Annotated in this window: 47 protein-coding genes and 2 riboswitches; of the genes, 17 read left to right on the top strand and 30 right to left on the bottom strand. The window is 53.2% G+C overall.

All coding sequences use genetic code 11. From position 1 onward, the window contains the following. Positions 1-171: 171 nt before the first annotated feature. From secF to queA, 5 genes are read right to left on the bottom strand one after another with little or no spacing between them, the layout of a single operon-like run. On the bottom strand, positions 172-1,143 hold the full coding sequence (gene secF / locus ACTU3N_RS19615) for a protein translocase subunit SecF (protein ID WP_443087810.1): 972 nt from the start codon (positions 1,141-1,143) through the stop codon (positions 172-174). A 10-nt stretch (positions 1,144-1,153) separates the two neighbouring features. Then, the gene (gene secD / locus ACTU3N_RS19610; RefSeq protein WP_443087809.1) at positions 1,154-3,001 is read right to left on the bottom strand and encodes a protein translocase subunit SecD; all 1,848 of its coding nucleotides are present in this window, start codon (positions 2,999-3,001) and stop codon (positions 1,154-1,156) included. A 27-nt stretch (positions 3,002-3,028) separates the two neighbouring features. Next, positions 3,029-3,361 (bottom strand): preprotein translocase subunit YajC, encoded by a 333-nt coding sequence (gene yajC, locus ACTU3N_RS19605; protein WP_443087808.1) that lies wholly within the window; start codon positions 3,359-3,361, stop codon positions 3,029-3,031. A 21-nt stretch (positions 3,362-3,382) separates the two neighbouring features. Further along, entirely contained in the window at positions 3,383-4,510 is a 1,128-nt protein-coding gene (tgt, locus tag ACTU3N_RS19600) for a tRNA guanosine(34) transglycosylase Tgt (RefSeq protein WP_443087807.1), read from the bottom strand. Between the two features lie 51 nt (positions 4,511-4,561). Beyond that, positions 4,562-5,632 carry a tRNA preQ1(34) S-adenosylmethionine ribosyltransferase-isomerase QueA gene (gene queA, locus ACTU3N_RS19595; protein WP_443087806.1) on the bottom strand — a complete coding sequence of 357 codons (1,071 nt, stop codon included), beginning with the start codon at positions 5,630-5,632 and terminating at the stop codon, positions 4,562-4,564. A 167-nt stretch (positions 5,633-5,799) separates the two neighbouring features. On the opposite strand from queA, the gene acpH reads away from it, so the two are divergent. The 3 genes from acpH (at position 5,800) to proP (ending at position 9,114) form a co-directional block, all read left to right on the top strand. After that, a complete protein-coding gene (gene acpH / locus ACTU3N_RS19590) occupies positions 5,800-6,381 on the top strand; it encodes an ACP phosphodiesterase (RefSeq protein WP_443087805.1) in 582 nt (193 codons plus the stop codon). A 142-nt stretch (positions 6,382-6,523) separates the two neighbouring features. Continuing rightward, positions 6,524-7,126, top strand: a complete 603-nt coding sequence (locus ACTU3N_RS19585) for a peroxiredoxin C (RefSeq protein ID WP_443087804.1) — start codon at positions 6,524-6,526, stop codon at positions 7,124-7,126. 506 nt (positions 7,127-7,632) lie between these two features. Continuing rightward, positions 7,633-9,114 (top strand): glycine betaine/L-proline transporter ProP, encoded by a 1,482-nt coding sequence (gene proP, locus ACTU3N_RS19580; protein ID WP_443087803.1) that lies wholly within the window; start codon positions 7,633-7,635, stop codon positions 9,112-9,114. A gap of 34 nt (positions 9,115-9,148) precedes the next feature. Here proP and malZ read toward each other — a convergent pair whose 3' ends face one another. From malZ to phoB, 5 genes are all read right to left on the bottom strand, one after another. Then, positions 9,149-10,963, bottom strand: a complete 1,815-nt coding sequence (malZ, locus tag ACTU3N_RS19575) for a maltodextrin glucosidase (protein ID WP_443087802.1) — start codon at positions 10,961-10,963, stop codon at positions 9,149-9,151. 157 nt (positions 10,964-11,120) lie between these two features. Further along, positions 11,121-12,473 carry a proline-specific permease ProY gene (gene proY / locus ACTU3N_RS19570; protein WP_443087801.1) on the bottom strand — a complete coding sequence of 451 codons (1,353 nt, stop codon included), beginning with the start codon at positions 12,471-12,473 and terminating at the stop codon, positions 11,121-11,123. Positions 12,474-12,554: 81 nt separating this feature from the next. Further along, positions 12,555-13,874 (bottom strand): branched-chain amino acid transporter carrier protein BrnQ, encoded by a 1,320-nt coding sequence (gene brnQ, locus ACTU3N_RS19565; RefSeq protein WP_443087800.1) that lies wholly within the window; start codon positions 13,872-13,874, stop codon positions 12,555-12,557. 397 nt (positions 13,875-14,271) lie between these two features. Then, on the bottom strand, positions 14,272-15,570 hold the full coding sequence (gene phoR / locus ACTU3N_RS19560) for a phosphate regulon sensor histidine kinase PhoR (RefSeq protein ID WP_443087799.1): 1,299 nt from the start codon (positions 15,568-15,570) through the stop codon (positions 14,272-14,274). Between the two features lie 21 nt (positions 15,571-15,591). After that, entirely contained in the window at positions 15,592-16,281 is a 690-nt protein-coding gene (phoB, locus tag ACTU3N_RS19555) for a phosphate response regulator transcription factor PhoB (protein WP_443087798.1), read from the bottom strand. A gap of 187 nt (positions 16,282-16,468) precedes the next feature. Between phoB and sbcD the strand changes: the two genes are divergently transcribed. Further along, on the top strand, positions 16,469-17,671 hold the full coding sequence (gene sbcD, locus ACTU3N_RS19550) for an exonuclease subunit SbcD (protein WP_443087797.1): 1,203 nt from the start codon (positions 16,469-16,471) through the stop codon (positions 17,669-17,671). Then, positions 17,668-20,811 carry an exonuclease subunit SbcC gene (gene sbcC, locus ACTU3N_RS19545; protein ID WP_443087796.1) on the top strand — a complete coding sequence of 1,048 codons (3,144 nt, stop codon included), beginning with the start codon at positions 17,668-17,670 and terminating at the stop codon, positions 20,809-20,811. Before sbcD ends, sbcC begins: the two co-directional genes overlap by 4 nt. Positions 20,812-21,367: 556 nt before the next feature. On the opposite strand, the gene mak is transcribed toward sbcC, so the two are convergent. Next, the gene (gene mak / locus ACTU3N_RS19540) at positions 21,368-22,276 is read right to left on the bottom strand and encodes a fructokinase (RefSeq protein ID WP_443087795.1); all 909 of its coding nucleotides are present in this window, start codon (positions 22,274-22,276) and stop codon (positions 21,368-21,370) included. A gap of 99 nt (positions 22,277-22,375) precedes the next feature. Between mak and rdgC the strand changes: the two genes are divergently transcribed. Continuing rightward, the gene (gene rdgC / locus ACTU3N_RS19535) at positions 22,376-23,287 is read left to right on the top strand and encodes a recombination-associated protein RdgC (RefSeq protein WP_443087794.1); all 912 of its coding nucleotides are present in this window, start codon (positions 22,376-22,378) and stop codon (positions 23,285-23,287) included. Between the two features lie 35 nt (positions 23,288-23,322). Here rdgC and ppnP read toward each other — a convergent pair whose 3' ends face one another. From ppnP to ACTU3N_RS19510, 5 genes are all read right to left on the bottom strand, one after another. After that, positions 23,323-23,607 (bottom strand): pyrimidine/purine nucleoside phosphorylase, encoded by a 285-nt coding sequence (ppnP, locus tag ACTU3N_RS19530; RefSeq protein WP_443087793.1) that lies wholly within the window; start codon positions 23,605-23,607, stop codon positions 23,323-23,325. A gap of 84 nt (positions 23,608-23,691) precedes the next feature. Next, positions 23,692-24,369 carry an AroM family protein gene (locus ACTU3N_RS19525; protein WP_443087792.1) on the bottom strand — a complete coding sequence of 226 codons (678 nt, stop codon included), beginning with the start codon at positions 24,367-24,369 and terminating at the stop codon, positions 23,692-23,694. 238 nt (positions 24,370-24,607) lie between these two features. Then, entirely contained in the window at positions 24,608-24,799 is a 192-nt protein-coding gene (gene yaiA / locus ACTU3N_RS19520) for a protein YaiA (RefSeq protein ID WP_443087791.1), read from the bottom strand. Positions 24,800-24,850: 51 nt separating this feature from the next. Then, positions 24,851-25,375, bottom strand: a complete 525-nt coding sequence (aroL, locus tag ACTU3N_RS19515) for a shikimate kinase AroL (RefSeq protein ID WP_443087790.1) — start codon at positions 25,373-25,375, stop codon at positions 24,851-24,853. A 252-nt stretch (positions 25,376-25,627) separates the two neighbouring features. Continuing rightward, the gene (locus ACTU3N_RS19510; RefSeq protein WP_443087789.1) at positions 25,628-26,089 is read right to left on the bottom strand and encodes a YaiI/YqxD family protein; all 462 of its coding nucleotides are present in this window, start codon (positions 26,087-26,089) and stop codon (positions 25,628-25,630) included. Between the two features lie 131 nt (positions 26,090-26,220). On the opposite strand from ACTU3N_RS19510, the gene proC reads away from it, so the two are divergent. After that, on the top strand, positions 26,221-27,027 hold the full coding sequence (proC, locus tag ACTU3N_RS19505) for a pyrroline-5-carboxylate reductase (protein ID WP_443087788.1): 807 nt from the start codon (positions 26,221-26,223) through the stop codon (positions 27,025-27,027). Between the two features lie 69 nt (positions 27,028-27,096). On the opposite strand, the gene ACTU3N_RS19500 is transcribed toward proC, so the two are convergent. The 7 genes from ACTU3N_RS19500 to ACTU3N_RS19470 all read right to left on the bottom strand — a co-directional run bounded on the left by ACTU3N_RS19500 (position 27,097) and on the right by ACTU3N_RS19470 (position 34,525). Beyond that, on the bottom strand, positions 27,097-28,620 hold the full coding sequence (locus ACTU3N_RS19500) for an FAD-dependent oxidoreductase (protein ID WP_443087786.1): 1,524 nt from the start codon (positions 28,618-28,620) through the stop codon (positions 27,097-27,099). Between the two features lie 134 nt (positions 28,621-28,754). Beyond that, complete coding sequence (gene adrA / locus ACTU3N_RS19495) at positions 28,755-29,855, bottom strand: diguanylate cyclase AdrA (RefSeq protein WP_443087813.1); 1,101 nt, start codon at positions 29,853-29,855, stop codon at positions 28,755-28,757. 101 nt (positions 29,856-29,956) lie between these two features. After that, a complete protein-coding gene (psiF, locus tag ACTU3N_RS19490; RefSeq protein WP_443087785.1) occupies positions 29,957-30,283 on the bottom strand; it encodes a phosphate starvation-inducible protein PsiF in 327 nt (108 codons plus the stop codon). Positions 30,284-30,374: 91 nt separating this feature from the next. Beyond that, on the bottom strand, positions 30,375-31,805 hold the full coding sequence (gene phoA, locus ACTU3N_RS19485; RefSeq protein WP_443087784.1) for an alkaline phosphatase: 1,431 nt from the start codon (positions 31,803-31,805) through the stop codon (positions 30,375-30,377). Positions 31,806-31,983: 178 nt separating this feature from the next. Continuing rightward, on the bottom strand, positions 31,984-32,244 hold the full coding sequence (gene iraP / locus ACTU3N_RS19480) for an anti-adapter protein IraP (RefSeq protein WP_443087783.1): 261 nt from the start codon (positions 32,242-32,244) through the stop codon (positions 31,984-31,986). A 260-nt stretch (positions 32,245-32,504) separates the two neighbouring features. Next, a complete protein-coding gene (locus ACTU3N_RS19475; RefSeq protein WP_443087782.1) occupies positions 32,505-33,695 on the bottom strand; it encodes a multidrug efflux MFS transporter in 1,191 nt (396 codons plus the stop codon). 167 nt (positions 33,696-33,862) lie between these two features. Then, entirely contained in the window at positions 33,863-34,525 is a 663-nt protein-coding gene (locus ACTU3N_RS19470) for an extensin-like domain-containing protein (RefSeq protein ID WP_443087781.1), read from the bottom strand. Positions 34,526-34,651: 126 nt separating this feature from the next. On the opposite strand from ACTU3N_RS19470, the gene ddlA reads away from it, so the two are divergent. Continuing rightward, positions 34,652-35,752 carry a D-alanine--D-alanine ligase gene (gene ddlA / locus ACTU3N_RS19465; protein WP_443087780.1) on the top strand — a complete coding sequence of 367 codons (1,101 nt, stop codon included), beginning with the start codon at positions 34,652-34,654 and terminating at the stop codon, positions 35,750-35,752. On the opposite strand, the gene ACTU3N_RS19460 is transcribed toward ddlA, so the two are convergent. After that, positions 35,749-35,961: a DUF2754 domain-containing protein gene (locus tag ACTU3N_RS19460; RefSeq protein ID WP_443087779.1), complete on the bottom strand. Its 213-nt coding sequence runs from the start codon at positions 35,959-35,961 to the stop codon at positions 35,749-35,751. The genes ddlA and ACTU3N_RS19460 overlap by 4 nt on opposite strands. Positions 35,962-36,224: 263 nt before the next feature. Between ACTU3N_RS19460 and ACTU3N_RS19455 the strand changes: the two genes are divergently transcribed. Then, the gene (locus tag ACTU3N_RS19455; RefSeq protein ID WP_443087778.1) at positions 36,225-36,533 is read left to right on the top strand and encodes a DUF2755 family protein; all 309 of its coding nucleotides are present in this window, start codon (positions 36,225-36,227) and stop codon (positions 36,531-36,533) included. Here ACTU3N_RS19455 and ACTU3N_RS19450 read toward each other — a convergent pair. After that, positions 36,530-37,636, bottom strand: a complete 1,107-nt coding sequence (locus tag ACTU3N_RS19450) for a DUF1615 domain-containing protein (protein ID WP_443087777.1) — start codon at positions 37,634-37,636, stop codon at positions 36,530-36,532. The two genes, ACTU3N_RS19455 and ACTU3N_RS19450, sit on opposite strands and share 4 nt — an antisense overlap. Positions 37,637-37,649: 13 nt before the next feature. Further along, positions 37,650-38,870: a peptide antibiotic transporter SbmA gene (gene sbmA / locus ACTU3N_RS19445; RefSeq protein ID WP_443087776.1), complete on the bottom strand. Its 1,221-nt coding sequence runs from the start codon at positions 38,868-38,870 to the stop codon at positions 37,650-37,652. Positions 38,871-39,235: 365 nt separating this feature from the next. Between sbmA and ampH the strand changes: the two genes are divergently transcribed. From ampH to ACTU3N_RS19405, 8 genes are all read left to right on the top strand, one after another. Continuing rightward, positions 39,236-40,393: a D-alanyl-D-alanine-carboxypeptidase/endopeptidase AmpH gene (ampH, locus tag ACTU3N_RS19440; RefSeq protein WP_443087775.1), complete on the top strand. Its 1,158-nt coding sequence runs from the start codon at positions 39,236-39,238 to the stop codon at positions 40,391-40,393. 116 nt (positions 40,394-40,509) lie between these two features. After that, the gene (gene hemB, locus ACTU3N_RS19435) at positions 40,510-41,481 is read left to right on the top strand and encodes a porphobilinogen synthase (protein WP_443087774.1); all 972 of its coding nucleotides are present in this window, start codon (positions 40,510-40,512) and stop codon (positions 41,479-41,481) included. 136 nt (positions 41,482-41,617) lie between these two features. Next, the gene (locus ACTU3N_RS19430) at positions 41,618-43,336 is read left to right on the top strand and encodes a lysophospholipid acyltransferase family protein (RefSeq protein WP_443087773.1); all 1,719 of its coding nucleotides are present in this window, start codon (positions 41,618-41,620) and stop codon (positions 43,334-43,336) included. 299 nt (positions 43,337-43,635) lie between these two features. Continuing rightward, positions 43,636-43,711: riboswitch (Fluoride riboswitch) on the top strand. Positions 43,712-43,845: 134 nt separating this feature from the next. After that, on the top strand, positions 43,846-44,154 hold the full coding sequence (locus ACTU3N_RS19425; RefSeq protein ID WP_443087772.1) for a hypothetical protein: 309 nt from the start codon (positions 43,846-43,848) through the stop codon (positions 44,152-44,154). Further along, the gene (locus ACTU3N_RS19420; RefSeq protein ID WP_443087771.1) at positions 44,151-44,573 is read left to right on the top strand and encodes a helix-turn-helix domain-containing protein; all 423 of its coding nucleotides are present in this window, start codon (positions 44,151-44,153) and stop codon (positions 44,571-44,573) included. The genes ACTU3N_RS19425 and ACTU3N_RS19420 overlap by 4 nt, the downstream gene beginning before the upstream one ends. Before the next feature lie 375 nt (positions 44,574-44,948). Further along, complete coding sequence (locus tag ACTU3N_RS19415; RefSeq protein WP_443087770.1) at positions 44,949-45,719, top strand: histidine phosphatase family protein; 771 nt, start codon at positions 44,949-44,951, stop codon at positions 45,717-45,719. A 451-nt stretch (positions 45,720-46,170) separates the two neighbouring features. Then, positions 46,171-46,773 (top strand): LuxR C-terminal-related transcriptional regulator, encoded by a 603-nt coding sequence (locus ACTU3N_RS19410; protein ID WP_443087769.1) that lies wholly within the window; start codon positions 46,171-46,173, stop codon positions 46,771-46,773. Positions 46,774-46,881: 108 nt separating this feature from the next. Continuing rightward, a complete protein-coding gene (locus tag ACTU3N_RS19405) occupies positions 46,882-47,337 on the top strand; it encodes a hypothetical protein (RefSeq protein WP_443087768.1) in 456 nt (151 codons plus the stop codon). Positions 47,338-47,452: 115 nt separating this feature from the next. On the opposite strand, the gene ACTU3N_RS19400 is transcribed toward ACTU3N_RS19405, so the two are convergent. From ACTU3N_RS19400 to ACTU3N_RS19385, 4 genes are read right to left on the bottom strand one after another with little or no spacing between them, the layout of a single operon-like run. Continuing rightward, the gene (locus ACTU3N_RS19400; protein ID WP_443087767.1) at positions 47,453-47,644 is read right to left on the bottom strand and encodes a hypothetical protein; all 192 of its coding nucleotides are present in this window, start codon (positions 47,642-47,644) and stop codon (positions 47,453-47,455) included. 47 nt (positions 47,645-47,691) lie between these two features. Next, positions 47,692-48,978 carry a phosphopyruvate hydratase gene (eno, locus tag ACTU3N_RS19395; protein WP_443087766.1) on the bottom strand — a complete coding sequence of 429 codons (1,287 nt, stop codon included), beginning with the start codon at positions 48,976-48,978 and terminating at the stop codon, positions 47,692-47,694. A gap of 14 nt (positions 48,979-48,992) precedes the next feature. Beyond that, positions 48,993-49,415: a universal stress protein gene (locus ACTU3N_RS19390; RefSeq protein WP_443087765.1), complete on the bottom strand. Its 423-nt coding sequence runs from the start codon at positions 49,413-49,415 to the stop codon at positions 48,993-48,995. Positions 49,416-49,424: 9 nt separating this feature from the next. Then, complete coding sequence (locus tag ACTU3N_RS19385) at positions 49,425-50,327, bottom strand: DHH family phosphoesterase (RefSeq protein ID WP_443087764.1); 903 nt, start codon at positions 50,325-50,327, stop codon at positions 49,425-49,427. A 111-nt stretch (positions 50,328-50,438) separates the two neighbouring features. Continuing rightward, a riboswitch (Fluoride riboswitch) is annotated at positions 50,439-50,510 on the bottom strand. Positions 50,511-50,728 lie beyond the last annotated feature (218 nt).

Below are 50,728 nucleotides of genomic sequence, written 5' to 3'. Positions count from 1 at the left end.
GTTGAACTTTTGCAGTTGCCAGACCGCAAGGTGTTTTAACAAATCAAAAGGGGTTTTAATAACTGGCTTAAAGCTGAAAGCTTTCCGGAACCCCCAGCCTAGCTGGGGGTTTTCTATAGACAAAAAACCGCAGCCTGTATGGGCCGCGGTTTTGATATCTCAAAGCAGAGTTTACGGCAGAATGGACGGCTGATCCGCCCCTTCTTTCTCCACTTTCTGTTGCAGAAGGTGTTCGCGCTTCATACCCAGTTTCAGCGCCAGCGCCGAAGCAACATAGATAGAAGACGCCGTACCGATAGAAACACCAATCAGCATGGTCAGGGAGAAGCCTTTGAGCATCGCGCCGCCGAATAGATAGAGCATCAAAATCACGACCAGCGTCGTGCCGGACGTAATTAAGGTACGATGCAGAGTCTGCGTCAGGGAGATGTTGAAAATCTCATAAGGCGTACCGCGACGAATCTTACGGAAGTTCTCACGAATACGGTCAGATACCACGATACTGTCGTTAAGTGAGTAACCAATGACCGACATCAGCGAGGCCACGATGGTCAGATCGATCTCAATCTGAAACAGTGACAGCACGCCCATGGTGATAACCACGTCATGCGCCAGCGCAATAACCACGCCCGCAGCCAGACGCCACTCGAAGCGAAAACCCACGTAAACCAGGATACTGATAAGCGCCACCAGCAGCGCCATGCCGCCGGTCTGCGCCAGATCCGCACCCACGCTTGGGCCAACGAATTCGATACGTTTCACCGCCGCGTGCTGGTCGGTCGCCTCGTTAATCACGCTCACGACCTTGCTACCCAGCACCTGCCCGCCAGATGTCCCTTCCGCAGGTGGCATACGCACCATAATATCGCGGCTACTGCCAAAATTTTGCAGCAGCGGGTCCTGGAAACCAGCCTTCTCCAGCGCGTCACGCATGACGTCCATATCGGCAGGTTTTTCCAGCGATATTTCAATAACCGTACCGCCGGTGAAATCCAGACCCCAGTTAAAACCACGCACGCCCATCACAATGATGGAGAGGATCAGCAGCCCACCGGAGATGATAAAGGCCCAGTTGTCCCAGCGCATAAAGTCCCAGACTTTACGACCGTGGTTTAATTGTTCAACAGTATAATCCTGTGCCACAACGCACTCCTCAGATAGACAGCTTGTTAATGCGTTTGCCGCCGTACAACAGGTTGACGATGGCACGGGTACCGACAATAGCGGTAAACATTGAGGTCGCCACGCCAATACCGGTGGTGATCGCAAAACCTTTAATGGAGCCAGTACCAACCGCGTAAAGAATAAGCACTTTAATCAGGGTGGTAACGTTCGCATCAAAAATGGAGGAAAACGCGCCCTGATAACCTTCATGGATCGCCTGCTGCACGGAACGCCCGTTTTTCAGCTCTTCCTTGATACGTTCGTTTATCAGTACGTTAGCATCCACGGCTACCGCAAGGGTCAGTACAATACCCGCAATCCCCGGCATGGTCAGCGTAGCGCCAGGCAACAGCGACATAATCCCGACAATCAATACCAGGTTTGCCACCAGCGCGGACGTCGCAATCAGACCAAACTTCTTATAGAAGAAGATCATAAAGATGATTGAGACCACAAGACCCGCCAGACATGCTTCCAGACCCTGCGAGATATTCTGCGAGCCAAGCGTTGGGCCGATAGTACGCTCTTCAACAATCTGAATAGGCGCTATCAACGCACCGGCACGTAACAGCAAGGAGAGCTGTCGCGCTTCGGTCGGGTTATTAATACCGGTAATACGAAAGCTATTACCCAGTCGGGACTGGATATTGGCGATGTTAATCACCTCTTCCTGCTTCACCAGCACCGAACGCCCGTTAGCGTCTTTCTTACCACTGTCTTTATACTCCACAAACAAGGTCGCCATCGGTTTACCGATATTATCCTTGGTGAAGTTGGACATGATGTTACCCCCGGCGCTATCCAGTGAAATATTCACCTGCGGCTGGTTGTACTCATCCTGGCTTGATGTGGAGTCGGTAATGTGGTCGCCGGTCAGAATCACGCGTTTGTACAGCACAACCGGCTGCCCTTCGCGCGTTTGCTTCACTTCAGAATCACCCGGTACACGACCAGCGGCGGCAGCGGCGGCATCAGCACTGGTGTTAACCAGGCGGAACTCCAGCGTCGCGGTAGCGCCGAGGATCTCTTTTGCTCGCGCCGTATCCTGAATACCCGGCAGCTCCACCACAATACGGTCAGCGCCCTGGCGCTGCACCAGCGGTTCGGCTACGCCAAGCTGGTTTACACGGTTACGCAGAATGTTGATGTTCTGCTGCACCGCATATTCGCGGGCTTCGCTAAGACGGGCATCGCTCATTACCGCGCGCAGTACATTATTGCCCTGGTTAGTGATAACCAGATCGCGGTGACGGTTGGTGAGGTAAGCGTTCGCCTCATCGCGCGCCTTGCTGTCGCGGAACTGAATGCTCAGGCCATAGTTATCTTCCTTACGCACGGTGGTGTAAGGAATGCCTTTCTCGCGCAGATCGCTGCGCAGGCTATCAATGTTCTGTTCCTGGAGTTTGCCAAGCGCGGTTTGCATGTCGACTTCCATCAGGAAGTGCACGCCGCCACGCAAGTCGAGACCGAGTTTCATCGGTTCGGCTTTAATCGCGCGCAGCCAGAGCGGCGTTGCCGGGGCAAGATTAAGCGCCACAACGTACTGGTCACCCAACGCACTCAGCAACACCTCACGGGCGCGCAGCTGTGTGTCGGTAGAGTCGAAACGCGCAAGAATAGCGCCTTCTTCCAGAGCCACAGACTTCGCGTTGATTTTTTCTTCTTGTAAACTTTTCTGGACCTGGATCAGCGTTTGCTCACTGGCGGCGACGCCGCGCGCGCCAGTGACCTGAACAGCCGGATCCTCACCATACAGGTTGGGAAGTGCGTAAAGCAGGCCGACGATAATCACGACGGCCAGCATGATGTACTTCCACAAAGGATAACGGTTTAACACGGCAGTTCCCTTTGGGAAAACGGATGATTACAGCGCCTTCATCGTGCCTTTCGGCAGAACGGCAGCTACGAAGTCACGTTTGATGACTACTTCAGTGGTGTCGTTCAGCGCGATAGCAATGTAGCCGCTTTCAGCTACTTTGGTTACGCGGCCAACCAGACCACCGTTGGTCAGCACTTCATCACCTTTGGCGATGGAGTCCATCAGCTTTTTATGCTCTTTGGTGCGTTTTTGCTGCGGACGCAGGATCATAAAGTAGAAGATCAGACCGAACACGACCAGCATCAGGATCAGAGACATCGGGCTGCCCTGTGCCGGCGCGCCTGCTGCCGCTACCGCATCAGAAATAAAAAAGCTCATTGAAATTCCCTCATTATTAAATTAATCAACGTTCAAAGGTGGAACAGCTCGACCCTGACGTTGGTAAAAATCCGCTACGAAGCTCTCTAATTTACCCTCTTCGATAGCCTTGCGTAAACCAGCCATTAGGCGCTGATAATAGCGCAGGTTATGGATAGTATTGAGACGTGCGCCCAATATTTCGTTGCAGCGATCGAGATGATGCAAGTAAGAAAGCGAATAATTGCGACATGTATAGCAATCACACTCCGGGTCCAGCGGGCCGGTGTCGCTTTTATATTTCGCGTTTCGGATTTTCACCACGCCATTGGTCACAAACAGATGACCGTTACGGGCATTGCGCGTCGGCATTACGCAGTCGAACATATCGATACCGCGGCGCACGCCCTCGACCAGATCTTCTGGCTTACCAACGCCCATCAGATAGCGAGGTTTGTCTGCCGGAATCTGCGGGCAGACATGCTCCAGAATGCGGTGCATGTCTTCTTTCGGCTCACCGACAGCCAGACCGCCGACAGCGTAGCCATCAAAGCCAATCTCTACCAGACCTTTGACAGAGATATCGCGTAAATCTTCGTAAACGCTGCCCTGAATGATGCCAAAAAGCGCATTTTTGTTGCCAAGTCCGTCAAAGCGCTCGCGGCTGCGTTTCGCCCAGCGCAAAGACATCTCCATTGAGCGCTTTGCATAGTCCCAGTCTGCCGGGTACGGCGTGCATTCGTCGAAGATCATGACAATATCGGAACCGAGATCGTACTGAATCTCCATCGATTTTTCCGGATCGAGGAAAATCGGATCGCCGTTGATCGGGTTGCGGAAATGCACGCCCGCTTCGGTAATCTTACGGATATCCCCCAGGCTGAAGACCTGGAAACCGCCGGAATCCGTCAGGATTGGCCCTTTCCACTGCATAAAATCGTGCAGATCGCCATGCAGCTTCATGATCTCCTGACCCGGGCGCAGCCACAGGTGGAAGGTGTTTCCCAAAATGATTTGCGCGCCGGTTGCTTCGACTTCTTCCGGCGTCATTCCTTTCACGGTGCCGTAGGTGCCTACGGGCATAAAAGCAGGCGTTTCAACCACGCCGCGCTCAAACACCAGACGACCGCGGCGGGCGCGTCCGTCGGTGGTATCCAGTTCAAATTTCATTTTTTCTCCAGCCAGAAAGACAGTCTGACGTTTAAAGCCAGCGCCGCGGAGCTATTCCCCGACGCGTTCAGTAAGAGCCTGCGGATTGTACGTGATAAACATCGCATCGCCGTAACTAAAAAAGCGATATTTTTCAGTAACGGCGGCTTTGTAAGCGTTCATTGTGTGTTGATAACCGGCAAAAGCGGAAACCAGCATAATCAACGTTGATTCCGGCAAGTGGAAGTTGGTGACCAGCGCATCAATCACCCGATATTGATACCCCGGATAGATAAAGATTTGCGTATCGCCAAAGAAGGGTTCGATGAGCGCATTTTTCGCGGCCTGCGCAGCGCTTTCCAGCGAGCGCACGGAGGTGGTCCCCACGGCGACCACACGGTTACCACGCGCTTTCGCCGCCAGCACGGCATCAACCACCTCTTGCGGCACTTCTGCATACTCGGAGTGCATCGTATGATCTTCAATACTGTCTACACGCACCGGCTGAAACGTCCCTGCGCCAACATGCAGCGTCACAAAGGCCATCTCCACGCCTTTATTACGCAGGCGCTCAAGCAGCGGTTCATCAAAATGTAAACCGGCGGTCGGCGCGGCGACGGCGCCCGGTTTCTCGCTGTAAACGGTCTGATAAAGCTCGCGATCGGCGTCTTCATCCGGCCTGTCGATATAAGGCGGTAGCGGCATATGGCCAATAGCATTGAGGATATCCAGCACCGGGCGCGCATCGTTAAACTGCACTTCGAACAGCGCGCCGTGGCGCGCCACCATTGTGGCCTGAATATCTTCTGCATCGCCTAATAACAGTTCTGCGCCCGGTTTTGGCGCTTTAGAGGCGCGAATATGTGCCAGAATACGGTTATCATCCAGCATGCGCTCAACCAGGACTTCAATTTTCCCGCCGCTGGCTTTACGCCCGAACAGGCGCGCCGGGATCACGCGGGTGTTATTAAACACCAGCAGGTCGCCGGGGTTGAGCTTATCGAGGAGATCGGTAAAGGTACCGTGCGTCAGCGCGCCTGTTGGGCCATCCAGCGACAGCAATCGGCAACTGCTGCGCTCAGGTTGGGGATAGTGGGCAATCAGGGATTCGGGCAATTCAAACGAAAAATCGGTAACGCGCATGACACCAGCTCTGGACAAAATAAGAGGCGGCTAGTCTAGTGCCCACGCCACTTTGCTGCAACCACTTGCCGCTTTTGGTATAAAAGATAGCCTTAATCGTTCGTGTTAAAGCACGAAGCCGTGCTGTCAATTCGCTAACCAGCAAGGTGAAATATAACGGATAACGTATGAATTTTTTAGCGCACCTGCATTTAGCCCACCTTGCCGACAGTTCGCTGCCTGGCAACCTGTTAGCCGATTTTGTTCGCGGTAATCCGGCGAATCTCTACCCGGATGATGTCGTGGCCGGTATTCATATGCACCGGCGCATCGACGTGCTGACCGATAATCTGCCGGAGGTGAAAATCGCCCGCGAATGGTTTCGCCCGCATACCCGCCGCGTTGCGCCCATCACGCTGGATGTGATGTGGGATCACTTTGTCTCGCGCCACTGGGCACAGTTGTCGCCGGATTTACCGCTAAGCGAGTTTATTCGCTACGCCCATTCGCAGGTTGCCACGATTCTGCCCGACTCCCCGCCGCGCTTCATCAACCTCAACCATTACCTCTGGTCAGAGCGCTGGATGGAGCGTTACCGCGACATGGCGTTTATTCAAAATGTGCTAAACGGTATGGCCAGCCGCCGCCCGCGCCTCGATGCGCTGCGGGACTCCTGGCAGGATCTGGACGAACACTACGCAGAACTGGAAACCTTGTTCTGGCACTTTTACCCGCAGATGATGGCGCAAGCCCGCGCAAAAGCACTTTAAGACTTGCGCTTTACCCCGGCTTCGCTATGTTGGTGAGCAAAATTACGCTAACAGATGACTATTTGCTCAGCGCTTTATTTAATACTTCTACCTGGACTGGGCGTGATATGCGCCGTAAATCTTATAAAGAAAGGAGTACTTTATGGTACTGGTAACTCGTCAGGCTCCGGATTTCACCGCTGCTGCCGTACTGGGTAGTGGCGAAATCGTTGAAAACTTCAACTTCAAACAGCATACCCACGGTAAACCCACCGTACTGTTCTTCTGGCCGATGGATTTTACCTTTGTTTGCCCTTCCGAACTTATTGCTTTCGATCATCGCTATGAAGAGTTCCAGAGCCGCGGCGTGGAAGTGGTTGGCGTCTCGTTCGACTCTGAGTTTGTGCACAATGCATGGCGCAACACGCCGATAGAGAAAGGCGGTATCGGTGCGGTGAAATACGCCATGGTGGCCGATGTTAAGCGTGAAATTCAGCAGGCTTATGGTATTGAGCACCCGGACGCGGGCGTTGCGCTGCGCGGTTCCTTCCTGATAGATAAAAACGGTATTGTGCGCCATCAGGTGGTAAACGATCTGCCGCTGGGGCGCAATATTGATGAAATGCTGCGCATGGTTGATGCGTTGCAGTTCCACGAAGAGCATGGCGATGTCTGCCCTGCGCAGTGGGAAAAAGGGCAGAAAGGGATGAATGCCTCACCGGACGGCGTGGCGAAATATTTAAGCGAAAACAGCGCTAAACTTTAAGCGCCAGCATAAACAAGGCTCGCACTGCGAGCCTTTTTTGCCTCAAAGAGACGCCCCGCCCCGCTATCCATTTCACTTCCTGTGGCGTAAAGCGCGCTATTTAGCCGAAATTCTTACGCCAGAGCGTGCGCCAGAAAGCACCTTTACAAATAAGAAATAACCAATAAAAACGCCATGGACTTTCTGGCCGTTTATAGAGGATCTGCCTGCTCCGGGCACGCCAAAGGCAAATTTTTGGAAATTATTCGGTAACTGATTCGCTATCACAGCAAAATATGTTGCCGGATAATATCGCACATCTTTAGATTTTTACGCCAAAAAGGCATTTGCGGATAGTTTTTAGCGCTACAAAGTTGCACGTGGATGGCATTTTATTTAAGGTAGTGGTCGGCGTTTTTGTGCGCCACATCACAATCTTCAGCCTCTTATAGCTTTCTTTTCCTGAGATACACACGTTACGGCTGCGAAAGCTATAAGATCGCTTTAAGCGTCTTCATGGGGAGTTTATGAGCACCAGAACGATCTCAACAAATCAACAAAACCGTCCCGAAACGTCAGCAAAAACAAACGAATTAACGGTAGACGATATCACCGTTATTGACAGCAAATTACTCAAACGCGCCGTCGGTGCTGCCGCTTTAGGCAATGCCATGGAGTGGTTCGATTTCGGTGTTTACAGCTATCTTGCCGTGATCATCGGTAAAGTCTTTTTCCCCGATGCCAGCGCCACCGCGCAACTTATCGCCTCTTTCGGCACCTTTGCCGCCGCGTTCCTTGTGCGCCCGATAGGCGGCATGGTCTTCGGCCCGCTGGGCGACCGCTTCGGCCGCCAGAAGATCCTCGCCCTGACCATGATAATGATGTCGGTAGGCACCTTCTGCATCGGACTTATCCCTGATTACAACAGCATCGGGATAATGGCTCCCGTGCTGCTGCTTACCGCCCGCCTGGTGCAGGGTTTTTCGACCGGCGGAGAGTACGGCGGCGCGGCAACGTTTATCGCAGAATACTCCACGGACAAACGCCGCGGCTTTATGGGCAGCTTCCTTGAGTTCGGCACGCTGGGCGGTTACCTGCTCGGCGCGATGCTGGTCACCGTAATGATGGCAGCCATCCCAACTGAAGCCATGCTGGACTGGGGCTGGCGTATCCCCTTCTTCCTGGCCGCACCCTTAGGGCTGTTTGGTCTCTATATTCGCCTGAAGCTTGAAGAGACACCGGCGTTTAAAGAGCATATGGATAAGCAGGAAGCGCTGGAGCACAGCAAGCCGCGCCTGAGCCTGTGGCAAATGCTGAATAAGTATAAAAAACAGATGCTGAAATGCATCGGCCTGGTGCTGGTGTTTAACGTATCGAACTATATGCTGACCTCTTACATGCCAAGTTATCTGACTGGCGTGCTGGGGCTGAACGAGTTGACCGGGCTTTTGCTGGTGATGGTTGTGATGTTCGTGATGATGCCGCTCACGCTGATGTGGGGTCACTGGACCGACCGTATCGGGCGTCGCCCGGTCATCGGTATGGGTGCGGTGGGCCTGATAGTGCTGGCGATCCCCTGCTTTATGCTGATAGGTTCTGGCAATATGTGGGCGGTATTTGCAGGCCTGGTGGTGCTCGGCTTTCTCCACACCTGTTTTAGCGGCACCATGCCCGCTACCCTACCCGCCCTGTTCGTGACCGATATTCGCTACAGTGCGCTGGCGATTGGTTTTAACCTGTCGGTGTCACTGTTTGGCGGCACCACGCCGCTGATAACCGCCTGGCTGGTGGATACCACCAACAATGTGATGATGCCTGCGTATTATATGATGGGCGCAGGCGTGATTGGCCTGGTCACCGTGTTGACCCTGCGTGAAACGGCGCGTAAGCCGCTGAGCGGCTCCTCGCCTGCGGTGGCGTCCCATGCGGAAGCACACCGCCTGATTGACAAACTTCGCCGCCAGCATGGCCGCAAACCGCAGCGAACGCCGCACACCGTTTCTGGCTAAGCCTCCCACTTAAGGCTCGCACGGCGAGCCTTTTTTATGCCTGCCACACGCATGCGCTGATGGCCGGTAGCATCAGGCAATCCGCCTCCAGCGTCCCGGTGCCTTCTTTTAGCCGCCAGGTGTTCCCGCCTAATAAGGGGCATGGCTCCGGCACAACCTCGCAGGCATCGCCACGGTTAATCGCCACCAGCACGCGCTGCTGCTGGTACACGCGCATAAACACCAGCACATCTTCTCTGGCATAAATCACCTGGCAGCCGCCGTAACGCAGCGCCTGGCTGCGGCTGCGCAGTTTTGCCATCCGTTGATAGAGTTGCAACAGCCCCGCGTCCTGGCGGTTTTTATCCCACGGGAAGGGTTTGCGGCAAAGAGGGTCGTTTGCGCCATCCAGCCCGACCTCGTCGCCATAATAGATGCAGGGCGTGCCGGGCCAGGTAAACAGCCAGACCACTGCCAGCGGTAATCGCGCAACGTCCTTGCCAAGCAAGGTTTTAAAACGCGGCGTATCGTGGCTGTCGAGCTGATTAAACATGCGCAGCTGCTGCTGGTGCGATAGCCCGGCGCGGTAATTATCCATCCATGCCGCGCAGGTTTGCGCATCGATTTTTTGCGGATCGTATGAGATATCGGTATTGGCGAGAAACGCCCACACCGGCAAGGTAAAGCCGCGATAGTTCATGGCGGCGTCTTCTGCATCCGCCTGTAGCCACTGGCGCGCGTCGCCAAAATGCTCGCCAAACACATACGCCTGCGGCTGCGTCTCTTTAGCCGCGCGGGTGATGCCGGTGACATGCTGCAAATTATTATGCGCGCCGCCACCTTCGCCCAGCATATGCACCACATCCAGCCGCCAGCCGTCCATATTCCACGGCGCTTTCAGCCAGTGGCGCACAATGCTGTCCTCGCCCTGATAGATTTCCGCCACCAGCGTTGCAGAGCGGTAATCAAGCTTCGGCAGGCTTGAGTAGCCAAGCCAGTCACAGGCGTGACCGTGCTCATCAAAGCTGAACCAGTCACGCCAGCCGGACGCCGGATTATGACACGCGCCGCCAGTGCCGCGATTATGCCTGTCAAACCAGCCATGGGTATCGCCGCTATGGTTAAACACGCCGTCGAGAATAAGGCGCATCCCTTGTGCAAGGGTATTTTGCCGCAAGCGTAAGAGCGCCTCGTCGCCACCAAACTGCGGATCGACATGACGGTAATTTTCGGTGTCGTACTTATGCACGCTTGGCGCCATAAATACCGGGTTCAGGTAGAGCGCCGTCACGCCAAGTTGTTTCAGGTAAGGCAGTTTTTCACTGATGCCATCAAGGCAGCCGCCGTAAAAGGTAGAGCCGCCCGCCTCAAGACTGAGCGGTTCGTCCCAGTCGCGCCGGATAATCGTCCGGCCCGCGGCGTGGTGATAATACAGCGCATCCTGCTCTGGTGTGCGCGTGCTGGCGCGGGCAAAACGATCGGGGAAAATCTGATAGAACACCTGGTCCGCCACCCACTGCGGCCCGCTGTCGGGGCAGTCTGTCGCAAATTGCTCAAGCCTCGCCGGGGGAAAGCGGCTAAACCCTTGCGGGGTAAACCAGAGCTGCCGGTCTTGCCACAGCAGTTTAAAACTGTAGCGGCGGCGCGGCTGCCCCTGTTGCAGGTTGATGGCTCCCCGCCAGAGCGTGGCTCCGCTTGCGGCAGGCTTGCGCATTTTGCGCATCGCAACCGGTGTTTCTTCGTTATCAACCTCGGTGCGTAATATCACCCGCTCCGGCTGCCCGCGACCGGTAAGCCAGAGAGTGATGATTAACTGGTCGTGTTGCTGTTTTACAAACGGCGCAACCGGCAAGTGCCAGGCATTCAACATCCCGCGTTCCCCTTCAATCAATGAAAGATCACTTTTTCACAGATGTCAGAGTATTACCTCCTTCCTTCCCTTTTTTTAAGGGGGTGAGAGGCGGGGCTGATAAACGAAAGGTTAACAGAAAGGAATCAGGGCGGCACAGCGCACCGCCCCGGCAGGGCTACACTTTACGGCGCTTAAAGACCCAGCCAATCAGCAGCAGGGCGACCCATGCAAAGCCCACATACAAAGAGATGCGGGTGTCCGGGTGCCAGCCAATCAGCGCGATAATAAAGACGAGGAAAATCAGCCCGGCGATGGTCGTTGCCACCCCGCCCGGCACTTTAAATTTCAGCGCCTTGACCTCCTCGCGCGACAAGCGACGGCGAAAACCAATTTGCGACAGCAGGATCATAATCCACACCCATACGGTGGCGAAGGTCGCCAGCGAGGCGATCACCAGGAAAACATTTTCCGGCATGATGTAGTTCAGATAGACCGCCAGCAACAGCGCAATGGTCATCACCATCACCGTGACCCACGGGATACCGCGACGCGAGGTTTTGGCGAACATCTTCGGCGCGCTGCCCTGCTCGGCCATACCGTGCAGCATACGCCCCACGCCAAACACATCGCTGTTAATGGCTGACAACGAGGCGGTTAACACGACAAAGTTCAGGATGCTGGCGGCAAAGGTGATGCCCATATGCTGGAAGGTGAGCACAAACGGGCTGCCGTCCGTCCCGACCTGGTTCCACGGGTAGATAGACATAATCACAAACAGCGTGCCGACATAAAACACCAGAATGCGCAGCGGCACTGAGTTAATCGCACGCGGGATAGATTTCTCCGGGTCTTTCGCCTCGCCAGCGGTGATCCCGATGATTTCGATACCGCCGTAGGCGAACATCACCATTTGCAGCGCCATCACCGTACCCAACCAGCCGTTGCTGAAAAAGCCGCCGTGGCTCCACAAGTTGCTGATACCGGTTGGCTGGCCGCCGTTGCCGATCCCCCAGATAATGATGCCGAAACCGGCCACAATCATCACGATAATGGTGGCGACTTTAAAAAACGAAAACCAGAACTCCAGTTCGCCGAACACCTTCACGCTCATCAGGTTGATGGCGCAAATAATCAGCACCACGCTGAGCACCCAGATCCAGTGCGGCACAGTCGGGAACCAGACGCCCATATAAATACCGAAGGCGGTAACGTCAGCAATCGCCACGATCAGGATTTCAAAACAGTAGGTCCAGCCGGTGATATAGCCCGCCAGCGGGCCGAGGTTTTCCTGCGCGTAACGCGAGAAAGAGCTGGCGGAAGGGTTATGCACAGACATTTCGCCCAGCGCGCGCATAATAATATACGCGGCAACCCCACCAATGATGTAGGCCAGCAGCACGCTTGGCCCGGCCATTTTGATGGCATCTGCGGAACCGTAAAACAGCCCGGTGCCGATTGCTGACCCCAGCGCCATAAAGCGAATGTGCCGGGTGCTTAACCCTCGCTTCAGCTTATTCGTTCTTTCCATCGTTTCCACTGTCATTATTCAACACAAAAATAAAAAACCACGGAGCTGTTACCCCGTGGTTATACAACGTGTTAGCCGCGATTAATGCGCGCTGAAGGTTACCGGACGCCCTGCCATGCGATCCCAGACCACCGACAGAACCACCATTACCACGCTTGGCAGCAGCCAGGCCAGGCCCTGCTCCGCCAGCGGTAACCGCTGCGTCCAGCCCGGGAGGTGCTCAGCAAACGTAGACGCTTTCACGCCGTCAAGGATACCAAAAAGCAGGCTGATAAACATCGCCGGTGCGATAATGCGTGTCGAGCGGTTCCACCAGGAGCGGGTAAAACTCAGCACCACCAGCACAATACACGGCGGGTAGATCATGGTCAGCACCGGAATGGAGATCTGAATCAGGTGGCTCAGCCCCAGGTTTGAAACCGCCATCGAGAAGATGCCAAGAATAAACACCAGCGCACGGTAGGAGAGCGGCAGATACTGCGCAAAAAACTCAGCACATGCGCAGGTCAAACCAACCGCCGTCACCAGGCAGGCAATAAAGATAAGCGCTGCCAGCAGGAAGCTGCCTGCGCCGCCGAAGGTATGCTGCACATACGCGTGAAGAATAGCCGCGCCGTTAGCAGACTGATCCACAAGGATTGCGCTGTCAGAGCCAAGACGGAACAGCGCCAGGTAAAGCAGCGTCAGGCCAATACCCGCCATCAGGCCAGCCCAGACGGTGTAACGGGTCAACAAGCGCGCTTCGGTAACGCCGCGCGAGCGCGCCGCATTCACGATAACAATACCAAAGACCATCGCGCCCAGCGTATCCATTGTCAGATAGCCGTTCACAAAACCGTTCGAGAACGGTGCTGTCTGGTAGGCTTCCAGCGCGTGGCTGATAGGGCCAGCCGGCCAGATAATGGCTGCAACAGAAAGCACGGTCAGCGCGATAATTTTCAGCGGCGCCAGGAAGTTGCCCACGGTATCAAGCAGTTTGCCAGGATAGAGGGAAACCAGGATGACCAGTGCAAAATAGAGCACGCTGTAAATGAAAAGCGGCATAGCACCGTCGCCGGTCAACGGCGCGATACCCACCTCAAATGAGACGGTTGCGGTACGCGGCGTCGCAAACAGCGGCCCCACCGCCAGGTAGCATACGGTCGCCAGCAAAATACCTGCGACTTTGCCAATCGGCGTACTCAGGCTATCCACCCCGCCGCCCACTTTCGCCAGCGCGATAACAGTCAGCACCGGGAGGCCCACGGCAGTAATTAAGAAGCCAATGGCCGCAGTCCAGACGCTTTCACCCGCCTGTAAGCCAACCATCGGTGGAAAAATAATATTACCTGCCCCAACAAAGAGGGCAAAGGTCATAAAGCCCAGAGCAATGATGTCTCGTGGTTTTAAGTGATGGGTCATAATTCGTTACTGCCTGTGGATGTGGTGTCGTAAAAATGGTGAATTTTTCGCCTTTCCCTGCGGGACAATACCGTGCTGATGCCCCTAAAAGTCAGCGGGATATGCTTTATGTATAGCGTGGCGGAGAATAGTTTTTCGATTTACCACGCAAATACAGTCGGTATGACGATGTACGGGGCGCAATTTAAACGCTTATAACGTTTAAAGGCAAGAAGGGATCGCAAAACCAGATGGTTATACTGAACAGAAACTCACAGCCAGTCAAAAACTCTATTTATAAGAAAAAGACATGGCTGATCATGCGAATAAAAAATAACCAGTCGTGGAAATATGCTGAGATGCCTGAAAACATAAAACAACGGCCTGCAAAGACAGGCCGCTGGCAAGAGAGGGTTACTCAGGATGCAAGGTTTTTAACGACCAGCCGCTCCGGCAGCACGAAACTAAAGCGCGTCCCTTTGCCCGGTGTGCTTTCAATATCCAGGCGGCTGTCATGGTGATTCACCGCATGCTTAACGATGGCCAGCCCCAACCCGCTACCGCCGGTTTGCCGTGACCGGGCTTTGTCCACCCGGTAGAAACGCTCGGTCAGGCGCGGAATATGCTCAGCGGCAATACCCGGCCCGTCATCCTCCACGCTAAACTCCGCTCCGTGCGGGACATGCCGCCAGCGCACGACGACGTGCGTTCCCGGCGGCGTATGATTCACCGCGTTATAGACCAGGTTCGAAACCGCGCTGCGCAGTTGCTCTTCATTACCGAGCACTTTTAGCGAGCTGTCCACTTCAAACGTAAAGAGATGCTTTTTTTGGCTCAGGGTTTGCGCTTCGCGCTCAACGACACGCAGCATCATCGGCACGTCGATGGTCTCATTAGACGGCAGCGTCGGCGCGGCTTCAATTTTCGACAGCGTCAGCAACTGGCGCACCAGGCCTTCCATGCGTGAGGTTTGTTCACGCATCGTATGCAAGGCTTTTTCACGCAAAGCCCCTTCCATCGCCTGCTCCTGCATCATCTCCAGGTAGCCCTGCAACACGGTGAGCGGCGTGCGCAACTCATGGCTGACGTTGGCAAAAAAGTTCCGCCGTGTTTTTTCCAGCTGATGCATTTGTGTCACATCGCGCGCCACCAAAAGCAGTTGCTGCTCGCTGTAGGGCATGACGCGGATCTCCAGATGCCGCCCGCTGTTAAGCACCAGGTTCAACGGCCCGGCAAACTCTTTTTTCTTCAGATAATGGGTAAATTCAGGGTAACGCAGCAGGTTGAGGATATTCTGACCGCTATCATCCGGCCAGCGCAGACCCAGCAGCTGTTGCGCAAGACCGTTACACCAGAAAATCGATCCCTCTTCTGTGGTAAGGATCACCGCATCCGGTAGCGATTCTGCGCCGCTGCGAAAACGCTTAATCAGGTGCCCCAGCTCGCGACGGCGCTTTTTATTGCGCATCTGCATCTGATGCAGACCATAGAGCAGCGGCTCCCAGCTTCCTTTGCCGGGCGGCGGCGTCATGCTTTTATCAACCCATAACCACCATGAAAGACGCAGTAAATTCCAGAAATGCCAGATAAGCAACCCGGTTACCGACACGAGTAAAAACCATGGCAGGTAGCCAAAAATCGCGCCAAGAATCAGCGCGGGACAACAACAAAGGAGGAGCTCCAGCACCAGCCTTTTCCATGACAGCCGTTCCAGCACGCGTCACACTCCTGTCAAATTTCAGAAACGGGCAGAAAAACGATATCCCGTGCCGCGCACTGTTTGTACCATCCGATCGTGACCGCTGTGTTCCAGCGCTTTACGCAGGCGACGGATATGCACGTCCACCGTTCTGTCTTCAACGTATACATTGGTGCCCCATACGTGGTTTAGCAGCTGCTCGCGGCTGTAAACGCGCTCCGGATGGGTCATAAAGAAGTGCAACAGTTTAAACTCTGTTGGCCCCATATCCAGCGGATTTTCGCCGGTCATCACGCGATGTGAAGACGGGTCGAGGCTTAACCCCTGCATTTCAATCACCTCTTCCACCGCCATCGGCGAAATGCGGCGCATCACGGCTTTAATGCGCGCCACCAGCTCTTTGGGGGAAAACGGTTTGGTAATGTAATCATCCGCGCCCGTCTCCAGACCACGTACGCGATCCTCTTCTTCACCCCGGGCGGTCAGCATCATCACCGGAATCTCGCGGGTCATCGCTTCCCGTTTCAGATGTTTAATAAACTGAATGCCGGAACCACCGGGCAGCATCCAGTCCAGTAAAATCAAATCAGGCCAGGGTTCATTAAGTTGGTTCACCGCGCTGTCATAATCTTCAGCTTCTACCGGCTGAAAACCATTTTGTTCGAGCACAAAGCAAACCATTTCACGGATCGGTGCTTCATCCTCTACGACCAGAATTCGTCTCGCCATAATTCGCCCTGTTTTATTTAAGTCATCGGTATATATAGCGGCGTCATTATGCGTCACTTTTATGACAGTTTTATGAAGAACATGACCGTCAGATGACCCCAGCCGCTGCAATATGACAGCGCACAGTTCAGCCTATAAGCTACTGAATGGTATAATCCGTTTTACGCTTTTTTGCCACGGAATCGCTATGCGCATTATTCACACATCTGACTGGCATCTCGGTCAAAACTTCTATAGCAAGAGCCGCGCGGCTGAGCACGAAGCCTTCCTCGACTGGCTGCTGGAAACAGCGGAACACCAGCAGGTCGATGCGATAATCGTCGCCGGGGACATTTTCGATACCGGCGCGCCGCCAAGCTACGCCCGTGAGTTGTATTACCGCTTTGTGGTGAAGCTCCAGTCTACCGGCTGCCAGTTGGTGGTGCTGGGCGGGAACCATGATTCCGTGGCCACGTTAAATGAATCAAAAGCGATTCTCGCGTATCTGAAAACTATCGTGGTGCCCAACGCCGGAACGCCGCCTTTTATTCTGCCACTGCGCAGCGGCGAACCCGGCGCAGTCTTTTGCCCGGTGCCTTTCCTGCGCCCGCGCGACATCACCGTCAGCCAGGCAGGGCTGTCCGGCGGGCAAAAACAGCAGATTCTGCTGGATGCCATCACGGCGTATTACCAACAGCAGTATCGTGCGGCCTGCGAACTGCGTGGAGAAAGAACGCTGCCGATTATCGCCAGCGGCCATTTGACCACCGTGGGCGCGAGCAAAAGTGACGCCGTACGTGACATCTATATCGGTACGCTGGACGCTTTCCCGGTGCAGAATTTCCCGCCCGCAGACTATATCGCGCTGGGGCATATTCACCGCGCGCAAAAACCCGGCGGCCTGGAGCATATTCGCTACAGCGGCTCGCCGATTGCGCTCAGTTTTGATGAAACCGGCAAAAACAAAAGCGTCAACCTGGTGACATTCGATACAGGCAAGCTTAAGGACGTGACAGCGCTTGAAGTACCGGTGACACAACCGCTGGCATCAATCAAAGGCGATTTTGCCAGTATTTGCCAGCAGCTTGAGCAGTGGCGCGGCGCGGCGTGCGAGAAGCCTGTCTGGCTGGATATCGAAATCGTTAGCGCGGATTACCTGGCGGATATGCAACGCAAAATTCAGCAAGCGACGGAAGGTTTGCCCGTCGAGGTGTTGCTGGTTCGCCGCAGCCGTGAGCAACGGGAGCGGCTGCTTGCCGCAGAGCTTCGTGAAACCTTAAGCGAGTTAACGGCCCAGGAGGTGTTTGCCCGCCGTCTGGCGCATGAAACGCTCGATGAAGCGCAGTCGCAGCGCTTGCTGGCGCTGTTTAGCGAAACGCTGCAGGCGCTTGACGAGGAGAGTGACGCATGAGAATTCTGAGTTTACGTCTGAAAAACCTCAACTCGCTCAAAGGTGAATGGAAGATTGATTTCACCGCTGAGCCGTTCGCCAGCAACGGTTTGTTCGCCATTACCGGTGCGACAGGCGCGGGCAAAACCACGCTGCTCGATGCAATTTGCCTGGCGCTCTACCATGAAACGCCGCGCCTTAGCACGCTGTCACAATCGCAAAATGATCTGATGACCCGCGACACGGCCGAATGCCTGGCGGAGGTAGAATTTGAAGTCAAACAGGTCGCGTACCGCGCCTTCTGGAGCCAGACCCGCGCCCGTGGCCTGCCGGACGGTAATTTGCAGGCCCCGCGCGTCGAGCTGGCACAGTGCGCCGACGGTAAAATCCTTGCCGATAAAGTAAGAGATAAGCTGGAACTGACCGCTTCGCTGACCGGGCTGGATTATGGCCGCTTTACCCGCTCGATGTTGCTGTCTCAGGGGCAGTTTGCCGCCTTCCTGAACGCTAAACCCGGCGAGCGGGCAGAACTGCTTGAAGAGCTGACCGGCACGGAAATTTACGGTCAGATTTCAGCGATGGTGTTTGAAAAACATAAAACCGCCAAAACCCGGCTTGAACGTTTGCAGGTGCAGGCCGAAGGCGTGGTGTTGTTAAACGACGAGCAGCGCGGGCAGCTTCAGGCAGGTTTGCAGGCACTTACTGACGAAGAACAGCGTCTTGATGCCGGGTTACAGAGCGCTCAGGCGCTGGCGCAATGGTTTAACCGCGAGGCGGAGTTGCGCACCGGCCAGCAGCAGGCAAATAGCGCCTTGCAACAGGCACGCGAGGCGCTGGCGAAGGCGCAACCACAGCTCTCGGCACTGGAACGGGCGCAACCGGCGCAGCAGCTGCGCCCGTTATGGGAGCGACTTGCCGAGCAGCGAGAAACGTTGTCGCGCATTCGCAGCCAGAGCGAAGAAGTAAATACTCGCTTACAAGACAGGCTCATGCAGCGCTCGCGCATTCGCGCAGGCGCCGCGCAGCAGCTCAGCACACTGCAACAATCGCAAAAGACGCTGGATAGCTGGCTTGCCGGGCACGCCCACTACCAGCGCTGGCAAAGCGAGCTAACGGGCTGGCGCGCAAAGTTTGAGCGACTTAGCGAAGATAAAAAGCAGTATGCCAGCCTGCAACAGCGTATCCAGAGCAACGAGCAAAAACTGCAACAATTGCCGGAACTGACCCTGACACTGAGTGCCGAAGAAGCAGAGGCGGCCACCGCGCGTCATGCGCGCCAGCGCCCGCTGCGCCAGCAACTCATCACTCTGCATGCCCGCTTCGCGCCGCTGTATAAACAGCTAACCGGGCACCAGCAAACCGTGCAGGAGATAAAAAGCGCGCAGGAGCAACTCACCGTTGAGCTGGAACGTAAGCGTTTGCTGTATAAAGAGAAAAACCAGCAACTGAACGATGTGCGCACTATTTGCGAGCTGGAAAGCCGTATCAAAGATTTAGAAAGCGAGCGCGCGCGCCTGCAACCAGGCCAGCCCTGCCCGCTGTGCGGTGCCACCGAACATCCGGCTATCGCGCAGTATCAGGCACTTGAGCAGAGCATTAATCAGCAACGCTACGCTGCGCTTGAGCAGGAGGTCCGCCGGGTACAGGAAGAAGGCGTAGCGCTAAATGAGCGGCTAAAAGGGCTTAGCGCGCAGCGTGAAAAAGTACAGCGTGAGCTTGCGCAGCTGCAAACAGATGAACAAACCCTGCTTAACTCGTGGGAACAACTTTGCGGCGAGCTTGGCGTTACCCTGGTGCCAACAGAGAGCCTGAGCGCGTGGCAAAACGCGCAGGAAGCCTACGAGCAGCAGCTCGATCATCTCAAAGCACGCCAGGCGCTGGATGAATTACGCCAGCAGAGCGAGCAGATTCAACAGGAGCTGGAAGCCCGGCGCGCCAGCCTGGTCGCCGATTTGCAATCGCTTGAGCTTACCCTTCCGCCGCCCGGGGAAGAGCAGCCGTGGCTGGCGGCGCGGGAGCAGGAAGCGCAAGCGTGGCAACAGCAGCAGCAACAGCTGGCCGCGGTGCGCGAACAGATAGCGCAGTTGATGCCGCTGCTCGATACGCTGCCTGCAAACGACACGCCTTGCGATGACCCGCACGTCGCGCTCGACGGCTGGCGGCATGTGCACGACGATTGCCTGGCGCTACAAAGCCAGTGGCAAACGCTGCAACAGCAGCTGGCGCAGGAGGACAACGCGGCCAGTACGCTGGAGCAACAGTTTGCTACGGCGCTGGCAAATAGCCCGTTTGCCGACCAGGAGGCGTTTCTCGCCGCGCTGCTTGATGAAGCCGAACGTCTGCGCCTGGAGGAACTACGCCAGGCGCTGGAGCGCGACAGCCAGCAGAAACAGGCGCTCGCCGCCAGCGCAGAGCAGGCGCTTGCAGCACATCAGGCACAGCGCCCCGCAAGCCTGGATATGAATGCCACGCAGGAGAGCGCGGCGCTTGCGCTGGAGAGTGTTACCCGGCAGCTTCGTGAGAACACCACCCGCCAGGGGGAGCTTCGCCAGCAGCTCAAACAGGATGATGACAACCGCCAGCGCCAGCAGTCCGTCATGGAGGAAATAGCGCAAGCCACTGCGTGCTGCGATGACTGGGGGCATTTAAATGCGCTGATTGGCTCGCGAGAGGGGGATAAGTTTCGCAAGTTCGCACAGGGGCTGACGCTGGATAATCTGGTGTGGCTGGCGAACAACCAGCTGACGCGTTTACACGGGCGTTATTTGCTTAAACGCAAGGCCAGCGAGGCGCTGGAGCTGGAAGTGGTGGATACCTGGCAGGCGGATGCGGTGCGCGATACGCGCACGCTTTCCGGCGGCGAGAGCTTCCTGGTGAGCCTTGCGCTGGCGCTGGCGCTCTCTGATCTGGTCAGTCATAAAACACGTATCGATTCGTTATTCCTGGATGAAGGCTTCGGGACGCTCGATAGCGAAACGCTGGATACCGCGCTCGATGCGCTCGACGCACTCAACGCCACCGGTAAAACCATCGGCGTTATCAGCCACGTGGAAGCAATGAAAGAGCGCATTCCCGTGCAGATCAAAGTCAAAAAAATCAACGGGCTGGGTTACAGCAAGCTCGACGGGAAATACGCAGTAGAATCGGTAAGTAAAACCTAAAAAGTTTTTTATAAGCAACGCCAACGCTTCGTAAACCTACCGTTTCCGAAGCGGGTCTGGCTAAATAAAACGGCCCGGCGCAAGGAGAAGATATCAGCCAGACGCGAAGCCCTACCCTTATTAACCAACAAACGCCGAAGCGGGGAGAGTCCGGCTGAAAATCGCCGCAGAGTAACCATAAAAGAGCGGGGGAACGCTGCCTGCCGGAACAAAAACTCACCAGACGCGAAGCCCTGCCTTCATTGACCAACAAACTCCGAAGCGGGCCTGCTCCGGCTGAAAATCGCCGGGGCGTTTTCGCAAGGCCGGGGCAGCCCGCAGGGAAGCGGGCTGAGGGCGCGACTTGCAGGGATGCTGCATCGCGCCCGACCCGAAAGCCTGGCGAAATAAGCCACGGGAACCGCGAAGCGGCGATTTTCCCTGCCGGGAGCCGGGATTGCTAAGGGCGCGGCGGCGAGCGCCCTTAGCCCGTTCACCCGCAGAACCGCGTCTGAAAGCGCCGCCATAAAGTGAACGGAACCATTCCACCAACGGGTTCCTCAAGCGAACAGAACCCTCACTCCCCCTGTGGCCACAACCAGGCCGCGCCCCGCACCCCGCTCGAATCTCCATGCAACGCCTTACGAATCGGCGTCTCACACTCCCCGCCAAACACCCATTTACGCACCAGCTCCGGCACCGTCTGATACAAACGGTCAACATTGCTCATCCCGCCGCCGAGCACAATCACATCCGGGTCGAGAATATTCACCACATGCGCCAGTGATTTCGCCAGCCGCATCTCGTAACGACTCAGCGCCAGCTCCGCCAGCGGGTCCTGCTCATCAACCAGGCGCATTATCTCACTCCCCTGTAACGCCCGGCCGCTTAAGCGCTGATAATCCGTGGCAAAACCGGTTCCTGAAATAAACGTTTCAATGCACCCCTCTTTACCGCAATAGCACGGCACCTCTGTACGATAACGCAGCTCGTCGTCATCCATCCACGGCAGCGGATTGTGCCCCCACTCGCCCGCCGTTCCATTACCGCCGATATGCACATGCCCATTGATAGCCACCCCGGCCCCGCAGCCGGTACCAATGATGACCGCAAATACCGTTTGCGCCCCTGCCGCTGCGCCATCGACCGCTTCTGACACCGCCAGGCAGTTCGCATCATTGGCCAGACGCACCTCGCGGTTCAGACGCTGGCTCAAATCTTTATCAAACGGCTTACCGTTAAGCCAGGTCGAGTTGGCATTTTTCACCACCCCGGTATAGGGAGAGATAGACCCCGGGATCCCCATGCCAACAGTGCCGCTCTGCCCGGTCTCTTTTTCGGTTAACTCAACAAGCGAAACCAGCAACGCAAGGGTTTGCTGATAGTCACGCGGGGTCGGCTGGCGATGGCGAAAAAGCACCTTACCCTGCTCGTCCAGCGCAATGATTTCTGTCTTTGTGCCACCTAAATCAATACCAATTCGCACTGCAATCTCCTTCTGGCTGGACCACGCATTTGTATGCAACGACGGCAACAATTCGCTATGATGCCTGCTGCATTTAATGACAAGGCTGTGAAAATAATCATGCTGTGGTTCAAAAATTTAATGGTATACCGTCTCAGCCGCGATGTTGCGCTGCGTGCGGACGAAATGGAAAAACAGCTTGCCCCTCTTTCGTTTACACCCTGCGGTAGTCAGGATATGGCGAAAACCGGCTGGGTGCCACCGATGGGCTCACACAGCGATGCGCTGACCCATACTGCCAATGGCCAGATAATTATCTGCGCCCGTAAAGAAGAAAAGATCCTGCCCTCGCCGGTGGTCAAACAGGCGCTGGAAGCAAAAATCTCGCGCCTCGAAGCCGAGCAGAGCCGTAAGCTGAAAAAAACCGAAAAAGATGCCCTGAAAGACGAAGTGCTGCATTCGCTGCTGCCGCGCGCATTCAGCCGGTTTAGTCAGACGATGATGTGGATTGATACCGTCAATGGCCTGATTATGGTGGACTGCGCCAGCGCGAAAAAAGCAGAGGATACGCTGGCGCTGCTGCGTAAAAGCCTCGGTTCGTTACCGGTCGTGCCGCTGACGATGGAAAACCCTGTCGAACTGACGCTCACCGAATGGGTGCGCTCCGGTAGCGCGGCGCAAGGGTTTCAGTTGCTTGATGAAGCAGAACTGAAAGCAATGCTGGAAGATGGCGGCGTGATCCGCGCGAAAAAACAGGATCTGGTCAGCGACGAAATCGCCGTGCATATCGAAGCGGGCAAAGTCGTCACCAAACTGGCGCTCGACTGGCAACAGCGCATTCAGTTTGTGATGTGCGATGACGGTTCCATTAAGCGGCTGAAATTCAGTGACGAGTTGCGGGATCAGAACGAAGACATTGATCGGGATGATTATGCCCAGCGCTTCGATGCTGATTTTATATTGATGACCGGCGAACTGGCCGCGTTAATCCAGAACCTGGTTGAAGGACTGGGTGGCGAGGCGCAGCGTTAAAGCAAAACGCCCGTCGCAAGCGGGCGTTTTCTGTTTTACAAATAACGGCACAGGTAGGCGCTGGGTTCCGCCACCTGCAGATGAAATTCGCTGTGGCCAGGCACATTGAACACCTCTCCGGCCACGCAGGTTTTCCACTCGGTTTCTCCCGGCAGCAAAACATGCAGCGCGCCGCTCACGACCGTCATCTCTTCGGGCTGTGCGGTACTAAAGGTATATTCCCCTTCCGCCATCACGCCAACGCTGGCGCGGCCAGTGCTGCTGCTGGTAAAACCGATGGATTTCACTTTACCGGAAAAGTATTCATTACTTTGAAGCATGGAGTGGCCCTTTCAACAATGGTGGAAAAATCACTATAGAGGCCACGCTTTGCTTCTGTCATGCGAAATTGCAAGGCTTAGCGCCTAAACCAGCAGTTCCGACGCCAGACGAGCCACCAGCACATTCGACAACAGCACCGGTACATCCAGCGCTTTTTGCAACAAATCACGATGCTGCTGATGAAAACCCAGGCAATCGAGCATCAGCACGTCGGCGCCTTTGTCCACCAGGCTCTTTCCTGCCGCGATAAATTCAGACTCGCTGGCGAGAAACGGGTGCCCCAGCGTGTAGTAAGGCTCGTTTTCCAGCACTTTCCACTTCTGCTTTTGCGGCGCCATCATCTCCGGCAAGGGCACGATAACGCCAACCTGGTGACCGTCAACAATTGACGCAACGAGCGGCGGGATGATGCGTTGCGGTTCGATAAGAATAGAATTACGCGCCACGAGCCCGCGAATATCCGCCGTACTCATCAATAAAATGACGTCATAACCCTGGTTATCCAGCACTTCGATGACGCTTTGCAGGTCGCGCTCTATCTTCTCCCGGGAAACCATCCCCAGAGAATCATCGCGCAACCGCGTCGGTAGCGCCGTCTCCCCCGGCCCGGCACTGTATTGCGCGCGCACGTCGTCAGGTTCCATATCGCCAAGCAGGCTCAGATGGGTTATTTGTTGCTCAGGAATATGCTCGGTCAGGAGCGGTAGGATCTCTTTTACCGGCACCACACCAATAGTGAGGATCGCCAACGTCGGACTCATTATACTTTCTGCCTTCTACTTGCTTATTATTCATTCGCTGCCGCTCAGACCTGTCGACAATGTCGGGTACAGGAACGCACTACCGATTCAGGTCACCCGAGCGGAGCAAATGCGCCACTCCCGTGTTCATGTAAATTCCAGCAATTAAAAAATATAACCTCTGGGAGACAATCAGCCAGTCAAAAAATGTGAGCCAGATCCTTTTCTGTGATGATTTGGATTACATTTACGAGGGCAATTAATCTTTATCCGGATCTTCATAGCGCTTTTTGGCATCCAGCGCTTCCTGTTCGCTCGGGTGCTCGCTGATTAACGCGTCTGGTTTCGGGTGATCTGCGCGCAGCTGATACCAGGTTTCGGTCTGCCCGGCCGGGCCTTTTTCAACGGCAACAATACGGGCTTCGCGTGGATAGGGTGGTTTCGTCGGCATAGCGCTTCCTTTTTGTCGTTGGTAGAGTAATAAGTATAGACAAACGTTTCGTTAACTGGCGCGCGCCAATTGCAGAACCGCTTCGATCTCTGCCACAACCTGTTGTGGGGGAAGTGATGCATCTACCACATAATGTGCCGCTTCACGATACAGCGCATCGCGCTGCGCCAGAACTTCGCTAACTTCTTCGCTGATAGGTTTACCGGTGAGCGTTGGGCGCTGCTCTTCCTGCGGAAAGGCCGCCAGACGGTTAGCCAGCACCGCTACAGAAGCGCAAAGGTAGATCACCACGCCTTTTTCATGCATAAAATGCCGGTTATGCTCGCTAAGAATAATGCCGCCGCCGGTCGCAATAACGCAGGATGGCGCGCTGACGGCTTCCAGCGCGGCGGTTTCACGGGCGCGAAATGCCGGCCACCCTTCCTGTTCCACAATCTCCGCGATACTTTTTTGCGCCTGTTCCTGCAACCAACGATCGGTATCAATAAACTGACAACCCTGCGCCAGAGCAAGCGACTGCCCGACGGTGGTTTTACCGCAACCGCGTGCGCCGATTAAATAAATGGGTAGCGTCATGAGCTGGAGTTCCCTTGGTGTCCCGCGAGCCGAAAAATAAGTCAGCGATATAATCGCTAAACGAGTACATAAACCTTCGTAAAGGTAGCGTTACACTTTTAAGACATCTTTGCCACAACATGCGAAAAAATCAGATTTAATTGATCGCGTCTGTGTAAAGAATATGTGGCAATGTATGCAGCGGCAACCTTACTGAATCTACCATCGACTGGCAAGTGCGCAAGGCAGCAAATGACAATTCAGAAAACGCCCCTATTTAACGTCGCGGCGTTTTCTGTCCTGCATCCATTTGTCCAGCTCGGCGGCAAAATGCTGGCGATCCCGTTGTGAAAGGCTGTCCGGCCCGCCGGTCTGAATGCCGCTGGCGCGCAGCGTATCCATAAAATCACGCATGGTCAGTTTTTCGCGGATTGTTGCTGGCGTATAGCGCTCTCCGCGCGGGTTTAACGCCGCGGCGCCCTTTTCCAGCACCTCGGCGGCCAAAGGAATATCGGCGGTGATAACCAAATCCCCTGCGCTGCACAAACGAACGATTTCATTGTCGGCAACATCAAAACCGGCCGGTACGCGCAGGGTGCGGATCACCCGTGAGGGCGGGACGCGCAAATTTTGATTCGCCACCAGCGTCAGCGGGATCTGTGTGCGCTCGGCGGCGCGAAATAATATCTCTTTAATCACATTCGGACAGGCGTCCGCATCCACCCAAATCGCCATAGCTACTCCTTAGTTTATCCTGCGCATTGTCGCTTTTATTCTTCGCGGGTGAAAGCAGAAGCTTTCGCCCTGCGCGCCAATCCACGTTAAGCTATAGGCCATATGCACTGACAAGCAGAGGGACGGTTGTGATGGAAAAAAAAATAGGTTTTATCGGCTGCGGAAATATGGGCAAGGCAATTCTGGGTGGACTGATTGCCAGCAAGCTGGTGCAGCCGGGGCAAATCTGGGTCTATACACCGACGCCGGAAAAGGTCGCCGCGCTGCATGACGAGTATGGCATCAACGCAGCGCAAAGCGCGCAGGAAGTGGCGCAGGTTGCCGATATCGTCTTCGGGGCGGTTAAGCCAAATATTCTGGTCAAAGTGCTGAGCGAAATCGCCTCCAGTCTGAATAAAGAGTCGCTGGTGGTCTCCATCGCTGCGGGCGTGACGCTCGATCAGCTGGCGCGCGCGCTGGGTCACGACCGTAAAATCATCCGCACCATGCCCAATACCCCGTCGATGGTTAACGCCGGGATGACCTCCGTTACGCCTAACGCGCTGGTCACGCCGGAAGACACGGCGGAAGTGTTAAGTATCTTTCGCAGTTTTGGTGAAGCTGAAGTGGTTAGCGAAGCGATGATCCACCCGGTCGTGGGCGTCAGCGGCTCTGCGCCAGCGTATGTGTTTATGTTTATCGAAGCGATGGCTGACGCCGCCGTGCTCGGCGGTATGCCGCGCGCGCAGGCCTATAAATTTGCCGCGCAGGCCGTTATGGGTTCGGCAAAAATGGTGCTGGAAACCGGCAAACACCCAGGCGAGCTGAAAGATATGGTCTGTTCACCTGGCGGCACCACCATCGAAGCGGTGCGCGTGCTGGAAGAAAAAGGCTTCCGCTCGGCGGTGGTGGAGTCCATTCGCGCCTGTATGGAAAAATCAGACCAGTTGAGCAAATAACCCGCGGCTTGCCTCTGCTATGGCGCGCAACGCATGCGTAAGCGCGCCACATCTTCCCTGCTACAGCACTCAGGCCAGCATTTGCGCCGCGGCATTCATGCTGACCGGCTCCTGCATTTTCATCAGCAGCCCCGCCGTCGCGGTATATTCACCGCAGCTGAGCACCGCTTTGAGCACGCCGCCTTCGCCATACAGCACGGCGAAGCGTTTATCATCAAAAGAACCGAGCATTTTCATGCTCTCCCACTCCGGGCAATAGCCGAGGTATTCAAAACGAGTGCCGAAGTGTGTCGTCCAGAAAAACGGCACTCTGTCGAACGCATGGTGTTCGCCCAGCATGTTTAGCGCAGCGAGCCTGCCCTGTTGCTGCGCGACGCGCCAGTGTTCAATGCGCCGACGCCCCTCCGGCGCCGGATAACTGGCGATATCGCCGACCGCCCAGATATTCGGAGCGACACGCAGGGTTTCATCAACCGTCAGGCTGCCATCTTCTTCACGCGGCAGTTCTGGCGCTAAATCGATACCTGGGCGCACGCCGGTGGCAAAAACCACCACATGCGCGGGCAAACTGCGGCCATCTTTCAGTTTCACCGCTTCAACATGGTCGTTACCGGTTAACGATGCGGGTTCTCCGGTGACAAATTTGACCCCATTGTGCTTGTGCAAATCCAGAAATTTCTGGCCGATTTCCTCGCCAAACTGCGGCACAAACGGTATTGCATGGCGCGACAGCACCGTCACATCAATATCCTGGTTACGCAGCGCCGCCGCCAGTTCCATCGCAATGAAGCTATTACCGATAATCACCAGCTGCTGTTCCTGCTCGACATCATCGAGCAGCGTCTGCGCCTGATAGATATTGCGCAGTACATGCACTCCCGCCAGGTGATTGCCTTCGACTTCAGGTCGCACCGGCTGGCCGCCTGTTGCCACTAACAGCTTATCGAAGCGGATCGAGCGCCCATTCGCCAGGGTTAACTGGTGCTTTTCGCTATCAAGTTGAGTGACTTCTTCACTGACACGCTCCACACCAGGCTGGCTGTAGAAAGCCTCATCCAGCAGATGGGGCACTTCGCTGATCTTCATCTTTCCGGCCGGAACAAATTTACTTAACGCAGTGCGATCGTAGGGCGCATCGTCTTCTTTATCGATAAGGATCAAATGACCGGAAAACCCGGCGTCACGCAACGTTACCGCGGCAGCGCTTCCGGCTGCGCCCGTACCAAGGATAACAACGGTATCCGGCTTGTCGCCGCGAATTTGCCGGTTGCTGGCGGGCGATACGGCGCGGGGGCTGACCAGCACCCGGTTTTGCTCAATGCGTACCGGATACTGCTTGAGGTTACTGAGCGCCAACGGCTCGCGCCACTCACCATTGGAGATATCGAACGCCGCTTTATGCCAGGGGCAGACCAGTTTGCCATCGCAAACGGCGCCCTTTTCCAGCGGCCCACCTGCGTGGGGGCATTTGCTCTGAAAAGCGCGTACCTGCGCAAGCTGGCGAATAAGGATCACAGAAGTACCGGCGACATCCACCTTGACAGGCTGACTTTCCGGCAACGCGTTAAGATCGGTAACGTACTGATAAGTCATAACATTGCTCTCGTGTTGGTGTTGTTAAAAGGACGTAACGCCAGGCGGCGCACAATCACGAGGAAGAAAAAATAGTATGTAGCTCACACTTTAAGCCTGGCAGAGATTGGCCGTGGAGCAACCAGACGGGAAAATCAGGCAGCGACTTCAGTACGATTGCGCCCGGCTTTTTTCGCTTTATAAAGCGCCAGATCGGCGGATTTTAACCATTCGCGGTAGTGGCTCATGCTGTTGGTCAGGGGCGCTGCGCCTACGCTGACGCGCAGCAACAGTTGTGGGAAGGCCGGCAGTCGAAAAACCTCCAGCCGGGCATGGACGCGCTCAATTGCCGCGATCGCCTGCTCTGGCGACGTGCCGCTCATAATGACCGCAAACTCATCGCCGCCGAAGCGGCCAATAATGTCGGTACCGCGCAGGGTCAATTGCAGCAGGCGGGTCACCACAATAATGGCTTCATCGCCCACATCATGGCCCCAGGTATCATTTATCGTTTTGAAATGATCGATATCGATAAGCAACAGCGTGGCTTCTGTCTTCTCCCGGCGGCACGCCTCGAACGCATTGCGCAGCAGGTATTCCCAGTGAACCCGGTTGTAAACACCGGTCATGCCATCGCGCATACTTAATACCTGTAAGCGCTGGCGGTGCTGTTCCAGCGTCTGAGCGGTGCGGTAACTGACCCAGGCAAAAAGCAGTGGGTAGATAAGCAGCGCAGGAAGCGTCATCCACAGTGTCAGCATTGCAGTGTGAAAGTTAAGCGGGAAATTACCAAGTTGCCACATCACCAGCGAAGAGGTAGCGACCAGCACCACGCCAGTGCCGAATAACCGCAACCCGCCCAGCCCAAGGGTATTGATACTGATCATCATCCCAAGCGCGATGGAAGGCAGAATATTGAAGCCAATAACGGCCATCCAGATCCCTGCCAGCAAGGCATCAAACTTTAAATTAAATAGTTCAGCAAGTTGTGGATCCGGCGCTTTAAGCGCCATTTGCCAGGCAAGATGCGGCCAGACAAATGACCACAACAGAAGCAACAGCCACCAGCCGCCGCCAACCGGTTGCGCCACCAGCTCGCTGGCAATGGGTAGATAAGCGCATCCCAGCCCGACTACGCGAGGCAAACGCCCGCGTTCGGCAAACTGTAATCCAAAGGAGTAAGGCTCATCGTTCAGGACAAACGTATCATCCTTGCGCGCACCCTTTTCTGAAAAAAATTTATTAAGTTTCATTATCTTCAGGAATATATTGTAATATTTCCTAAAGTATAGAGAGTGGTCAGATGAGGTCAGTATGAGATTTTGGGTGAGAAGTTATACCCGCTCACCCAATGTTATTAGGCGCTTTTTTTCAGGCAAGCCCGCATAAATTTTTGGCGGTCTTCGCCTTTCAAAGATTGTTGAGTTGCCTGGGAATTACACTCGCGCATTCTCTGCTGCTGCGGAGTGAGGCTTTTTTGGCCGGGTTCGGTTTTGGTGTTTTTCAGACAATCGCTCATATAGCGTTTGCGGGCATCGCCCGATAGCGTCTGCGCCGTCGCCTGTTGATTACAGAGGGTCATGCGTTGCTGCTGGGGAGTCAGCGTTTTTTCCGCTGCGGCAACGCTGAGCGCGGTGATAAAAAAAAGGCCAAACAGTAATGTAACCATAAATGTAAGTTTCATAGCACCATCCTTCTGTCAATGTGACCCTTTAAGGATGGTTTGAAACGGCGAAAATACCACCCGACGGCAAAGATATACCGTCGGGCAGCGATTATTTAAGGTTCAGCGCCGCTTTCATGGTGTAGAACAGATCGGTCTGATCGGTCAACCCCACCACGTTGCCCGCGTGCGGGCCATATGCCGCGATACGGATTTGCGTGCCGGTATGCTCCATCGAATCCGACTCAGAGTTGCCGTATGTCATCGCCATCACCGCGCCATCTTTCGTATTCAGCGCCTGGCTCAGACCCGGTGCTTTGGTATCCGGCGGAATTATCTGGCTGGCATGGGCGTGATCCGCGGTGACAATTACCAGCGTGTTGCCCTCTTTTTTCGCGAATTCCAGCGCCTTTTGCACCGCTTCGTCAAGATCCACCGTTTCGCCAATCTGGCCGCACGGGTTAGCCGCATGATCCTGCTTATCGATCGACGCGCCTTCAACTTGCAGGAAGAAGCCTTTCTCGTTTTTGCTGAGAAGCTCGATCGCTTTTTCCGTCATTGCGGCAAGCCGGGGCACGCTTTCGGTACGCTGATCGTTGGGTTTACAGGTGACCGCAGGTTGCTCAAGGTTACCGTGCAAAGAGGCTTTCGGCCCCTGCCAGCGCACCGGCATATTGCCTTCGGCGAATAAACCAAGCAGCGGCTTGCCCTGATTGGCTTCGGTAATGGCCGCCAGAGAAGCCGCGTCGCTCACCAGCTGATAACCCCGCGCCTGTGCCTGCTCGCGCAGCGTTTTGCCTTTCCACTCGCCTGCGGTGGCCGTTTCATTAAACGTTTTCGCGCCGCCGCCAAGTGTGACGTCTGGCCGGGTGTTAAGTAGCTGCTCGGTAATTGAACCTTTACCGCCCTTTTCCAGCGCGTTAAGCGCGCATTTTTCACTGGTGACCGTCGGGCCGTAGCAGCGCCGCGAAATCACATGGGAAACCAGCGCGGCGGGTGTCGCATCCTGAAGTTCGGCGGTGGAGACGTTCCCCGTTGCCAGACCGGCTGCTTTTGCCATCTCCAGAATGGTGGTGTGATCTTTTTCGTGAATATCGACGCCGAGCGCGCCGTTATAGGTTTTAACACCGGTGCTCCATGCGGTTGCCGACGCCGCAGAGTCGGTCACGTAGTCCGGTTTGCCGGTTTTTTTATCCAGCGCATAGTGTGTGTACTGACCGGTTAGCGGTAAGGCGTCAATACCTTTAAAAAAGCCGCCTGCTCCCTCGGCATAATTTCGCGCAGCAGTAATTTCAGAGTCCCCCATCCCGTCGCCAATCAGCAAAATAATATTTTTCGCCGGTTTATTATTAAGCGAGTCGCGTAACGCTGCAGTTTGATCGCCGGTTAAACGGCGGGCGCCGCCGGGCGTGGATATATCCCCTTGCGCTGCGCGATTATCAAGCACAGCGGCGGCGGGAATATCCGCATATATTGCAGGGGCAAACAGCGTTGAAAATAATGCGATAAATAATGCGCTCTGTTTCACGTCGATATTCTCCATGTACAAATACTTTAAAATATACGCACAACACCACATCGAAACGGCTGATTCGCAGGAGCAGGCCACGCTTATTACGTAACCGCCTGCTTATAACAGCCTGAATGATGACGCGTTGAAACAAATCGACTATATGCAGCGCAGATGACAGCCAGATGACACGATTATTTCCGCCCGGCACTCAGCTACGCGGGTGCCTTAATAGCTTTTTTAAGTATTGTTGCAACAGTCTGGCATCTTCGTGGGTGACCTGCGAGTCTGGCTGGGCCTCGTCCATCGCGCCTTCAATGCTTTGAATTAACGCAAGCTGTTCGGAGGTAGCCATTTGGCGCAACAACGCGGTCACGACGATTTCCAGCGCTTCGACCTGAGCCACCAGCTCTTTTGACTCTTCTTCTTTTTCTGCAAGCTTAACTAATAATTCGGCAATTAAATTTTTCATAGCACACTTCTCGCTCATAAGATAAAGAGACGTTAGCATTGCATTTTATTGTTGCATAGACGATACATGTCTAAATTTTGCGGCGTTTTTCACAATTTCTAAATACAACTTCTAAAAAGCGCAAGCGAAACGTTTCTTGCCCTTTTAAGACAAATTATTTTAATGAGTTAGCTAATCTAAAATAAGAAAAAGACATGGCAAAATTCCCGGCGGGAAATAATAAGAAGCGGCCAGAAAATAAAATTCCGGCCCTAATTTTTTTACGTGCGCGCGCGGCGCAATGCCCGCGCCAGTTGCCAGATATTAATCAGCACCACCACCGCGGTGGCAGCAAATACCCAACGGAACCCGGCCATCGCAGAAACAGAAGCCCCTAACAGCGGTCCGGCAACGTTTCCCAGATACATAAATGACTGGTTATAGCCAAAAATACGCCCGGTAACCTGGTCGCTTGAATACTTCAGCAGCAACGTCTGTACCGCCGGTAACATCGCGCCATCGGCAAAACCCAGCAGAAAGCGCAATATACCCAGTTGCAGCGGCGAGGTCACAAAAGACATGGCAAAAAACAGCGCTACCGCACAGGTGAGCGTCGCCATCAGGATACGCGCGGTACCAATGCGATCGCCTAATTTCCCCAGCCGGGGAGCAGAAATCAGCGCAGAAATGCCGGGAACGGCTGCAATAAGCCCGCTCAGAAAAGCAATATTGGCAACATCAGGCGATAAGGACTGAATAAACAGCGTCAGGATCGGGCCGATAGAGCCGTTACAGAGCTGGATAACCATTGTGGTGACAAACAAACTGATAACCAGCGCAGGATACGGCAGCGTGGCAAACACGGCTTTACCGCTGAGCCGCTCGCTCTTTTTCACCGTCGGCCGGACGCCTTCTTTAATCAAAAAGAGGGTGACGGAAAAACTGATCAGCAACAGGATGGCGGTGATAAAAAAGACCGTTCGCAGGCCTAAATGGTCCGCGATAAAACCGCCCATCAGCGGCCCGCCAATCACCCCGCTGATTTGCGCGGTTGAGAGCGTACTGAGCGCCCAGCCGCTGCGCTCGCGCGGCACCTGAGAGGCCACCAGCGCCATCGCATTAGGAATATAGCCTGAGGTCAGCCCCATCACCGCGCGCAGGATAAACAGTTGCCAGACGTTTGTGGCAAAAGCCTGCAACAGTATCGCCAGCGCCATCCCAAGCGACGCGCGCAGCAGCATTAATTTACGCCCTTTGCGATCGGCGAGGCTCCCCCACATGGGCGAAACAATGGCCGACACGAGGAAGGTCACGCTGAATGTCAGACCCGACCACATCGACAGGGCTTCGTGAGACGTCACGCCAAGTTGTGCCACATACAGCGGCAAAAACGGCAAAATTTGACTGATAGCGAGGCCGGTAAAAAAGCAGCCCAACCACACTGAGATAAGATTGACCTTCCAGGATTCCATGACTCGGCGTTATTTCAGGAGTTAATAACAGCACACAGGTTACCAGAACCTGCGCAGGATGCGTCACCAGCGGTGCATTTCGTACAACTTTGGTGTTTTATCTCATGAGCATAGCGTACCCTGGCCACGCGGGAGGAAAATCCCTGGTTATCATGGTGTATTATGCTTTAACGGCACAAACCAAAGCCGCGCATCCCCAGGTGGAAATGGTTGGCATGCGCCGCATTATAATCCGGGCCAAGACCGTTGCCGTAGTAACCGCAGCTGGCGCTCAGCATTGCCCGTAGCCACGGCTGCGTTTCGGGCTGCCGCCAGCCTTTGAGAACCGTCACCTGCTGACCATTAGCTAACCTGAAACCACTAATATCAACGGCTTCCGCGCTGGCATGTTCGCTGCGCCGGGCATTCTGCCGATGATAGATATTTCGACAGGCGAAGCTGCCGTAGTGATCGATACGGGTTAACGTGCTGCCCATAAAACGCGCGGTCAGAGGCTGCGCCTGTTGTTTGACAAATAGCGCTGAACTGAGCGCCAGCGGGCAACTGGCGAGAAAGCTGCTGCTCAGTTTCACATCACCGAAATCCCGCACACGTACCACATCGCTAAGCGGGCAATCGCCCTGCCTGTCTGCAACCGGCACCGATGAGATCAAACGCTGCTGGTTTGCCTGGCTCAGCAGCGCCGCACAGCTCTGTGGTGTCAGGCGGCGTAATTTAAACTGCGTGATACGCCCCGGCGGGTCGCTGAGTTGCAAGGGTGCAAAGGGGTTGTAGTAAGACGGCAGATAACGATAGGCCGCATACAATAGCCCCAGAAAAATGCACAACACTATCAAGCTTTTCCCTCTCACGGCACCTCCCCTCAGGTATGAAAAAACATTATGGCAGAAGCCCGCGAATCGTGCGTTTTGACGTGATATGGTATGTGTTTTCTGAATGTGTGAGTGAATGTAGAGATGGCAAAACTGCGGGTAGGAATTGTCTTCGGCGGCAAGTCAGCGGAGCATGAAGTGTCGTTACAATCAGCGAAAAATATCGTCGACGCGATGGATAAATCGCGCTTTGAGGTGGTGCTGCTGGGCATTGATAAGCAGGGGGAGTGGCATATCAGCGACGCTAATAACTACCTGCTTAATCCAGGCGATCCGGCACATATTGCGCTGAATGCCTCCGGCAACCGGGTCGCGCTGGTGCCTGGCGGCGAAGAGCACCAGCTGATTGCGGCACAAAACAGTGCTCCGTTAGCCAACATTGATGTCATTTTCCCGATTGTGCACGGCACGCTGGGGGAAGATGGCTCGCTGCAAGGCATGCTGCGCCTGGCAAATCTGCCGTTTGTCGGCTCCGATGTGCTCGCCTCCGCAGCCTGCATGGACAAAGACGTCACCAAACGTCTGCTGCGCGATGCCGGTCTGGCGATAGCGCCTTTCGTGACGCTGACCCGCGCCAGCCGCGATCGTTTCACCTTTGGGCAACTGAGTGCGCAACTCGGTCTGCCGATGTTTGTAAAACCCGCCAACCAGGGCTCCTCCGTCGGTGTCAGTAAAGTCACCAACGAAGCAGAGTTTGTCGAAGCCGTGCGCCTGGCCTTTGAATTTGACAAAAAAGTGGTGGTTGAGCAGGGCATTAAAGGGCGTGAAATTGAGTGCGCGGTGCTGGGCAACGACGAACCGCAAGCCAGCGTTTGTGGCGAAATCGTGCTCAACAGCGAGTTCTACGCCTATGACACCAAATACATTGATGATAACGGCGCGCAGGTTGTGGTGCCGGCAGACCTGCCAGCAGAGGTGAATGACGAAATTCGCCGTATTGCCGTGCAGGCGTACCAGACGCTGGGTTGTGAGGGTATGGCGCGCGTGGATGTGTTTTTGACGCCAGAGAATGACGTCATTATTAATGAAATAAATACATTACCAGGATTTACCAATATCAGTATGTATCCGAAACTCTGGCAGGCGAGTGGAATCGGTTATTCCGAATTAATTACCCGCCTTATCGAGCTGGCTATTGCACGCCATCAGGCCGACAGCGCGCTAAAGATTTCGTTTAATCGTTAAGGTTTTTCCGCCGTGTCCTCATCATCAGGGCGACGGCGGATAATCAATCCTGCCAGCCAGAAACTGATAACCCACGTAACCAGCCCTACCGCATAGGTTTGCCAGCCTCTGGCTTCAAACCCTAACAACCCAACCACACCATTCAGAATAAAAATGAGTCCAATAGCAAAAGCATAATAGTGCCAGTCACGGCGTATCTTCAAAGGCATGGATAACAACTCCGGCAGTTAAAAAGAGAGCATCGCACAGCAGCCGTTTCCAGTCTGTGGCCCATGCGGTAAATCCGAAATGTTACTTGAGTAATAAAAACGTTACAAAATTGTGAGCATTAACAAGAATTTTTCAATCGGAATCATTCCCGGCGCGAAATTATCACCATTCTGATGTTGACAATGCAATGACGCTGCCAAAATTAACTTCGAAGACCCACTGCCAGTTAATTAGCATGCAAGTAAAGAGTACCGGAGGTCTTATGGCTGACTTTACGATAAGCAAACCCTTTGCGGGTGCGAAAAAACGTGACACCTCCCGACCAGGTAATATTGCTTATGCCGTGTTTGTACTGCTCTGCTTCTGGGCAGGCGCGCAATTATTGAACCTGCTGGTGCACGCGCCGGGCGTATTCGAACACCTGATGCAAATGCAGGACACCACCCGCCCTCACGTCGAGATGGGCTTTGGTGTTGGCACTGTTTTCGGTCTGGTTCCGTTTGTCGCAGGCAGCGCCCTTCTGGGTGTCATTGCGCTTATTATCCGCTGGCGTCGCCATCGCACGCGTTAATTCTGCGCCATACACTTCGCCCGTCGATCGTCGACGCGCTTTGCAAACCATGCGGTTGTAAGGTTGCGCGTGATCTTCGGGCTTTCAAGCTGGATACCCGGCAGCATCGCGCGATCAAGCCTTTTTCCGCTCTTTTTCTCCGCCAGACGATAGACTTCACGGTACAGTTTGGTCTCTTCAAACGCGTCGCTGTCTCCGCGTTGCAACTGGCGGCGAATGTCCCGGTCGCTCATGCCAAGTTGCGCGCCCAGGGTTCTCACCGCGCGCTCCGTTGCTCCCGCCTCGTCGCTGCCATATAAAATCAGATCGCCATCCAGCGCCAGCTTCACGCCGCTCGCCTTACTGAGCGCATGCTGAAACGCCGCATTACGGCTGGCGTACCAGCCCGCATTAAAGTCAGCGTAGCGGTATATCGGCGCGTTATAACTGGCGGGATAATTGAGCAGATGGTAGGTGCCGAACCACAGTCCGCCCCGGCGAGTGAACACTTCTTCACGCACGGTGCCGTCCATTTTCCAGGGATAACCCTCGGTGTGATTCTGCGCAAATGCGATGCTGACCTGCATTGGCCCGCCGGTGCGCACCGGGTTGAAGGAACCGAACAGCCGCTGCCCCATCGGCACCATATTGATGAGATCATCAAAAATCTCGCTGAGCTGCTTTTCGCTCTTCACCGTATCCAGCCGCTCGCTGTAGCTTTTACCGTTTGGCGACGGAATTTTTAACGCGGTATGCACCAGCAGCGGCGGGATATGCAACCGCTGCGCGCGTTTATCTATCTCTTTCCAGGCGATTTTACTCAAGCCCGGAACCGCAGGATCGGCCTGGTAGTTCGACTCCTGCTGGGCCACCGCCAGCACCGAGCAGATATTAGAGAGCGTCGGTGCGAGTTTCTGGCTTGCAAAGGTGGTGGCGATATCCTGCGCCCAGCCGTTACGATCTTTAACGCTGGCGGGCATTTTCTGGCGCACTACGCTTGCCACATCCAGCGGTTTCTCCTGCGCTTTTTCCTGCTCACCCTCGCGCGTTGTGGGGCCTTTTGTTGCACAGCCTGCGAGGATCAACGCAGCCAGTAACCCGTAACAGCGGGGAGTAAAAGACATAATCGTCCTTGTTCTAACTAAATGTGTGGGACATCGGCTCAATTGCCTGGCCATCGAGTTCGCGCTCAAAACTGCGTAAACGCTTATAAATAGACATCAATTCCACAAGCGTTGTCCAGGAGGTGATTAAATACTGGAACGAACTACGCACTTGTTCGAAGACATTGGTTATCTGACTCATCAGCCCCAGCGTGATGGCCCCGGCAGAAATGGTCGGAAAGAGCACAATCAGGCCAAACACCACGTCGAGCTGCATATAAAGGATACGGGCGATATTGAAATACATATAGTGGAAATAGAGGCGGAAGTAGTTGCGCCGTACCGCGATGAATAGCTCGCGAACGGTTGGCGGCTGCGCCCGCGACGCGTCGTCTTCGCCATACACCAGCTCCTTACGGTAAGCGGCTTCCACCCGCTGATTTTTATACTCAAGTCCCGGCAGCTTGATACCAACGAAAGCCAGCAGCACGGTACCCAACAGCGCCCAGCCAATGGCGGCAAACACCAGGCCGTAAGGGATATGCCCGACCAGCGGAAGCTCAGGAACATGGGGTGAAAGCGCGACCAGCACCGGCAAAAACGCAATCAGCGTCATGATGGCATTGAGAAAGCTGACGCCCATACTCTCCAGCGTGCTGGCAAAGCGCATGGTATCTTCCTGCACACGCTGAGCGGCACCTTCGACATGGCGCAGATGCTCCCAGTGCGCCATATAGTATTCATTCATCGCCGTGCGCCAGCGGAACACATAATGGCTGACGAAGAAATTATTCAGTACCGCGACGGTGACCGCGATTAACGCAATCCATAAAAAGACGCCAATGCCATGATAAAGCTGGCTCAGGCTAACCTTGTGTGGCGCGCTGAGCGCGGCCTGGATCAAATCATAAAAGGGTTGATACCAGGCGTTTATGGCGACGTTAACTTCAACCAGAAACCAGGTCACAAAGATGATGAGTGCGGTGCCGAGCACGGACCAGCGCTGCCAGCGGTGCGGCGCGAAGCGAAACCAGAACAGGGCAAACACGCCCACGCACACCGCGTAGTAGAGGTAGAACAACAGAAAGCTCGGGCACCAGAAACGGGTCGCGCTGACCGGCACGTCGTCAGAGGCGCCGGTGATACGCATCAGCCAGGCTTCGCCACCGGCCTGCCAGAAGATGATGGCCAGGGTAGCCCAGATGAGTGCCGATAAAAAAAACAGCTTTGGTCTGGGGAAAAAAGACTTAAACATCTCAAACTCCTGCACACTTCTTATTATGACGACAATTGCTGTGTAGTCGTACGTTGCTTACGCAACGACAAAAGGCGCCACTCCCTGTGACGCCTGACCGTTTATCAGACCTGAGGTTACCCGCTTAGTTCGTTTAGCATAGAGGAAGAATTGTTTCGACCGGTTACACGCGGTTTCCCCCCACCCCCTGCGCCCATAAAATGAAAAGGTTACAACACACAGGTTTTCGCGCGCTTGCAAAAAATTCTGGATTTACCTGACGTTACGGATTAAGGCAAAACAATACGCTAATTGAGCCTTTGCAACGTGGCGCTAAGTAGTATAAATACGCTCTATATTTCCCATTTCTTGTATGGATTTCTGCGTTGAAACGTTGTCTGTTGTTTTCCGCGATGCTGTGCGCATCGAGCCTGGCTCCCGTCCAGGCCGCGCAAACCTCTCCCGATCCGGTTTTTGCTGCTGATATCGTAGAACGTTACGCCAACCATATCTTTTATGGTAGCGGCGCAACGGGCATGGCAATGGTGGTGATTGACGGTAACCAGCGTGTTTTCAGAAGTTTTGGCGAAACCCGCCCCGGCAGCAATGTTCGCCCGCAGCTGGACTCGGTTGTGCGTATCGCGTCTCTCTCCAAGCTGATGACCAGCGAAATGCTGGTGAAATTGCTCGATCAGGGCGTGGTGCGACTTGACGATCCGCTCAGTAAATACGCCCCGCCCGGTGCGCGGGTGCCGACGTATCAGGGGCAACCCATCCGCCTGGTGAATCTTGCAACGCACACCAGCGCCCTGCCCCGCGAGCAGCCCGGCGGTGCCGCCCATCGCCCGGTGTTCGTCTGGCCAACGCGCGAGCAGCGCTGGAACTGGCTCTCTACAGCAAAGCTTAAAACCGCGCCAGGCGCGCAGGCGGCCTACTCCAATCTGGCGTTCGATCTGCTGGCTGATGCGCTCTCCCGCGCGGCCGGTAAGCCCTGGACGCAACTGTTCGAAGAGCACATTACCCGCCCGCTGGGGATGAAAGACACCACGTTTACCCCCTCGCCGGATCAGTGCAAGCGCCTGATGGTGGCGGAGAAAGGTGCCAGCCCGTGTAACAACACGCTGGCCGCCATTGGCAGCGGCGGGGTCTATTCAACACCGGGCGATATGATGCGCTGGATGCAGCAGTTCCTCTCATCGGACTTCTACCAGCGAAGCCGCCAGGCCGATCGGATGCAAACCCTTATCTATCCGCGCCAGCAACTTACCAAAGTCATAGGCATGGATGTCCCCGGTAAAGCCGATGCGCTCGGTCTTGGCTGGGTCTATATGGCGCCAAAAGAGGGTCGCCCTGGCATTATTCAGAAAACCGGCGGCGGCGGGGGTTTTATCACTTACATGGCGATGGTGCCAGAGCATAACGTGGGCGTTTTCGTGGTGGTCACGCGCTCCGCACTGACCCGCTTTGCCAATATGAGCGATGGCGTCAACGAGCTGGTGAGCGAGCTGAGCAATAACAAGCCGAAAATAGTTCCCGCATCCTGAGCGCAATCACGGCAAACGGTGCGCGCCGTTTGCCGTATTAACGACGATTTTGGTAAAACGCTGGCGTGCTGTTTCGGCTACAATGGCCGCATTCGTTCCTTTATATCAGGCATATCATGACCGATTTAATCACTCGCCCTCGCCGCCTGCGCAAATCACCCGCGCTGCGCGCTATGTTTGAAGAGACAACACTGAGCAAAAACGACCTGGTGTTGCCGATTTTTGTCGAAGAAGGACTGGACGACTACCAGCCTATCGCCGCCATGCCGGGCGTAAGACGTATTCCTGAGAAATATCTTGCCCGCGAGATCGAACGCATCGCGAAAGCGGGGATTCGCTCGGTGATGACGTTTGGTATTTCCCATCATACCGATGCAACCGGCAGCGATACCTGGCAGGAGAACGGCCTGGTGGCGCGGATGTCGCGCATCTGTAAAGAGACGGTACCGGAGATGATTGTGATGTCCGATACCTGTTTTTGTGAATACACCTCCCACGGGCATTGCGGCGTGTTGTGCGAACACGGCGTGGATAACGACACAACGCTGATTAACCTGGGTAAACAGGCTGTGGTGGCCGCCGCCGCAGGCGCCGATTTTATAGCGCCTTCCGCCGCGATGGACGGCCAGGTGCAGGCAATCCGCCAGGCGCTGGACGCCGCAGGTTTTTTTGATACCGCCATCATGTCGTATTCGACGAAGTTTGCTTCTTCGTTCTACGGCCCTTTCCGTGAAGCCGCTGGCACCGCGCTGAAAGGCGATCGTAAGACCTATCAGATGAACCCGATGAACCGTCGTGAAGCGATCCGCGAATCCTTACTTGACGAGGCACAAGGTGCCGATGCGCTGATGGTTAAACCGGCGGGCGCTTACCTGGATATTCTGCGCGATATCCGCGAGCGTACCGAGCTGCCGCTGGGTGCTTATCAGGTGAGCGGTGAGTACGCGATGATCAAATTTGCCGCGCAAGCAGGCGCAATTGATGAAGACAAAGTGGTCCTGGAAAGTCTCGGCGCAATTAAGCGCGCAGGGGCCGATCTCATTTTCAGTTATTTCACATTAGATCTCGCCGAACGTAACCTCCTTTAAAATAAGCGGGCCTGGCCCGCTTACATTTTTGACGTGATATTCATCACACTTTATAGCTGCCATATATTCACCCTGCTGAAATAAAAACGTCATCTCAGGCTTATACTTTCTTCACAAGACGTGAGGAGAAGCCACCATGTTTAGTCTCGACAACGTGCTTGATGACCTCTGGCCGCAAGCCAGGCCCACACCATGGCAAAAAAAATTGCTCAGACGCCTTCTGCACGAACAAGAATTCCAACAATTCGCCGCGCGCCACCCGCATTTAAAAGGGGTGGATATGGTGGAACAGGTGCTGGAGCACCTGCAAATCCGCTGCACCATACCCGCGCATGACCTCGAACAGATTCCTGAACACGGCTCGCTGGTGATGATAGCCAATCACCCGACCGGCACCCTTGACGGGTTGGCATTGATGTACGCGGTGTCCCGCGTGCGTCGCGATGTCAAAGTCGTCACTAATCGTATGCTGTCGCATCTGGAGCCGCTCAGTTCTCTCTTTATCCCGGTGGATAATATGGGCGGACGCACGCGGAAATCCTCCCTGCAACAGATGGACAACCACCTGCAAAACGGCGGCGTGCTGATCTTCTTCCCGGCAGGGGAAGTCTCTCGCGTGACGCGTAAAGGCATTCGCGACAAAGAGTGGCATGCCGGGTTTATCAAACTTGCAGGAAAATACCGCGCTCCGCTATTACCGGCATGGATAGAAGCCCGCAATAGCCCGCTGTTTTATGCCAGCACCCTTGTCTCATCTGCCCTGCCGTTACTGCTATTGATACAGCAGATGTTTCGTCGTCGTAACAGTAACCTGCCGATAAAAATCGGTCAGCGTATTCCCTGGGCGAGCTGGCATATGCCGCAGCTTTCCCCGCGAGAGTTGGCGAGCAAATGCCGCAAGCATGTGTTGCGCCTGGGTAAAGGGTTGCCAGGTGTCTTCAAAACGGAATGCGCTATCGCGCGCCCGGAAGAACGGGTAACGCTGCGCCGCGAGCTGAACAAAGCCGAATGCCTCGGCCACACCGCCGATGGTAAAACGATTTATCTCTGGCAACGGCAAGGTCAGGAAGATGCGCCGTTACTCCGTGAGCTGGGCAGATTACGGGAAATCGCCTTTCGCGCGGTCGGCGAAGGCAGCGGCAAACGTCGTGATACGGATAAGTACGACGACGACTATCTGCACCTGATCTTGTGGGATGAGCACGATCTGGAAATTGTTGGCGCTTATCGTTTTATGCCAACCGCTAATCAGGTAGACAAACACGGGCCGGAAGGTCTGTACAGTCACAGCCTGTTTCACTATGACTACCGAATGAATGACGTGCTACAGCAGGGCATAGAGTTGGGGCGAAGCTTTATACAGCCACGCTACTGGGGCCGACGGGGGCTGGATTATCTCTGGTCCGGGATAGGCGCTTATCTCGCCCGCTACCCGCAATACCGCTATCTTTTTGGTCCGGTAACCATTTCCGGGGGACTGCCGCCTGCTGCGCGGGATCTGCTGGTCGCATTTTACCGGATATGGTTTCCGGCAAACTCTCCGCTGGCCGCCTCGCGACGCCCCTGGCCTGCCAGCCTGCCGGAGGTGATGGCCCAGTTTACCGGAGAGGATTACACCGAGGATTTGACGCGCCTGAAATCACTGCTTGGCAATCTCGGCTGCGGCATCCCGCCGCTGTATAAGCAATACTCTGAGCTGTGTGAACCTGGCGGCGTGCAATTTATCGATTTCGGCAGCGATCCAGACTTTAATAACTGCGTTGATGGTCTGGTGCTGGTCGATTTAACGTATCTGAAAAGCAATCGTTACGAACGTTATATCGCAGCGCATCTGCCTACTCAGAAAGCCAGCTAATACTTGCCCTCTCCTGCGGGAGAGGGTTATTAACCGTGTATCAAACGCAAGCGTGCTCGGCGGCTATTAAGGCGAGGATTTTTCGTTAAAATGACATATAAAAAAGGTCTCCAGGACATATTTACCTCCTTTGTTAAAGATTATCTTACGTCCTGAAAAACACATTTTCCTTCAATCAAAAGTGCTAACCAATCCTCGTTTATCACTCCTTCTAATTAATATTTTTACTCATTAAACGGACTCTCAACGTATTTTTATTAAGTATTGCGCTATTCGCACTATATAGATAGTGTACCCCCTCAAGAGAAGGTGATGGCGTACCACCTGATTAACCGTAGTTTGTTGATACAAACTTCTGATGACGCCTGATATTTCGTTACTTAACGTAGCGTATGTCGGGTTGTTACCTGCATATGCTGTAATCAAGAAAGGGCAGCGTATGACACTCCTCGCTAATAATTTTAGCATTTTTCTCTGGTATTTCTCTGTCCAAACGTCAGGAATACCCCATGAATAAACGACACATGGCGTTTTCTCAAGGTATTATTAAAGGAGTTCTGGCGAATAAATATTTAACGCCAGGCGAAAAAAGCGCCAACGACCCGGAATTTAATCTCGGCTTTGTCTTTGGTTGCTTATGCTATAACCAACAGTTAACGGAATCCTATTTCAATGCAATAAAAAATGCAGGCAGGCTGGCAAACTATTATGATCTGAATCTTCAGGATACTCTTGAATATGCAGTTTTATATTCTGAACAGCCATTTATTAAATATTTTTTAAAGGGTTATTTCTATCAAAAGGGAGCGCTAAAATGAACAGTAACACTAAGAAGCTACATAAAGCGGTAATTAACGATATCATCAACTGGTTAGTGGTCAATAACGGACAGAATCAATCCATCGAGAAAATTGCAGAAATATCGGGCTATTCAAAAGGACATATTCAACGAGTATTCTATAAATACCATCACATCACGCTTGGCAGTTTTTGCCGCAAATTAAGGCTTAGCAGAATTATCAAAGATCTAAAAAGATGGGATCATTCACTAGCGGAGATATCCGTAATGCATAACTTTCCTTCCCAGCAATCTTTTACGCACTATTTCAAACGCGAAACGGGCTGCACGCCAGGTGGTTGCCGTAAAAACGCAAAATGTAATGCATGCAGTGAAAGCCGCAAGGAATATCTTACTGAGTATCATTCCGGGAGCGATATTCCGCTAAAGATTATGTAAATTGACCAACTTTATAGTCAATACCAGGCCAACGTCGAGTAATTTACAGGCGACGGGTTGGGTAAAGGGCCGCACCTGTTCCTGATTTACGAAAAACATCAGCTACCGAGTATGCTAAGAATTTTTTAAATCTAAATTCTGCAAAATGAAACGTAACGATATGAATATGGATAAACGACACGCTAACGCTTCGCGAAAAACGATTTATATTTAATATAAATCCTTTCTCAACATAGCGTTACATATGATGCGTTTATTTATCAATCGAAAAAACAGTTATTACCAAGCGTACTTTATGCATAGTGATCAATCATAAAATTAAATATCGAAGCACACCTCATCAGGCATAAGGAAATCAGGCATAAGGAAAACAAAATGAGATACATATTAGCTGCACTGACTCTTTTAAGCTCCAGCGCAATGGCACAAGCACTGAATAGTGCGAAAGGCACTGTTGATATCTTGTTCGTGCGCCACGGAGAAACGATTTTTAATCTTTATGATCGCGTTCAGGGCTGGTCTGATACGCCTTTAACCAACCTGGGTATTGAGGTGGCCCGCGCTTTCGGTTTAAGGTCTAAAACCATTCCTTTCGAGCGTTATTATTCAGGAGATTCCGGAAGACAACGGGAAACACTGGCTCTGATTATGAATGAGCATCAAGAAAAACAATTGCCCATTGAATTAACCGGTCTGCGGGAGGTTTTCTTTGGCGGTTTCGAAGGATTACCGAACAAAGAGATGAACGATGCCGTTAGCCAAAAGTCAGGCCAGGACATTGCCGCGTTACGTCTTGCCGGAAAAATGCCGCTTGATGAACTGGTGGATAGCATCCATCAGGTAGATAAGAGAGGAGATGCAGAAACGGCAAACCAGGTCCGGGAGAGAATGCAACAAGCGCTGCACTATATTACGCAAGATGCGCTACGTCATCGTGCCAGTAAAGTTCTGGTGGTCTCTTCCGGTATGTCTATTGGCGTAATGATTTCAAATATGACAAACGATCCTGCGAAAAAAACAGGGCCAGGTAATGCCGCTGCGGTAAGAATTACCTGGCACGATGGTCGCTATCAGGTCAATGAGATTGGTGATATGCAATATGTCAACATGGGGAAAAAATTACTCGCATCACAACAGGAAAAATAACGTATTACTGTCAAAAGTAGCTGCTCTCGCGGCTACTTAATTCCAATGCGTTTATTAAAGTCATCGGCTTGAAAAAATCATTGCACTACCGATTGTGTATAAATGTTGCAAATAAAAAATAATCAACACAGATGTAAAAGCTGACTATACCAGGAAAATTCATATTAGTAGTCTGACTCCTCGGCTTTGATAAGACGATATTAAAAATATGTTTTCATTTTGTTAAATGACCTGAACTTATTGTTTTCACATTAATTTAGCGGTGATGCATAGCAATACAATGCGATGTTTTAATAGCATTAACGTATTAATCGCTCACCTTTTAAAAGCTTCAATCAATCTTTGAATGAGGATATTCTTAACAACAGTTATTAAATATGTTTTGCAGAAAAGATCTTTATGGATAAGGCAGTTATGGCAGTGCGGTAAATTAAATTATAAGGGAAGGTTTATGTCGCAACTTGAGGATTATATTGTCTTTATAGGTCAGGAAAACATTCAGCATCAGGGATTACGCATTCTCGTGGACGAAGCCGCATTGATGCAGGATAAGCAGCCTGTTTTTATCGACAGTTTCGATACATGGCAGCAGAAAGCATCAATGTACAGCCAACCAGAAGGTTCGATCTCGACAATTGTGTTATGTCTTACTTCAGAAATGAGCTTACCCTTATGGCTTAGTACATTACTGACCACCAGTTCGCTTTATTTAGGCCGCCTGGTCATTTTCCTTGAACAAAGAAAACATGACTCGTGGGTGGTAAATTTTTTACAACGTACTGTCCCCGCAGTCGTGCTTGATGAGTACTCAACCATCTGGCGCGTAAGTGACATCTTAAAAGGCAAGACCTCACGCAACTTTTCGTTAAAGCCCCATCGAAAAATTACTTTCACGCGGATGGAAATTGATATTTTAAACGGTTTTTTCCATGGGGAAAGCGTTGCCGCACAAGCCAGGAAATTAGGTATCAGTCATAAGACAGTCTATATCCATCGCCATAACTGTGCAAAAAAGATGGGTTTACGCAACCTCAAAATGCTTTTTGCTTTTTAAGATCCCCCCGCAACGGCTGTATTTCGATTTAAAAAGATAACGGCAGGATATAAACCAGGGATGGCTGTTTTCACACCAAACCAGCCATTTACCTTCGGATAATGCACCATGAGTAAGTTTCACGCGGGTATTTGCCTGCTATTCATTTTAGGCAGCACACCGACCCAGCAAGTGCCCTCTGAAGGGCAATCACTAACCACATGCAAAACAGAACCAGAACATGCCCATAAACATAGTTTAAAACACCTGGTGAGACATAATTTTCATCGGCTCATCCGGTTTCTTGATGCACAGCTTTTAACGCAAAGAAAGTTTCACGTGCCAAAGCCCTGCCGGGCAACTCAATCATTGCATTCATTATATTCCAGGCAGAAGCAACCGCAACGCAATAAGCCACAGGCACTGCAACATTATGCTGCGCGCATCAATACAGGTGAGATTTTACTTATGCGACATAAACATATCTCCGGCAATGAGAGAAATATACCGGCTCTGGAAAGTCTCAGGCGAGTCGCAGCGGCAACCTCTCCCAATGGGGAAAATAGCACAGCAAAGCCAGGATAAGCCAGAGCGAGGTAAAAAGAGAAAGGAACGGTTCTGAAATAAAGAGTGAAAGACAGAGAAAAACGAACCTGCTTTACTTTCACTGCCGTCGCGTGCGTTTTTAACGGCAGGGGTATTATTTGCTTCGAATACGTTTAGATAATAAAAAACGAATCAATTGTTGCACCATCGCCCCCACAAACAGTGATAAAAAAACCACCATCGCTGGTGCCAGTTCAATGCCGTCATCGATATAGATAAACCAAAGCACGACATAAGTTACAAACATGCCAGTAAGCATTGCAATAATAAAAACATGAGGTTTCACTTGTCTGTTCCTCATTGCCCTGACGTCGTGTCAGGGCAAAATATCGATTAGCAATATTTAAAAGCAGACCTACCGGCAAACACCGCGCCAGCACCTAACTCATCTTCTATGCGCATCAGTTGATTATATTTTTCGACACGTTCACCCCGGCACGGTGCGCCGGTTTTAAGATGGCCTGCGTGCAATGCCACCGTCATATCAGCAATAAAACTGTCTACCGTTTCACCGCTTCGATGAGAAATAAATGTCCCCCAGTTGTTATCATGACAAAGCTGGACGGCATCAATGGTTTCACTCAGTGAGCCAATCTGGTTAAGTTTAATCAATGCGGCATTGGCGAGATTTTCCTCAATCCCACGCTTGATATATTTCACATTAGTGACAAAGATATCGTCGCCGACGATTTCGATTTGGCTTCCTAATACTTCATTCAGGATTTTCCAGCCTGCCCAGTCATCTTCTGCCAGACCATCCTCAAGCAGCACAATCGGAAAATCATTCACCAGCGTCAGATAATAATCGGTCATTTCCAGGGAGGTCAGCGCGGCACCTTCCGTGCGCAGTTGGTATTTCCCGTCGCAATAAAACTCGCTGGAGGCCGGATCGATACATATCGCGATATCTGCTCCAGCGCGATAACCGGCTCTTTCTATTGCCTGTACAATCAGCTCAAGCGGCTCACGGTTTGAAGAAACAACCGGCGCGAACCCACCTTCATCGCCGACACCGACAGACAGCCCTTTTTCCAGCAAAATTTGCCGCAACGTCTGATAAACTTCACTTCCCCAACGCATGGCTTCACGAAATGTTGGCGCACCGAAAGGCGCTATCATAAACTCCTGAAAATCCGCCCCCTGATTACGCGCATGGACACCGCCGTTAATAATATTCATACAGGGGACGGGGAGTAAATTTGCCCCCACACCACCAAGATAGCGATACAAAGGCAGTTTCGTTAATTGTGCAGCGAGCCGTGACACGGCCAAAGAGATACCAAGAATGGTATTGGCACCGAGGTGCTCTTTATTTTCCGTTCCGTCCAGAGTAAGCATAATATTATCAATGCCGCGCTGGTCACGCACATCATGCCCTTTCAAAAGATTGTTTAAACTTTTATTAATTCTCTGTACTGCGTTTAAAACCCCTTTACCGCCAAAACGCATCTTATCGCCATCACGGGATTCGATGGCTTCGCGAGAGCCGGTACTGGCTCCGGAAGGCACCGAAGCCCTGGCCTGGATCCCGCATTCGGAAAATACGTCGACCTCCACGCCAGGATTCCCGCGGGAATCTAAAATTTCACGTGCAATAATTTTTTCAAGAGAGAAGCTCATATAACCCTCGAATTTTAATGAGTATTAATATGTTTAATCAGCACTTCAATGCCGGGATGATTAATAAACTTATTCGCATGTGCGCAAAACGAACCAAATAATCTGTTTTTATGCCCCATAATCAACAAATCAATGCCTTCCCGATCGATATAATGGGTAATATCGTCAAAATAGCGCAACGCGACGAACTCTTTGACCTGCACCGGAAAGCTGCATTTCTCCACCAGATGACTGAGCATCGCTTTGGCGAGGATTATCTCTTCTGACTGGCTATCTTTCATAAACGCATCGCTGGTGATATCCAGCTCACGGAAATCTTCAGTAACATGTGCCAGCGTAATTGCAGTGCCGAACTGATAAAAATTTTGCGCAATGCTTTGTAAAATCTGCTGACCGTCTTCTTCATTATTGATAAGGACAAGCGCATGTTTATACATAGATATATTTCACCTTATTGCCTTAGAAAGCGTTGCCGTTAACCAAGGTAAAATCTCCTTCTTCCGACTTACTGCGCCGGGCAGCGTGAAATTTTTTAAAGGTATAACGTTATCTTCAGAAAAATAGAGCGAAGATGTTTTTTTATAAATATCTGTCACTACCAGCATGGCGATGTCAATATTATTTTCCTGTTTTTCTTTTTCCAGGGCGATTAACAGTTCAGGTAAAACAATATCAATAGCCGACATTGCGGCAACTTCAATTTGTGAAATCAGTACAGATAACCCCTGAATTTGGTAACGCTTAGCATCTTTCATGAGCAACTGCTCAGGCGTATAGCCATGTATATCTGTTTTTGCTGTCAGCACGCCGCGAACAAAGTGCTCATAATTCAACTGACTCACGACAGATAAAAACTTAACGGCCGCAATATCCTGCGCGGTCGTTGTCGGAGAAGTTAATCCAACGGTATCACTGACAATAGCGCCTAAAAGCAGCGTGGCCTGCGACCATGACAGCGCTAAATGACTTTCAATATTACAGATTTGCCAGATAACCGTCGCGCAGCAACCCACGGAACGACCCCATATATCAGGCGGCTCCTGCGTGGTGACTGTACCCAGCCGATGGTGATCTATAATTCCAACGATATTGCTATCAGGTAAAGAAGAAGGACCCTGTTCCATATCGGTAAAATCAACCAGCCAGACTTTTTTCCCGTGCAGGCTAAAATCCAGTAATTCGGGCTGACACACCGCAGCCTGGCGTAAAATATAGCTGGTTTCTGCGGAAATATCGCCGAGTCGGTAGGGTGTTGCCGGCATCCCTACTGTATTTAACCAGTCGGCCGTCACCAGCGCGCTGCAAATGCTGTCGCTGTCGGGATGCAAATGCCCAAAAACGTAGATCATGATGCCTCCTTTCTTAGACTGCACGCGTGCCCGGAAGAATTTAAATATGTACTGCTATACGAACATGTGAACATAAATATACCTGACATAAGTGCCCATCAAAAAAGCAATGCTATATCAGGCGTCATCATCCGGCATTATTCCGGCGGTTGGGAGAGGTAGAACACCATTACCTTCAACGCGATTTCAGGTGAAAAGTCTTTCCATAGTTTAAGCTCCACATTTTTATCAGTCGATGACGCCACAAAGTCTATCCATATATTGAAACCACAAATTCAACCGCAGGCTAACAGCTGCAAAATTTCACCACCCCAGGTTATTAACCTTCACAACACCAGCTCAATTGTTTAGCACTGAATAAAGGCCATTGCAGGGTAATAGCATGGCATCCATCAAGAAAG

The organism is Vagococcus sp. WN89Y, from assembly GCF_052220145.1.
Taxonomy (GTDB): Bacteria; Pseudomonadota; Gammaproteobacteria; order Enterobacterales; family Enterobacteriaceae; genus Kosakonia.
Note: the sequence above shows the minus strand (reverse complement) of the source record. Positions and strands in the feature narration are given on the sequence as shown.

Excerpts from the sequence above, each read along its gene's own strand:
- ACTU3N_RS19450 (WP_443087777.1), bottom strand. The coding sequence starts at position 37,636 with ATGTCTTTTACTCCCCGCTGTTACGGGTTACTGGCTGCGTTGATCCTC.
- acpH (WP_443087805.1), top strand. The coding sequence starts at position 5,800 with ATGAATTTTTTAGCGCACCTGCATTTAGCCCACCTTGCCGACAGTTCG.
- ACTU3N_RS19430 (WP_443087773.1), top strand. The coding sequence starts at position 41,618 with ATGTTTAGTCTCGACAACGTGCTTGATGACCTCTGGCCGCAAGCCAGG.
- proY (WP_443087801.1), bottom strand. The coding sequence starts at position 12,473 with ATGGAAAGAACGAATAAGCTGAAGCGAGGGTTAAGCACCCGGCACATT.
- ACTU3N_RS19455 (WP_443087778.1), top strand. The coding sequence starts at position 36,225 with ATGGCTGACTTTACGATAAGCAAACCCTTTGCGGGTGCGAAAAAACGT.
- ACTU3N_RS19420 (WP_443087771.1), top strand. The coding sequence starts at position 44,151 with ATGAACAGTAACACTAAGAAGCTACATAAAGCGGTAATTAACGATATC.
- ACTU3N_RS19585 (WP_443087804.1), top strand. The coding sequence starts at position 6,524 with ATGGTACTGGTAACTCGTCAGGCTCCGGATTTCACCGCTGCTGCCGTA.
- proC (WP_443087788.1), top strand. The coding sequence starts at position 26,221 with ATGGAAAAAAAAATAGGTTTTATCGGCTGCGGAAATATGGGCAAGGCA.
- ACTU3N_RS19410 (WP_443087769.1), top strand. The coding sequence starts at position 46,171 with ATGTCGCAACTTGAGGATTATATTGTCTTTATAGGTCAGGAAAACATT.
- ACTU3N_RS19460 (WP_443087779.1), bottom strand. The coding sequence starts at position 35,961 with ATGCCTTTGAAGATACGCCGTGACTGGCACTATTATGCTTTTGCTATT.
- queA (WP_443087806.1), bottom strand. The coding sequence starts at position 5,632 with ATGCGCGTTACCGATTTTTCGTTTGAATTGCCCGAATCCCTGATTGCC.
- hemB (WP_443087774.1), top strand. The coding sequence starts at position 40,510 with ATGACCGATTTAATCACTCGCCCTCGCCGCCTGCGCAAATCACCCGCG.
- ACTU3N_RS19415 (WP_443087770.1), top strand. The coding sequence starts at position 44,949 with ATGAGATACATATTAGCTGCACTGACTCTTTTAAGCTCCAGCGCAATG.
- yaiA (WP_443087791.1), bottom strand. The coding sequence starts at position 24,799 with ATGCCGACGAAACCACCCTATCCACGCGAAGCCCGTATTGTTGCCGTT.
- sbcD (WP_443087797.1), top strand. The coding sequence starts at position 16,469 with ATGCGCATTATTCACACATCTGACTGGCATCTCGGTCAAAACTTCTAT.
- ACTU3N_RS19390 (WP_443087765.1), bottom strand. The coding sequence starts at position 49,415 with ATGTATAAACATGCGCTTGTCCTTATCAATAATGAAGAAGACGGTCAG.
- sbcC (WP_443087796.1), top strand. The coding sequence starts at position 17,668 with ATGAGAATTCTGAGTTTACGTCTGAAAAACCTCAACTCGCTCAAAGGT.
- psiF (WP_443087785.1), bottom strand. The coding sequence starts at position 30,283 with ATGAAACTTACATTTATGGTTACATTACTGTTTGGCCTTTTTTTTATC.
- ACTU3N_RS19475 (WP_443087782.1), bottom strand. The coding sequence starts at position 33,695 with ATGGAATCCTGGAAGGTCAATCTTATCTCAGTGTGGTTGGGCTGCTTT.
- ddlA (WP_443087780.1), top strand. The coding sequence starts at position 34,652 with ATGGCAAAACTGCGGGTAGGAATTGTCTTCGGCGGCAAGTCAGCGGAG.
- eno (WP_443087766.1), bottom strand. The coding sequence starts at position 48,978 with ATGAGCTTCTCTCTTGAAAAAATTATTGCACGTGAAATTTTAGATTCC.
- yajC (WP_443087808.1), bottom strand. The coding sequence starts at position 3,361 with ATGAGCTTTTTTATTTCTGATGCGGTAGCGGCAGCAGGCGCGCCGGCA.
- aroL (WP_443087790.1), bottom strand. The coding sequence starts at position 25,375 with ATGACGCTACCCATTTATTTAATCGGCGCACGCGGTTGCGGTAAAACC.
- brnQ (WP_443087800.1), bottom strand. The coding sequence starts at position 13,874 with ATGACCCATCACTTAAAACCACGAGACATCATTGCTCTGGGCTTTATG.
- tgt (WP_443087807.1), bottom strand. The coding sequence starts at position 4,510 with ATGAAATTTGAACTGGATACCACCGACGGACGCGCCCGCCGCGGTCGT.
- phoA (WP_443087784.1), bottom strand. The coding sequence starts at position 31,805 with ATGGAGAATATCGACGTGAAACAGAGCGCATTATTTATCGCATTATTT.
- ACTU3N_RS19425 (WP_443087772.1), top strand. The coding sequence starts at position 43,846 with ATGAATAAACGACACATGGCGTTTTCTCAAGGTATTATTAAAGGAGTT.
- rdgC (WP_443087794.1), top strand. The coding sequence starts at position 22,376 with ATGCTGTGGTTCAAAAATTTAATGGTATACCGTCTCAGCCGCGATGTT.
- ACTU3N_RS19385 (WP_443087764.1), bottom strand. The coding sequence starts at position 50,327 with ATGATCTACGTTTTTGGGCATTTGCATCCCGACAGCGACAGCATTTGC.
- phoB (WP_443087798.1), bottom strand. The coding sequence starts at position 16,281 with ATGGCGAGACGAATTCTGGTCGTAGAGGATGAAGCACCGATCCGTGAA.
- ACTU3N_RS19525 (WP_443087792.1), bottom strand. The coding sequence starts at position 24,369 with ATGAGTCCGACGTTGGCGATCCTCACTATTGGTGTGGTGCCGGTAAAA.
- proP (WP_443087803.1), top strand. The coding sequence starts at position 7,633 with ATGAGCACCAGAACGATCTCAACAAATCAACAAAACCGTCCCGAAACG.
- iraP (WP_443087783.1), bottom strand. The coding sequence starts at position 32,244 with ATGAAAAATTTAATTGCCGAATTATTAGTTAAGCTTGCAGAAAAAGAA.
- ACTU3N_RS19500 (WP_443087786.1), bottom strand. The coding sequence starts at position 28,620 with ATGACTTATCAGTACGTTACCGATCTTAACGCGTTGCCGGAAAGTCAG.
- ACTU3N_RS19510 (WP_443087789.1), bottom strand. The coding sequence starts at position 26,089 with ATGGCGATTTGGGTGGATGCGGACGCCTGTCCGAATGTGATTAAAGAG.
- ACTU3N_RS19405 (WP_443087768.1), top strand. The coding sequence starts at position 46,882 with ATGAGTAAGTTTCACGCGGGTATTTGCCTGCTATTCATTTTAGGCAGC.
- malZ (WP_443087802.1), bottom strand. The coding sequence starts at position 10,963 with ATGTTGAATGCCTGGCACTTGCCGGTTGCGCCGTTTGTAAAACAGCAA.
- ppnP (WP_443087793.1), bottom strand. The coding sequence starts at position 23,607 with ATGCTTCAAAGTAATGAATACTTTTCCGGTAAAGTGAAATCCATCGGT.
- sbmA (WP_443087776.1), bottom strand. The coding sequence starts at position 38,870 with ATGTTTAAGTCTTTTTTCCCCAGACCAAAGCTGTTTTTTTTATCGGCA.